This window comes from Campylobacter sp. RM5063, assembly GCF_024723655.1.
Taxonomy (GTDB): Bacteria; Campylobacterota; Campylobacteria; order Campylobacterales; family Campylobacteraceae; genus Campylobacter_D; species Campylobacter_D lari_D.
On record NZ_JANQDA010000006.1, the window covers coordinates 1 to 56347 of the forward strand.

Sequence of the window (56347 nt, forward strand, 5' to 3'; positions counted from 1 at the left end):
GAAAATGATAAATTTGTTTTAGAGATATTATAAAGCTTATAAAAAGTAATTTTTAAGTAAAATTACTTTTTACTTTCAAAAGATTATTATCAAAAAGAGTATTTATGGCAAGCAAACAACTTTCACTCAAACATCTTAGTATGCCTATATTGCTTGAAATGTTTTTAAGATATTTTTCTTTGATTATCAACACCGTGATGGTTTCGCAGTATTCTAACTTTTTAGTTGGAGCCATGGGTGCGGGTAATCAAGTAGCAGATTTATTTATCATTATTTTTAGTTTTTTAAGTGTGGGTTGTAGTGTAGTGATCGCTCAAGCTTTAGGGGCTAAAGATTACACTCTAGCAAGAAAGGCAATTTATCAAAGTCTATTTTTAAACGCCTTGCTTGGTTTTGTGTGCGGAAGTTTGATTTTATGGTATGGAGAGTTTTTACTCTATCTTTTACAAATTCCAAATGAACTTTTAAAGAATAGTGAAATTTACTTGCATATGCTTGGAATTTGTTTGTTTTTTGATGCTATGGGTATAGTTTTGGCTGCTATTATTAGGGTGTATAATATGGCTTATTGGGTTATGTTTACTACCTTATTGATGAATGTTGTGATATTTATAGGAAATTTTTATGTATTACATTTTACAAAGTTAGAGCTTTTTGGGGTAGGGCTTAGTAATATACTTGGGCGTTTGGTAGCCTTTGGTATGCTTGTAGCAATACTTAGTTTTAAACTCAAAATTCATCTTAAAATTAAAGAGATGATAAGCCTTGAAAAAGTGGTACTTAAAAAGATTTTTAATATCGGTGGTTTTGCAGCAGGAGAGCATTTGATATGGTTTATACAATACACCATAGCTTTTGCTTTTGTAGCAAGTTTAGGTAAAGAAAACTTAAGTGTTCAAACGATTTATTTTCAAATTTCTTTGCTTATCATGCTAGTAGGGCAAGCCATAAGCGTGGCAAATGAAATTATCATAGGTAAATTAGTCGGCGCAAAATACTTAAATGTAGCCTATAAACATACTTGGATAGCTTTATATTTTAGCGTGGTAGCAAGTGCTTTTGTAGCTTTGCTTAATTATGTTTTGCAAGATTTTACCATGGGTGTGGTAAAGCTTGAAGAAAGTTTAAAAGAACTTATGATACCACTTTTTACTCTTTCAATTTTCTTAGAAATCTCAAGAACTTTTAATATAGTCATGGTGAATTCGCTAAGAGCAAGTGGTGATGCGAGATTTCCGTTTTTAAGTGGAGTGGTGTTTATGCTTGGGGTTTCTTTACCGGTTGGTTATGTGCTTTGTTTTTATGCTGGACTTGGAATTTTAGGAGTTTGGATAGGTTTTTGTGCAGATGAGTTTTTGCGCGGTATAGTAAATTCATATAGATGGAAAAGTAAAAAATGGCAAGGCAAAGCACTAGTATAAAAGGAATTTTAGAATTTAAAGAATTTCGTTTTGCTTTTGAAAAGAAAAAACTTAAATATCTAAGACTTAGGATAGACAGGGATTTAAATTTCAAACTTAGCATACCGCTATATTATGAGCAAAGAGATGTTTTAAGATTTTTAGAAAAAAATGAAAGTTGGATTAGAGCCAAAGAAAAAGAACTTTCTTTAAAAAGAGTAGTTTTAGCAAGTGATGAATTGTATTTTTTAGGTAAAAAATACAAGCTAGTTTTTAACGAAAATCATAAAAAAGTTCTTATAAAAAAAGATAAAATTTTTGCAAAAAATCAAAAGTCCTTAGATCTTTTCTTAAGGCGTAGTGCTAGGGTGATTTTTGAGTATTTTATAAAAAAATGGCAATTTATCCACAAGAGAAAAGTACAAAGAATTTGCATTAAAGAAATGATTTCAAGATGGGGTTCTTGTAATCATCAAAAAGCATACATAAACTTAAATTTAAAACTCATGCAAAAACCTATAAAAGCTATAGAATATGTGATTTTGCATGAACTTACACATTTAATCTACCCACATCATCAAAAAGAATTTTATGATTTTTTATATAAATTTATGCCTGATTATAAAGCAAGAGAAGTTTTTCTAAAAAGTCTTATTTTTTAAGTATATTTTTAAGCTTTCCTTAGAATTAAAATTGTTATATTTATATTTTTAAAAATTTAATTTTAAGGTTTTAAACTTGCTTTTAGAAATTACTTTTGATTATAAATCTAAAAATGATATTTTTGAGTATTTGTTAGCTTATTATGCTAAAGATTATGTGTATGATTATGAGCAAAAAGATGAAAAAATCATCATTAAGATTAAAGGCGAAAAAGATGAAATTCAAGCCTTTTGTTCTAATTTAGAAAATATTAGCCATAGTGTTTTTTTAAACAAATTTGACTTAAAAGTTATAGAAGAAGATTTTACACCCATAAAAAAAGAAAAAACCTTTACTCAAAGAAGTTTTTTAACAAGACTTAATGCAAATGCTTATACTAATGGCGAGCTTTTAGAAAATGAATGGGGTATTTTTGTAGAAGAAGAATTTAAAATAGAAGAAGAATTTATAAAAATCACTAAAGAAAATTTCTACGATAATTTAAAAAAAGCCTTGGAAAAATTAAAAAACAAAGAAAAAATGCATTTTAAAAGTCCAAAAGGAATATATGCTTTTGAAATTTTTAATGAAGCATTGGATGATTTTTTAATACCTTGTGACCCAAAACATATCAATGCATTTTTTTCTTGTAATAACGAGCAATTTAAAATCTTAGCAGGGGTTGAAAAGCCTCTAATGAAACTTAAATTTAATGCTATTTTTAGACAAAATCATCAATTAAATCATGAATATTTTAAAATAAAAATATATGATAATCTTTTCTTGTTTGCTTTATGTTTTGAACTTGAAAAAGAAGGAATTAAGTTTTTAAATTTTAAAAAGCTAGAACATTTTGAAGATGATTTTGAAGTAGCTTTAATCGAAAATGAGCTAGTAGTTTGCAGGGGTTATGATTATATTTTACCTGAGTTTAAAAATTTGATTTTTCAAAAAGAAGATAAAAATTTTGCAAGAATTTCTTGTATATTGTCTGATTTTAAAGACAAAAAGCCTTTGCTTTTAGAACTTAGCAAAAGAAATGATGATATTATTTTACTTGATAAAGAAATCAATCTTTTAAAACTAAATTTACCAAAAAGCTTTGATGAGTTTTATGAAACTATAAGTCAAGATGATGTTGCTAAGAGATTATTAGCTAATTATGAAAAAGAATTTATTCTTGTGCGAAAAGAACTAAACATGGCTAATAATTTTTTTAATCTTTTTGGCATGGTAGGGATGATTTTAGAGCTTGGTAAAGACGAGAAAAAAGCAGCATTAGCACTTTTGGCCTTAGCAGATGAGAGTAAAATGGCAAAAGGTGTTAGAATAGACTTTAAGCTTAATGAGCAAAAAGAATTTGATTATACTAAGACCTTAAGAAGCGTAATGAGTTTTAAGCTTGCTGGAGTAGAAAATCAAATCATAGCCTTAGGCGTTGTTGAGAGTTTGGCGTATTTTTTAAGAGATTTATTTGATGATTTAAAGGCTAAAGAGCAAGTTGATTGTGCCGTGCTTAGTGGGAGCTTGTTTGAACATAAAAGCCTTAGTAAAAATGTATTTAAACACATACCATTTTTTAAGTTAAGCGATGTCCCACTTTGGATATGAAATTCATATTAAAGGGTTAGTGCAAGGCGTTGGCTTTCGTCCTTTTGTTTTTAATATAGCTAAAGAGCTTAATTTAAAAGGTGAAGTTTATAATAATAGCTTAGGTGTTGTTATAATCCTTGAGTGTAGCAATGATGAATTGGAAATTTTTAAAGAAAAACTTTTTGCTAATTTACCACCTTTAGCTAGGATAGATGATTTTAATTTTTCTTATAAAAAACTTCAAAAAACTTATAATGAATTTAGTATAAGTGCTTCACAAGATAGTGAAAAATTTAGCCCGATTTTAAGTGATTTTGCTCTTTGTGAGGATTGTTATAATGAATTTTATGATGAGAAAAATCCGCGTTTTAAATATCCATTCATCACTTGTACAAATTGTGGACCAAGATTTTCTATTATAAAAAAACTCCCATATGATAGAGTTAATACGACTATGGATGAGTTTAAAATGTGTTCTTTTTGTCAAAGCGAGTATGAAGATCCTACTAATCGTCGTTTTCATGCCCAACCACTCTCATGCCCAAAATGTAAAATTACTATTTTTTTAAAAGATAAAAATCAAAATATTTTAGCCAAAGATGAAAAAGCTTTTATCTTGCTTGCAAAGCTTTTAGAAGAAGGTAAAATCATAGCTTTTAAAGGTATGGGTGGGTTTCATTTAATTTGTGATAGCACAAATGAAAATGCTATAAATGAACTTAGAATACGCAAAAATCGCCCTAAAAAGCCTTTTGCTATCATGGTAAAAGATCTTAAAATGGCTCAAGAATTAGCTTTTATTAATGAAGCTGAAGCAAAACTTTTAACTTCAAATTTAAAACCCATAGTTATTTTAAATAGCAAAAATATCCATAAAAGCTTAGCACCAGATACCAATAAAATAGGTATTATGTTAGCTTATATGGGAACGCATTTAATGCTTTTTGAACATTTTAAAAAACCTATCATTGCAACAAGTGCTAATTTAAGTTCACAAAGCATTATTTATGAAGAAACAAAACTTTTAGAGCAACTTAGTGATGTATTTGATTTTTATCTTGATTATGATAGAACAATACACAACTCAAGCGATGATAGCATTGCTCAAGTTATTAGCGAAAAAACTATGTTTTTAAGGACTTCAAGAGGCCTTAACCCACTTTATATCAATACAGCAAGTATTTTTAATACAAAAGAAAATATTTTAGCTCTAGGAAGTGAGTTAAAAAACGAATTTGCTTGTTTTTTTAAAAATCAAATTTTCATTTCTCCTTATATAGGCGATATGAAAAGTTTAGACATACAAGAGAGATTTTTTAAAATTTTAACTTTCTTTCAAAACTCTTATAAACTAAATTTTGATCAGATTTTAAGCGATAAGCACCCGCAATTTAACTATGTAAAAGAATTTAGAGATTATAAAAATTTTCGCGTGCAACATCACTATGCACATTTGTGTGCTTGTTTATTTGAACACAAAATTTACAAAAATAATGTTTTAGCCTTTGTTTTTGATGGAACAGGTTATGGAGATGATGGAAAAATTTGGGGTGGGGAGATTTTTAGAGCGAGTTTAAAAAGCTATGAAAGGCTAAATCATTTTAAAAATTTCAAACTAATTAATGCAGATATTAAAAATATCGCAAATTTAGCTTTAGCTTTAATTTTTGATTTTAATTTAGAAAGCAAAGCTAGCGAGTTTTTAGCTAAATTTTCTCAAGTAAAATTAAATAATCTTAAAAAAATTCACACTCAAAGCTCTTTATATACGAGTTCTCTTGGTAGGATTATCGATGCTTTTGGCGCTTTTGCTTTTGATATACAAAAGCTTGATTATGAAGCACAAACTGGGCTTTTGATGGAAAAATATTATGATAAAAATTTTGATTATAGTTACAAATTTGACATCAAAGAAAAAGAAATTTGCTTTAAAAATGCTTTTTTGCAAGCTTTAGAAGATAAAGATAAAGTTAAAATTAGCACAGGTTTGCTTAATGGCATTGCAAATTTAATTATAGAATATTCAAAAGATTTTAAAGAAGAAGTGCTTTTATGTGGTGGGGTATTTCAAAATAAAACCTTGCTTGAAATTTTAGATCGAAAAAATTTTGCTTATAAAACTTCTTTGCAATTTCCTTGCAATGATAGTTCTATCGCACTTGGGCAACTTGTGCATTATTTATCTTTAAAAACTTAATAAAACTCATATTTTTTTAATACTTTTTTATATACAATAAAATAAAAATATAAAGGAAAGATTATGTGTAAAGATTGCGGTTGTTCTATTAATGGACATGAACATCATCATGATCACCATCATGAAAATCCAGCATTAAAAGATGAAAAAACTATTAATGTTATTAGTAAAATTTTATCAAAAAATGATCATCAAGCAGCTCATAATAGAGAGCATTTTAATGAGTATAATACTCTTTGTATTAATTTAATGAGTTCCCCAGGAAGCGGTAAAACAACGCTTTTAGAAGAAACTATAAAAACTTTAAAAGATGATTTAAAAATAGCTGTGGTTGAAGGAGATTTAGAAACTAATAATGATGCAAATCGCATTATTAAAGCAGGAGGCTTAGCTCATCAAATTACTACAGGACAAACTTGTCATTTAGATGCTTTTATGGTGCATGAAGCTTTACATCATTTTAAACTTAGTGAACTTGATATAGTATTTGTTGAAAATGTGGGAAATTTAGTATGTCCTGCAAGTTATGATTTGGGCGAGCATTTAAATGTAGTTTTACTTTCAGTAACAGAAGGTAGTGATAAGGTAGAAAAATATCCAGTGATGTTTAGAAAGGCTGATTTATTGGTCATTACTAAAGCCGATTTGGCTCAACATTTTGACTTTGATTTCAAAGCAGCTTCTATGGCAGCTAAAAGGCTAAATCCTAAAATAGATATTATGATTTTAGATAGTAAAACAAAAACAGGATTTGATCTTTGGATAAATTATCTAAAAATGAAAAAGGAGCTTAACTAATGTGTCTTTCTATACCTTCTAAAATTTTAGAAATTGATGAGCTAAATTCAGCCATAGTAGAAACTTTAGGGGTTAAAAGAAGAGTAAGTTTGGATTTAATAAGCGAGCCTTTAAAAGTAGGCGATTATGTGCTTATACATGTGGGTTTTGCTATGGAAAAAATCGACACTCAAGCTGCACAAGAGAGTTTAAAAATTTATGCTGATATAGCAGAGAAAATGCAAAATGGACAAATCGATGAAAATGAAGGCGATATGGGGCTAAAAAATGGATTTAATTAATGATTTTAGAAATAAAGAAAGAATTTTAACCTTAAAAGAACTTATTGCTTCTAAAATTACTAAGCCTATTAATATCATGGAAATTTGCGGTGGACATACGCATAGTATTATGAAATTTGGTTTGCCTGATTTATTGCCAAAAGAAATTAATTTTGTTCATGGCCCAGGCTGTCCTGTGTGTGTTATGCCTAGAGAGCGTATTGATGTAGCTTTAAAGCTTGCAAGTATGCCAAATACTATCTTTTGTGTATTAGGTGACATGCTTAAAGTGCCAGGAAGTTATGAAAGCTTAATTGATCTTAGAGCTAAAGGGGCTGATATTAGAGCACTTTATACACCTTTGGATGTGATAGATATAGCTTTAAAAAACCCTGAAAAAAATATAATCTTTTTTACCATAGGTTTTGAGACAACTACACCTATGAGTGGGGTGATTATAGAAAAAGGTATAGCTTTAAATTTAAAAAATTTATTTTTTCATATTAATCATGTATTAGTTCCACCTGCGGTAGAAGCTATCATGCAAGATGAAAATGTAAAAATTGACGCCTTTTTAGGGCCTTCCCATGTAAGCGTTATCACAGGATCAAACATTTATGAACCTATTGCTAAAAAATACAAAACTCCTATAGCAGTGAGTGGTTTTGAGCCAGTTGATATAATGCTTAGTGTGTTAAATATAGTAGAGCAAATGAATGCAAATACTTTTGAAGTTTATAATGAATATCACAGAGTAGTTAGCAAAGAAGGAAATTTAAAAGCTAAGGCTTTAGTGGAAAAATACTTTAAACCTTGTGATTTTGAATTTAGAGGTCTTGGAGTGATTGTAAATGGCGGGCTTTGTCTAAAAGATGAATTTGCACACTTAGATGCTAGCAAAGTGTTTGATTGTAAAGTACAAAGTAAAAACGAAAGCAAGGCTTGTATTTGTGGTCAAATTTTAAGAGGCTTAGCTAAGCCTTACGATTGTAAGGTGTTTGCAAAAGCTTGCACTCCAAAAAATCCCATAGGTAGCTGTATGGTTTCTAGTGAAGGAGCTTGTGCGGCTTATTATAAATACTATCAAGATAAGGCATAAAATGAAGCAAATTACTTTAGCCCATGGTGGCGGTGGCGAAGAAATGAATGCTTTGATAAGTGAAATTTTTTCTATTTTTGAAAATGATGTTTTAAAAGAAGCAAATGACGCTGCTATTTTAGATGATTTGGCTTTTAGTACTGATTCTTTTGTATTAAATCCTATCTTTTTAAAAGATATAAATATAGGAAAATTAGCAGTTTGTGGTAGCGTAAATGATGTATTAATGGTGGGAGCAACACCACTATATTTATCATTAGCTTTAATTTTAGAAGAGGGTTTTGAGCTAGAAAAGTTAAAAATTATACTAAAATCTATAAAAGAAGAATGCGATAAAGCGGGAGTAAAGCTAGTTTGTGGGGATACTAAAGTTGTTTCTAAAAATAAAGGCGATGAAATATACATTAATACTTCATGTATAGGTAAAAATATACAAAAAATCAATACCAAAAACTTAAAAAGTGGTTGTAGTATCTTAGTTTCAAGGGATATTGGAGCTCATGGTTGTGCGGTTTTGGTTGAAAGAAATAATTTAGAGGCAAATATCCAAAGTGATTGTAAAAGCTTAAAAGATGAAGTTTTAACACTTTTAAATGCAAATATTTCCATAAAAGCAATGCGTGATGCTACGCGTGGTGGGCTTAGTGCAGTTTTAAATGAATGGACTAAACTAAGTAATTTAGAGCTTTTAATATTTGAAGAAAAAATCCCAGTTTGTGATGAAGTTTTAGGGGTTTGTGAGCTTTTTGGGTATGAGCCTTATGAGCTTGCAAATGAAGGAACTTTTATTATTTGTGTAGATAAAAAAGATGAACAAAAAGCATTAGAAATTTTAAAACAATTTAATACTAATGCAGCTATTATAGGTGAAATCACAGCTAATAAAAAAGCAAGAGTGGTTTTAGAAAATGCTTATGGAGCAAAACGCATTTTAGAAGCTCCAAAAGGCGAACTTTTACCAAGAATTTGCTAATGCATGAGTTAAGTATTACAGAATCTTTGCTAGAACTTTGTGAAGAATATGCTCAAGGAAAAGTTGTTGAAGAAGTGCATGTTAAAATAGGGCGTTTAAGTGGGGTTGAACCTCCACTTTTGCAAAGAAGCTTTGAAACTTTTAAAGAAAATAGCCCCTTATGTAAAAATGCTAAATTTATTATGCATATTCAAGAAGTAGTAGTTGAGTGTCAAAAATGCCATTTTAGTGGAGTACTTGAAAATAATATCTTTTGGTGCCCAAAATGCGAAGATAAAGATTTAAAAATCATAGATGGGGAAGAGCTTTATCTTATGCAGCTTGTTTTAAAAGAAAATGAGGATTTGGAAAATAATGACAAATAAGGAAATTATCTTAGGTGCGGGTTGTTTTTGGTGTACTCAAGCTGTGTTTGATGAAATCAAAGGCGTAGTTTATACAGAAGTAGGTTATAGCGGTGGTAAGCCAAATCCAAATTATGAAAGCGTGATAAATGGCGATGGGAATATAGAAGTAGCTAAGATAATTTATGATGAAAAACAAATTTCATTAGAAAAAATCTTAGAAATTTTTCTCAAAATGCACGATCCAGCAAGCTTAGATAAACAAGGAGCTGATGAGGGGATACAATATAGATCAGTTATTTTTTATCAAACTAATGAGGAGTTAAAAATTATTAGCAATTTTTTACAAAAAGCACAAAAATATTACACTAAAGACATAGTTACACAAGTTTTAAAACTAGAAAAATTTTATAAGGCTGAAAACTATCATCAAAAATATTTTAAAAATAATCCTAGCCAAGCTTATTGTAGATTTGTTATTGCTCCAAAATTAGAAAAGGTTAATTGCTAATATTGTTTTTAAGTATTTTTGCAGTTAGATTTAAAAGCCTTTTGCAGGCTTTTAAAATTTAGTGGCAACCACAACCACCACATCCACAACTTTGACTAAAGAAATTTTCTAAAGCTTGCATATTAGGAAGTTCTGTTACTTCATTTACTAATTCTTTATAAGCAACTACGCCATCTTTAATTACAAACACCGCTCTAGCTAAAATTCCCTCAAGCGGACCATCAGCCATTAAAACACCATATTTTTCACCAAATTCTTTATAAACAAAATCACTCGCAACAGTTAAATTATCTATACCTTCAGTTGAGCAAAAACGACCCATAGCAAATGGTAAGTCCATGCTAACTACGATTACTTCTACACCGCTTGCTGCTGCTTTTTTATTAAATTCTCTAGCTTCAGTTGCACATACTGGAGTATCAAGGCTTGGTACGCTGATAATAATTTGAGTTTTACCTTTTGGAGCAATTTCAACACCTGAAAGATCTTTGGCTTTTAAAGTGATATTTGGAGCTATGTCGCCAACTTGGATGTTGTTTCCTTTTAAATTTACTTTATTTCCTTTGAATAATACACTATTCATTTTTTCTCCTTGAATGATTTTTATTAATCATAATATAAAAAGATTAATAAAGTCTTATTTTTATTCTTCTTTGCACATACCTGCTTCGATTAGAAAACACGAGGGTTGATAATTGCTTTTTTTAATCTTATCATATTTTGCATAGCTTAAGTATAAAGTATCTTTAGCTCTAGTTACAGCTACATAAAAAAGCCTTCTTTCTTCTTCTAAACTTCCGCCCATGCTCATGAGTTTTTGGTTGGGAAATCTTCCTTGTGCAAGATCAATTATAAATACAAGTTCAAACTCAAGCCCCTTACTAGCATGTATGCTTAAAAGATTAACCCCACTACCACTACTCATTTCACTAGCACCAAGAGTAAGAAAGTTATAGTATTTATAATTATCACTATAATTTTTAGCAAGTTCTTTTAATACAAACATTTTCGCGTTGATTTTTTCTAAAATTTCATTTTTTTTATTTAAATCAACATTGGAATTTTTATTAGTCGCTCTTTTAGTTGCCAAAATATCACAAATTTCTTTAAAATAATCATTTTCTAAAATCAAATCTACAAGCTGGGTCGAGATTTTACACTCACTTGCTTTTTTAATAAAAAGATAAATTTTTTCAAGATTTTTTGCACAAAGCTCGTTGATTTTGGGTAAGCTTAAAATAGGGTGGGTGTTAAATTCGCTTTCTAAGTTAAATCTTGAAGGCGAGGCTAGCTCCTCAATATCATCAAAAAGTCCTAGTTGGTAACTTTGTTTTTTGTATTTTTTTAAATTTACGCTACTATCAGGATTTAAAAAGCCTTTAATTAAACTAGAATGTCCTAATTTTAATAAAGCATCAAAAATATCTTTTGCCAAAACCCCACCAACTCCTTTGGTGTATTCAAGTAAATGTATAAAAGCCATGATATCTTTTGGATTAAGCACGATTGCAAGCATAGAGCAAAAGTTTTTAACTTCCAAGCTTTCAAAAAAACTTCCTCCACCTTTTCTTTTGCTTGCTATGCCAAGTTCTCTTAAGGCTACTTCTACTCCATCTGCACTAGAATTGTTTCTAAAAATCACAGCAATTTCATCAAGATTAACCCCGCTTTGTAAGATTATTTTTGCTATGGTAGAGTATTGATCAAATAATTCATTAAAAGTTAGCAAACTTGGCGCTTTAAAATCTCCTTCTCTAGTTACAATTAATTCTTTAGGATATAATCTTTCATTGTTTAAAATAACCTTATTAGCTAACGCAAGTATATTTTTACTAGAACGATAGTTTTTATTTAAAGTAAAAATATTTGCATCGACAAATCTATCTTTAAAACTTCCTATAATAGAAATATCAGCCCCATTAAAAGCATAAATACTTTGATCATAATCACCCACACAAAACAAACTTTTACTTTTAAAAGCATCAATTAACGAGCCTTGCAAGGTGTTAGTATCTTGGTATTCATCTACTAAAATCTCATCAAATTCAAAATGATGTGAAGCTAAAACATGTTTTAATTTGATCAATAAATCATTAAAATCCACATAGTTAAAACGCATTTTTTCTTCTTCGTATTCTTTTAAAATATCTTCATAAATTTCAGCATAAACAGCTTGTTCATCATAATTTTGACAAAACCAATTATAAAATTCATCTAAGTTTGCATTAGTATTTTGAAATAAAGAATACACATCATACAAATAGCTTGGCATATAAGGTTTAGTATCGCTTAAATGATGAAAAGTACGTTTTTCAAAAATAGAACGCAAAAGAATTTTAAGCTCACTCGCAGGTTTTAAAATAATATCGTGATTTAACTCTTTAAGTAGAGAATAAGCAGTACTATGAAAGGTTCCAGCTGTGATTTTTGAAGTAATGCTTTTATCAAAATACCTACTAAGTCTTTCTATCATCTCTTTACTAGCTTTGTTTGTAAAGGTTAGAAGCATAATTTTTTCAGGCTTTATACCATTTTGAAGTAAAAAGGCTATTCTTGCAACTATAGTTGAAGTTTTACCCGTGCCTGCACTTGCTATAATTAGATTGTGTCCAAAAGGAGCACTAGCGGCTTTATATTGTTCTTCATTTAAACGCGATAAAGGCATGAATTTCCTAGTTTAAAATTATATTTTGTATATCATTAAAATAAAAATGATTAACACCATCTTTATATTCATAATAAAGCGTGAGTTTATGAGAATCTAAAATAGTCTTAACAATGTATAATCCAAGTCCAAAACTATCTTTATTTTTCTTGCCTTGCGTAAAGGCTTGAGTGTAGTATTTCAAGTCTTTATCTAAGGCTTTTCCTTTGTTTTTAAAGCAAAGATAATCTTTAGTTATTTCTATAGTAACGCAATTTTCATCAGAGTATTTTGTCGCATTATCTATCATGTTTTTCATTGCAGTGGTAAAAAGTTTAAAATCTACATTGACACTAAAACTTTCTTTTATACTAATTTTTACCTTTTCATCATCACTCATAGCTATATCTTTAGCTTCATCTAAAAGATCTAAGATATTGTATTTTTTTAAATTAATCAAACCAGCACCCGAAGTAATTTGCTCAATGGCTGCAAATTCATTAATCAAAATCTCTAAACGATTAAAAGCACCCACTAATCTTTCTTTATATTTGCTATCTTCAAGCATTTCTAAAGTAATTAAACCTTTAGTAATGGGGGTTTTTAGCTCATGCATAATATTTCTTAAGAAAAACTGCCTTGAAGTGTTTAGTTTTTGAATTCTTAAAATAGACTCATAAAAGGCTGTTGCTACTTGAGAAATTTCATCATTTCCCTTGCTAACATTTTGAATTTCATTGAGTTTATTTTCGCCAAATTTATCAATTTGTCTTTTTAAAGCTCTAAGTGGTTTTAATTTTTTAATGATAAAAATATATAAAATCAATAAAACCATTACTACTATACTAGCAATAAGCTTGATCACAAAATAACGATAACCTTGATATTCTAAATCTTTATATAAATAAAGCTTACCATCAAAGATGATTTTTAAATACACATTATCTTCTAAAGTAATGATTTCAACTACACCTGTACTAGTTTGAGCCCGTGCTATAGTTTCAGCTTTATAGATGATTTGTCTTATGGCTGATGGAGTTGTTAATTCTATCATTTTGTAATTTTTTGTTTGCTCATAAAATTCTCTTTCACTAATCACATGATTAAAATATAATAATCTTGCATTAGCTATAAAAGAATATTTTGCATTAAGCTCATTAGTGTAATTTTGTTGATCATATTTTATAAGCCATAAAAAAGCTAAAATTACACTAACGCTTGCAAGTAAAAAAACAAAGGTTATAGTATAAAAAATTGATGATTTATTCATTGAGTTAATTTATACCCTATGCCTCTGATTGAATGAATGTATTTTGGAGTTTTAGGATCATCTCCGATTTTTTGTCTGATTCTACTAATGATTACATCTATACTTTTATTACTAGAATCTTCACTAATAGAGCTACAATTATACACAAGCTCTTCGCGGCTTACCACTCCACCTTCTTTTTTAATTAAATAACTCAAAATATCAAATTCAGCATTAGTAAAGCTAATTTCTTGATCTTTCATAGTGATAGTATGTTTATATTTATCATATACAAGATCTTTTTTAACTTGAGCTTGAGCAGTTTTTGTGTTTGAAATTCTTCTTAAATGACTTTTAATTCTTGCTTGAAGTTCTTGAGGATTATATGGTTTTGGTAAATAATCATCTGCACCCAAATCAAGTGCTGCAACCTTATCGCTAATATCATGCCTTGCACTTGAAATGATAATAGGTGTATCATATTTTTTACGAATTTCCTCGCATACTTCAAGTCCATCAAGTCCAGGTAAGCTTAAATCCAAAATGATTAAATCATAAGGATTTAAAGCAAGTCTTGAAAGACCTATATAAGGCTCATGAGCAATATCTACTTTCATATCAAATTGCTCTAAATATTCAGCTATAATCTCTGCTAATTCTAAATCATCTTCTATCATTAAAATATTTGTCATTTTTTTCCTTTCTTAAAAAAGTAAAGCTCTTACAAATCCGCCTCTATTAATCCAAATTTTAACATACTCTTTACCTTTATTTAATTCTAAAGCCTTAGATAATTCTTTAAAATTTGAAATTTCATACTGATCAACACCTATAATAATATCACCTTGCTCAAAACCTATTTTTTCAGCTTTTGATTTTGGAGTAACTTCGGTAATTAAAATACCACTAATACTTTCAGGTATGCGGTATTGCTGTCTATTCTTAGAGTCAAGTTCCACTAATTTTAGACCATCAATATAACCTTTTTCATATTGTAGCGACTTTTCATCTGTTTTTAACATAAATTTAGCTGTTTTGACTTTATTATCTCTTTCATAAGTTACTTCTACTGCTTGTTTTGGATCAATACTTCCTATGTAGTTTTTTAAATCCATAGGGCTTTTAATCACAGTTTTATCTACTTTTATAATCAAATCTCCTCTTTTTAACCCTGCATTATAAGCTGCTGAATCTTTTTGTACTTCAGTAATTAAAGCACCTTCTTGATTAGTATAGGCTTTTTTAATATCTTGAGTTAAAGCTCCTATGACTACGCCTAAATATCCTCTTTCAATTTTTCCATGCTCAATAAGTTTTTGTGCAATAGATTTTGCCATATTAGAAGGGATTGCAAAACCTATGCCATTATTTCCACCACTTCTTGAAAGTATGGCTGAATTTATCCCAACTAAAGCTCCTCTACTATCTACCAAAGCTCCGCCTGAATTTCCAGGATTAATAGAAGCATCAGTTTGGATGAAATTTTCATATTGATTTAGACCTATATTGTTTTTATTTAAGGCCGAAATAATCCCACTTGTAACACTACTTCCAACACCAAAAGGATTACCCAAAGCAAACACTACATCACCTTCTAGTAATTTATCTGAATCAGCAAAAACTACTGCGGGTAAGTTTTTTGCTTCTATTTTTATCACTGCTAAATCTGTTTTAGGATCAGCACCGATTAATTTAGCTTTATATTCAGTGCTAGAATCAGGTAAATTTACAGTGATTTTTTCAGCATCTTCTATAACATGATTATTTGTTATAATATAACCATCGCTTGAAATAATTACACCAGAACCTAATGAGCTTACAACTTCTTTATTTTTTTTATTTTTTGGAGCTTGTGGGAAATCAAAACCAAAAAATTGTCTAAAATAAGGGTCATTGAAAAAATCATCAATTCCAAATGAACTACTTTGAACAGTTTTAGAAGTTGAGATATTTACAACTGAATTTTTAACTTTTTGTATGGAATCATGATAAGAAAGTATAGTATTTTGATTATCAGTTGGTAAAGTTCTTTTTACATTATCATCTGCTTGTTTAAAATCAATACTAGCACTAAAAAGACTAGTTGCCAATGCCAAAGAAAGAATCATAGTTTTTTTCATGTTTTATCCTTTGTAAAATCATTTAATGCAAGTATAAAATTTTATTTTTACACAATTGTAAATAAAACCTTTAGTTTTAAAACTTATAAAAGTTGATTGACTAAGACTAAAGTTTTTGATATAATCTTATAAAAAATTAAGGAATAATAAAAATGAGTAATAGTTTATATGAAACACTAGGAGTTTCGCAAAACGCTAGTGCAGATGAGATAAAAAAAGCTTATAGAAAATTAGCAAGACAATATCATCCCGATATTAACAAAGAAAATGGTGCTGAGGAAAAATTTAAAGAAATTAACGCCGCTTATGAAATTTTAAGTGATGAGAAAAAAAGAGCTCAGTATGATAGATATGGCGATTCTATGTTTGGTGGGCAAAGTTTTCATGATTTTTCAAGAAATGCAGGTGGAGCTGACATCAATGATATTTTAAAAAATATTTTTGGCGGAGGCTTTGGAGGATTTAGTGGCGGTTTTAGTTCTAGTAATAATTTTAGAAGTGGCTTTGGGGGATTTGGAGGATTTGAAGAAGATTTAGACTTGCAAGCAAGTGTTAAAATTCCTTTTGAAAAAGGAATTTTAGGTGGTGAGCATTTGGTAAATATAAATAACGAGCAAGTTAAAATCAAAATTCCACATGGCATAAAAGATGGCGAAAAGCTACGCATACGAGGTAAAGGAAAAAGCTTTCAAGGGCAAAGAGGGGATTTGATTTTAAAAGTTGAACTTGAACAAAGCGATGAATATGAAAGAGAAGATGATGATTTGTACAAAAAGGTTGAAATTAGCTTGAAAACAGCGCTTTTTGGAGATAAAATCAGTGTGCATACCCCAAGAAAAGAAGTTAAAATTACCATACCGCCAAATTCTAAAAACAATCAAAAAATTAGACTTAAAGGTTATGGAGTGCAAAACAGAAAAACAGATCTTTATGGGGATATGTATTTAATTTTGAATGTAAAAATACCTGATATTAATAGCCTTGATCCTGAATTTGTAAAAATTTTAGAAGAAAAATTACCTTGAAAGGAGTAAGTAATGGAGCATAGTTATGATGAACCGGTGTATCTTATAAGTGTTGTTGCAAAAGTTTTAAGTATACACCCACAAACTCTAAGACAATACGAAAAAGAAGGTTTAGTTGAGCCAAGTAGAACCGATGGTAAAATGAGGCTTTATTCTCAAAAAGATATAGATAGAATCAAAATGATTTTACGCTTAACAAGAGATCTTGGGGTTAATTTAGCTGGTGTTGATGTGATTTTAAAACTAAAAACAAAAATTGATGAGTTTGAAAACACTATTGAAGAGTTAAGATTAGAACTTGATAGAAGAGATAATCCTTCAAAATCAAGAGCAGTAGTTAAACATAGAAGTAATTTTGATTTAATTTTTTTAGAAAAAATAAAATAATAAAAACATTACAAAAGGTTGGTGAGTGGATGCTTTTATAACTTTATTTTTAACTGCAGTAGCAGTTGCTGTCATACTTAATGTCATACTTAAAAAATTTGGTATTCCAACTATTATAGGTTATATAGCTACAGGTTTATTTGTGCGTGAATTTTATGGTTTTAGCACTAATGAATTTGTTATACATGTAGCTGAATTTGGCATAGTTTTTTTAATGTTTACTATAGGGCTTGAATTTTCATTTAAACATCTTTTGGCAATGAAAAAAGAAGTATTTTTAAATGGAAGTTTGCAAATGCTAACTTGTGGTTTGGTTTGTACTTTACTTGTAACTTATATTTTAGGTATAGCAAGCCATATCGCAATGATAGCAGGTTTTGCTCTAGCCTTATCTTCCACTGCTATAGTTTTAAAAATACTTAACGATAATGGCGATATCAACGAAGAATATGGCCGAAAAGCTTTAGGAATTTTACTTTTTCAAGATATTGCTGTGATACCACTGCTATTAATGATTGATATATTTAGTTCTCAAAATGCTGATATTTCAAAACTTTTACTTACAACTTTAGTCAGTGCTGTGATTTTACTTGTTTTGCTTTATTTTATAGGCAAATACCTTTTTACTTATGTTTTAAAATTCATCATTAAAACTAACGCAAATGAAATTTTCATCGCCACCATACTTTTTACTGTAATAGGAGCAAGTTTTTTGGCTCATTCTTTTGGCTTTTCATACTCACTTGGAGCATTCATAGCTGGAGCTTTGATAGCTGAAACTAAATATAAACATAAAATAGAAGCAGATTTGGTTCCTTTTAGAGATTTGCTTTTAGGATTTTTCTTTATCAGTGTTGGTTTGCAAATTGATTTTCATATAGTTTTTGAAAATTGGTTTTTGATTTTTGTTTTTGTAAGCTTGGTTTTATTGATAAAATTTGTAGTAATCTACGGTCTTTTAATCCTTTATACAAGAAAAAGAGTAGCGTTAAAAACTGCTTTGAGTATTTCTCAAATTGGAGAATTTGCGCTAGCAGTATTTTCGCTAATGCAAGTAAATTCACTTATAGATGAAAAAACAGCACAAATTTTTATTATAGTTTCTATCGTCACTATGGTTGCAACGCCTTTTATTTTAAATAATCTTAGAAAAATAGCCAACGCAGCCGAAGGTGAGCAAAATGATATGGCTAAATTTTATTTATGTGATCAAAAAATGAAAGATCATTTTATCATTTTTGGTTATACAAGATTAGGTCAAGAAGTGGTGCAAAAGATCAAAAAAACAGGTATTCCATATTTGGTTTTAGAAAGTGATTTAAATTTAGTTGAACTTGGCCGCAGTAGAAATGAAAATATCTTTTTTGCAAATGTAGCCCAAGTAGAAACATTAAAAGTAGCAAATATAGAAGAATGCTCAGTTGCTATTATAACTATAAGTAATGAAGCTAAGCTTGATATGCTCTATCAAGTGCTTTCTAGCTTTAACAAACCCATACAAACGGTTTTAAAAACAAGTGGTACAGGTGCTAAGATCATTTTCCCACATACTGATAAACATTTACACATTGTAGATGCTGAAGCTTCAATAGCAAGAAATTTAGTACAAGAAGCATTACAATGTAGAATCAATACAAGTGCAGCAGAATGAAAAATGATGAAAAAGCTTTAAGGGTAAAATATGTAAGAACTTTAGAAAAATTTACTAATTCTGCTGTGAGTGCTTTAAAAAGAGAAGATTTTGATTTAACTCTTTTTAGAGAAAGAATGCAAAAAAATGCTAAAATCTTTGAGAAAATTCAAGCGGTGTTTTTAGATTCTACTTATACTAAGGCTTTGGAGATTTTTGTAAATGAGTGTTTAGATGAAAGTTTAGACCAAAAAACCTTAGCTTCAAAAGCCAATGCCTTATATAAGCTAAAAAATAATCAAAGTTATAAAAAAGACAAACATAAAATTAAATTTAAGGATGAATATTGATAAATGTAATTTTTGATATGGATGGCACGCTTATAGATAGTGCTAATGCTATAATATGTGCGGTAAATGAAATAAGAGCGGATTTAAATTTAGAACCTTTAAAAAGAGAGTTTATTTTAGATACTATCAATACTCCTGGGCAAAATTATGCTAAGATTTTTTACGGGGTTGATACTTACTCACATACTAGCTTTAAAGAAGGTTATGAGAAGTATTTTATTAAGCATTATGATCAAAGCGTGGTGCTTTTTGATGGTGTGCTTGAGGTTTTAGAATTTTGCAAAAAAAATGATTGCTATTTAGCTATAGCCACAAATGCACCTCAAGAAAGCTTGATACCTATTTTAAAAAAACAAAACATTCTTTCATATTTTGATAAAATACTAGGTGTTAGTTATGGTATAGAAGCTAAGCCTGATCCTATGATGCTAAGATTAATCGCAGATGAAGCAAAATATGAAAAAAGTATTTTCATAGGCGATAGCTTAAAAGATAGACTTTGTGCTAAAAATGCTAAGATGGATTATATACATATTTCTTGGCAAAAAGAAATTAAAGACTTAGATGAAGCTAACGATAAAACTACTTTAATAGAAAAAATTCAAACTTATATAAAAGGTTAAAAATGGATATTTTTGATGAAATGTTTGCAAAAAGCCCTAAAGAAAAATTTATTGAAACAATAAAATATGCAAATTTAGGTGCATTAGAAAATGTTTTAGAAAAATTATTAGCCGATCATATCGCTATGATAGAGCTTTTAGAAAAAAATAATTTAAATGAAAATGATGTAGCACAATTTCAAATGGAAAATTCACTCTTAATAGATGAGAGAAAAAATGATTTTTATATAGGCTTAAGTGCTGAAATTTTAGGGCATGAGGGTTGATTTTGCGTTTATTTTTATCTTTATTTTTGATGTTTAATTTTTTAAAAGCTGAAGTATTTTTTGATTATACTTATAAATTTACCTTAAGTAAAGATGAAAAAGCAAGTGTAAAAATAAAAGAAATTGATTATCCTGATGAGATTTATTATTTTGACTTTTCATGGACTTTATTTGATCAAACTAATATCATCGTTCATTCAAGGTATAAAAAATACCCTAGGCAATTTGTGATGTCTTTAAGAAGAAATTTAAATTGGGTAGATCAAACTTTAGTGCCTGATTATAAAAATCCACACATAGATAGAGCAAGATTAATACTTGAATTTAGTGATTTTAAAAAAGGTGAGGCTATTTTCACTATCTACATAGAAGATAGAGATAAAAGATTAGAAGTGGAATTTTTAGATCCTAGAAAAGTCACTCTTAATCAAAACTAAAGTAAAATTTAATAAAATATAATTATAAGAAAATTAAGGAAAGCATGGTGCAAAAGATAGATCAATATATGCATGAATTTTTATCTGAATTAAATTACAAGCCTATTTTAACAATGAGTTCAAAACTTCAAGGCGGTAAAAAATTACGCTCAAAATTACTTTTAAAAATAGCTAGCGAAAACGATATTAGTTATAAAATTTGTGCCATTATAGAATTAATCCATGCTGCAAGCTTATTGCATGATGATGTGATTGATGAAGCAAAATTAAGAAGAGGTGTAAAATCTATCAATGAACAATTTGGAGCCAAAAATGCTATCATGCTTGGAGATATTTTATACTCAAAAGCCTTCTATGAACTTTCTTTAATAGATTTAAAATTAGCAAAAATCATCTCCAATGCTGTTGTAAAGCTTTCCGTTGGCGAATTAATGGATGTAAATTTAAGCGAAACTTTCAATACCGATAAAAACGCTTATTTGCAAATGATATATAACAAAACAGCCGTTTTAATCGAAGCTAGTGCAAGATGTGGGGCTATACTTGCTAATTTAAATGAAGATGATTTTGCAGAATATGGTAAAAACTTGGGCTTGGCTTTTCAAATCGTAGATGATATTTTAGATATCAAAGGCGATGAACAAACCTTAGGCAAACCCGCCATGAATGATTTTAAAGAAGGTAAAACCACTCTTTCTTATATGTATTTATATGAAAAATTAAATCCACAAGATCAAGAAATACTTAAGTCTTATTACAAGAAAGATTTAAATATAGATGAACTTACTTGGATTAAAAATAAAATGCAAGAGCATGAAATTTTTAATCAAATTGGTCAAGAATTAAACACCTATGCAAATAATGCCTTAAAAGCCATAGAAAAATACAATATAAAAGATTTAGAAGATATTATTAAAAGTATGATAGAAAGGGAATTTTAATGCATTATTATTGTATCAGTTTTACGCACAAAAATACAGATATTGCTACTAGAGAAAAACTTTCCTTTTCCAATGAAGATAAAAAAAGAGAATTATTAAGATTAATCCATACTAATAATAAAATTCTAGAAAGTTTAGTGCTTAGCACTTGCAATAGAGTTGAAATTTTTCTTTTTATCGGAGAAATTGAAAGTATCAATGAACATATTTTAAAAACACTTAGTTTGCTTTGTGGGGTTGATAAAGAAAATTTAAGCACAAAAGCTGATTTTTATGAAGATAGTGGGGCTATCCATCATTTATTTTCTGTGGCAAGCTCACTTGATAGTTTAGTTATTGGAGAAACACAAATTGCTGGACAATTAAAAGATGCTTATAAATTTGCTCTACAAGAACAAAGATGTGGTGTGCATTTAACTAGAGCAGTCCATTATGCTTTTAAATGTGCAGCAAATATTAGAAATCAAACTGAAATTTCCAAAAATCCTATTTCAGTTGCTTCAGTAGCGGTAGCAAAAGCCAAAGAGCTTATAAATTTAGAAAATAAAACTGCAGTTGTAGTGGGTGCAGGGGAAATGAGCGAGTTAGCCTGTAAGCATTTGTTAAATGCTAAAGCTAAAGTGTTGATTTTAAATCGAGATATACAAAATGCCAAAAAACTTTGTGAGGATTTAGGTGAAAATGCAAATTGCGAAAGTATCGCAAATTTAAAAGAAGCATTAAATAAATATGAGATATTTTTTAGTGCCACAAACGCTCCACATGCTATCATAACCAATGACATATTAGAAGAAAAAGATTATAAAAGATATTTTTTTGATATAGCAGTGCCTAGGGATATTGATGTAAAAGCAAATGAAAAAAATATAGTTTATGCTGTTGATGATTTAGAAGAAGTTGTAAGAAAAAATTTAACACTAAGAGAACATCAAGCCCAGATTGCTTATTCTATAGTAGGCGCTATGACAAATGAGTTTTTCCAACATCTAAGCAAACTAGCAACCTTACCTTTGGTTAAGCAATTACGCTTGCAAGCTGATGAAATCGCTAAAGAACAATTACAAAAGGCCATAGATAAAGGATATTTAAAACACTCAAATCACGAAGAAGCAAGAAAGCTTATAAGACAGGTGATGAATGCATTTTTACATCATCCTAGTGTAAATTTAAAAAAACTAAGTGGAACTATGCAAAATGACTCTGTTGTAAATGCCATGCGTTACGTGTTTGATTTAAAAAATGAAAGCATGGAAGGTTTAAACTTCTATAAATGTGAATTTAATTTGGAGAATAATCATGAAATTTAGTAAATTTTATGCCATAAGCACAAAAGAAAATCCAAAAGATGCTACCCTGCCAAGTCATATATTTTTAGTTAAGGGTGCTTTTGTAGAACAAATTGGAAGTGGTTTGTATAATTTTTTACCTTTAGGAAAAAGAGTTTTAGATAAGATTAAAAATATCATCAAAGAAGAAATGGATAAAGCGGGAGCTTTAGAAGTAAATTTAAGTTTTAATACCCCAGCTGAACTTTGGAAAGAAAGTGGGAGATTTAATGTTTTTGGTAAAGAGCTTTTACGCTTTAAAGATAGAAAAGAAAATGATTTTGTCTTAGGACCAACCCATGAAGAAGCCATAGTAGCTTTGGTTAGAAATAAAGTAAATTCTTACAAGCAACTTCCTTTGCATTTATATCAAATAGGACTTAAATTTAGAGATGAAGCTAGACCTAGATTTGGACTTTTAAGATGTAGAGAATTTTTAATGAAAGATGGCTATAGTTTTCATAGCAATGAAGCTGATTTAGATAAAGAATTTAATCTTATGCATGAAACTTATAGTAAAATTCTTACAAGATTAGGGCTTGATTTTAGAGCTGTTGAAGCTGATAGCGGGGCTATTGGCGGAAGTGGTTCAAAAGAATTTATGGTTTTGGCTAAAAATGGTGAAGATGATATATTATTATGTGAGCATTGTGATTATGCTGCAAATATCGAAGCAGCAAAAAGAGCTAAAAAAAGTTGCGAAGATGAAAGACCAGAAGCTGACTTTGCTACACAATTTCACACTCCAAATGTAAAAACTATAGAAGAATTAGCAGAATTTTTTAAAATTAATCCTTACTATACTGTTAAAGCTATTGCTAAAAAAGCTATTTATGAAAATGAAGAAAAAATTGTAGTATTTTTTATACGCGGCGATGATGAACTGCAAGAAGTTAAAGCACTAAATGCAGCAAATGCATTAGAATTGGCCGATGTAAGTGAAGAAGAATTAGAAAAAGCAGGTTTAGTGCCAGGATTTATTGGCTTTGTAGGATTAAATGGAGTTGATTTTTATATTGATCATGAGCTTGAAAATGAAACAAATATGATTATTGGAGCAAATAAAAAAGATTATCATTTGGTTGGAATCAATGTTGTAAATTTAAATAAAGAACGCTTTAAAGATCTTACCGCAGTTAAAGAGCATGATCTTTGTCCAAAATGTCAGCACAAGCTTAAGCAAAGCAAAGGTATTGAAGTAGGACATATTTTTAAACTTGGAAATAAATACTCAAAAGCAATGAATGCAAGCTATTTAGATGAAAATGGTAAAGCTCAATTTTTCACTATGGGTTGTTATGGTATGGGGGTGAGCCGTTTAGTAGCTGTTGCCATAGAAGCAAGCCATGATGAAAAAGGTTGTATTTGGAATAAAACTCTAGCTCCTTTTGTTTTAGATATTATCGTTTCTAATATAAAAGATACAAAAGCTATGGAATTTGCTGAGCAAATTTATACTCATTTTAAAGATAAAGAAATTTTGTTTGATGATAGAAATGAGCGTTTTGGTGTAAAGATTAATGATTTTGAATTAATGGGCTTTCCTTATGCTTTAGTTATAGGTAAGGGTTTAGAAAGCGATGAAGTAGAGTTAATCCATAGAAATACTCTAGAAAAACAAGTTTTAAAAACCCAAGAAGTAATTTCACACTTAGAGAAAATTTTATGATAGCAAAAACAAATTTAAGTGCTTTTTTGATTTTAGAATTGATTACTAGTATTTTATTTATAGTCTTTTTTGGTTTTTTAAATTTTTTTATGATAGTTTTTGCAAGTATGTTTTTAGGAGCAATGTTTTTAGCAAAGACTTGGACAAATCTCATAACTATGCAAAATGCCAATACTAATTTATTTGGTATAATTAAATTATTTTCCTTAACTATAGTTGGAATTTTACTTTTAATACCAGGAATTTTAAGCACATTTTTGGGAATTTTACTCTTATTTTTTATGATGATATTAAAATTATTTACAAAACAAAAAAGAAAATATCATCAAACAAACAACGAAGAAGAAATCATAGATGTAGAAATCATACAGGAGCATAAAAAATGCAATTAATCATCGCAACAAGAAAAAGCCAACTTGCATTATGGCAAAGTGAGTATATAAAAAATAAATTATTACAAACACATTCTGATTTAGAAATTTCTTTAGAGAGTTTTAAAACTAAAGGTGATGTTTTACTTGATTCTCCTTTAGCTAAAATAGGTGGAAAAGGACTTTTTACAAAAGAACTTGAAGAAAGTATGTTAAGAGGTGATTCACACTTAGCTGTGCATAGCTTAAAAGATGTGCCAAGCTTCTTTCCTGATGGCTTAGTTTTAGCTGCTATTTCAAAAAGAGAAGTGGTAAATGATGCTTTTTTAAGTGAGTATTATGAAAGCTTAAATGCTCTTCCAAAAGGTGCAAAAGTAGGCACTACAAGTCTTAGAAGAAGAATGCAGCTTTTAGCGTTAAGACCTGATTTAAATATCATTTCTTTAAGAGGTAATATCAACTCACGCTTAGAAAAACTTAAAGCTAAGGAATTTGATGCTATTATTTTAGCTCTAGCTGGCATTAAACGCTTGGGTTTAGATAAAGAAATAAAATACATTAGGGCTTTTGAACTTGATGAGATGATACCTGCAGCTTCTCAAGGAGCTTTAGGTATAGAAAGCATTGATGATAAACAAATTTTAAAATACCTTGAATGCTTAAACGATAAAAATGCCTTTATAGAAACTCATATAGAAAGAGATTTTATAAAAACCTTAGAAGGTGGTTGTCAAGTACCTATAGGAATTAATGCAAAAATCATTGATGAAAAAATAGAAATTCGCGCCATAGTGGGCTTACCCGATGCAAGTAAAATTTTAAAAGAAAAAAGAGTAATTGATAAGCAAAATTACTCAAATGCAGGCGAGCTTTTAGCCAAAGAAATGATAGCAAAAGGTGCAAAAGAAATTTTAAAAGAAGCAGAGAGTATGATATAAATGCAAAAATTCGTAGAGCTTTTAGAAAAAAATAATTTATTAAAAACCATCCATGAGCCAGTAGATGTAGAACTTGAAATGGCACATTTAGCTTATATAGAAGTTAAAAAAGAAGACTCTAAAGCCTTGCTTTTTACTAATGCAGTAAAAAATAGTAAAAAATACGATTATCCTGTATTATTAAATACTTTTTGCAGTAAAAAAGCTTTAAATTTAGCATTTGGAAAAGATTATGAAGATGTAGCTAAAGAAATTAGCTCTTTACTTAAAATGCACATACCGCAAAGCTTTGGTGCGAAATTAAATTTTTTCAAAACCTTGCTTGATTTAAAAAATATCCCACCAAAACGTATCAAAAAAGATGGAGAATTTAACTACAAAAGCTTAAATTCTTTATATGAAATACCTATTTTAAAAACTTGGGAAAAAGACGCTGCACCTTTTATCACTATGGGGCAAGTTTATACTCAAAGCATAAATGGAAAACAAAATAATCTTGGAATGTATCGCTTGCAAGTAGTTGATGAAAAAACCTTGCTTATGCATTGGCAAATTCACAAAGACGCGAGCCATTTTTTTCATGAGTATAAAAAAGCAAATCAAAAAATGCCAGTAAGTATAGCCATAGGTGGAGATCCTTTATATATTTGGTGTGCTCAAGCGCCTTTACCAAAAGGTATTTTTGAACTTTTACTTTATGGTTTTATCAAGAAAAAACCTGCTATTTTGGCAAAATGCAAAAGCAATCATCTCTATGTGCCTTATGATAGTGATTTTGTGATTGAAGGTTTTGTAAATCCAAATGAATTTGCACCCGAGGGACCTTTTGGAGATCATACAGGCTTTTATACTCCTATTGAACTTTGTCCTGTCTTAAAAGTAGAAAAAATCTTTGCTAAAAAAAATGCGATTTATCAAGCTACGGTTGTAGGAAAACCGCCTTTAGAAGATAAATACATGGGGCTTGGCACAGAAAGAGTTTTTCTACCTTTACTTCAAACTAACGCACCTGATTTGATAGATTATAACATGCCTGAAAATGGAGTTTTTCATAATTTAATCTTAGCCAAAATAGAAGCAAAATATCCAGCTCATGCAAAACAAGTAATGCATACTTTTTGGGGAGTAGGGCAAATGAGTTTTGTAAAACATGCTATTTTTGTCGATGAAAATGCACCTTGCTTGCAAGATTATGACAAGCTCATACCTTATATACTTAATCGCTTTGATGAAGAAAAATTACTCATAAGTGAAGGAATTTGCGATCAACTCGATCATGCTTCAAGCACTTATTGTTACGGTGGTAAAGCAGGACTTGATGCGTGTGGTGATGAGAAAAAAGTTGAACTTGAAATTCTAAGTGATGAAGCTTTGTTTTCACTTTTTAAAGAAAAAGATCAAAATATTTTAAAATTAAAACAATTTTACACCCAAACCTTTACTCCAATTTGTGTGATCTTAATTGATAAAAAAGAAAAAATTGCTCAAATTTTTGAAAAACTACAAATTTATAAAAAACATTTTAGAATTTTAGTTTTTTTAGATTCAGATACTATTTTGGAAAATCCTTATATGTTAATTTGGCGTGTGGTAAATAATATCGATGCAAAAAGAGATATATTTATCAAAAAAGATTGTGTTGCAATTGATGCGACAAATAAAGGATCATTAGAAGATTATCATAAAGAGTGGCCTTTAATGACAAATTGCTCCAAAGAAGTTATAGACAGACTTATTGCAAAAAAATTACTTGTAAATGATGAAAAATTCTTCAAAAAGTTTGAAATTTTTTAATTTTAAACTTTTTGAGAACACTTTTTGCTTATTAAATATATATATTTTTAATTTAAATATTAAGTTTTTTAAAATTGTGTCGATAATGTGTTTTAGAGTCTTTTAAAAAGGAGTTTAAAATGGACATTAGCAATATTCAAAGAGATACAAATATAACTCATTTTAACACAAAAAGTGTTGAAAAGCCATCTCAAGAGAATAAGCAACAGGTTGATTTAAATGATCAAGATGAGAATTTAAATGAAAAATTAAAAAATGCAACAGAAAAACTTAATAGACAAATGGAAACATTGGAAACAAATGTGCGTTTTGCGTATAATGATAAAATAAACGAAATGTATGTAAATGTCACCGAAAAAGACACAGGTAGGTTAATACGCAAAATTCCTAGTGAAGAAGTTATGAAATTAATAGAACATTTTAAAGGTGTTATTGGCACCATTTTTGATAAGGAGAGTTAATCATGGCAGTAGGTAGTTTAGGAAGCTTAGGTATAGGTTCAGGAGTTTTAACAAGCGATACACTTAATAAGCTTAAAGAAGCAGAAATGAATGCTCACTTAAAGCTTTATAACACGCAACTTGAAACTAACACTTCAAGACAAAAAGACTTAGCAGAGCTTGAAGCTAAACTACTTGCTTTTCAAACTGCTGTAAATAGTCTTGGCGATACTTCTCAATTTAATAAAAAGAAAGTTTCTCCTAGTGTAAGTGGCGATAGTGCTGCTGCTAGCTTGGTTGTAGGCTCTTTATCTAATCTTTCAAATATGAAAGTCATAGTCGATCAACTTGCTCAAAAAGATGTTTATCAAAGCAATGGTTTTAAAGACAAAACCTCTACCGTCATGGGCAGTTTAGGTATAGAAGGTGATTCTAACGGCAAAGCTTCTTTTACTATCACCCAAGATGGAAAAGACTATAAAATAGAAATCGATAAAAGTACAACCGTAGCTCAACTTGCTGAAAAAATCAATTCCGCCACAGGTGGTAAAATAGAAGCTAAGCTAGTAAATACTGGAGATAGAGACAATCCTTATCGTTTAGTAGTACAAAGCACTGAAACAGGAACTAAAAATAATATTTCTTTTTCAGGTGATGATAAGCTTTTAAAAGCTATGGGTTGGGAGCTTGATAAAAATAGCATTAGTGCGGGTGGTTTATATGGTTTTAGACCAACAGGTACTGAAAATAAAGATAAAGATAAAATAAGTGGAACATTTAGCGGAAATCCTGAAGATAAATTACTTAGTTCGGCAGAAGAAAGCACTTCTTTTACTTTTGTTATTAAAAATGGTGAAAGATATGATAGATTTACTATTGATATAGACGAGAACACTACTTATAAGAGCTTAGCAGAAGATTTAAAAAAACAAACTAATGGAAAAGTGGAATTAAGCTTTGATGAGAGTAAAAAGACTTTTACATTTAGAGCTACTAATGGTGGTGAATTAAGTCTTTTTGATGGTGGCTATGCAACTGATGCTGATGGCAATATAGATCAAGCAAATTATATTAGAGATAACAAAGCTACTTCATTATTAAAAGATAAATTTGGCATTACTCTAGATACAAGCACACCACAAGGCTACAATGTAGCTTCAAACAATGAAAATCATATCCAAAAAGGTATGGATGCTATCTTTAGTGTAGATGGCGTTAAGATGATTAGATCAACTAATACCATTACAGATATAGGACCTGATATTACCCTAGAGCTTAAACAAAAGGGTGAAATTAGTTTCAATGTTACTCAAGATACTGAAGCCATAGCACAATCTTTAGAAAGTTTAGCTACTGCTTATAATGATTTGATGATCAATCTTAATGCAGCGACAAAATACGATCCTGATGCAGGGACAAAAGGAAATTTCGTAGGTGTAAGCTCGATTTATAATATAAAATCACAAATTAACAATATTTTGCTTCAAACTATCACAGTAGATGGAACAATCACAGTTGGAGATAGTGATACTTCAGATGGTGTTAAAGTTTCTTCAAAAGTAAGTTTATCTCTAGCTGATTATGGTTTGACTTTAAATGATGGGGTTTTAACCTTTGACTCTGGAAAATTTAATGCTAAATTTAACGAAGATCCTGAAATGGCTGAGAAATTTTTCGTAGGACACAATGGCTTTGAAGACATCGATCTAACAGGAGATAGAGTAAGTAAGTTTGGTGAAAATGATATAGAATTCAAAGAAGGTAGTTTTACCATTACTTATAATGATGAAACTATAGATTTAAGTAAAACTGCCAATGGAGATCCTTTTAAACTAACAGGAAAAGATGATATAGAAAAAGCTAAAAATTTAGTTGATCATATAAACAGTTTTGGCTTAGAAGGTTTAGAGGCTAGTTTTGAAATCATTAATCAAGGTAACGATAATCAGCAAATTCAATTTAGAATCAAAGGAACATCAGGAAGTAACCTAGAAATTCAAGGCGATAAAGACTTTTTGAAAAAATTTGGCTTAAGTCCAAAAACTATATATTCAGTTTATAAAGAAGAAACTGGAACCTTTGGGGTATTAAAAAACACTATGGGTGAGATGATGAGCTCTGATGGTTCTTTTGGGGGTTATAAAGACTCTTTAACCAAAGAATCAAAAAATCTAAACGAAACTATAGAAAATACTAAAAAATCCATAGAAAGCAGATATGACACAATGTGGTCAAGATGGGCAGCATATGATGGTATAATTGCAAAATTAAATAACCAAGCAAGTGTTATTACAAATATGATTAATGCAGCAAATAATCAAAATTCTTAAAAAATAGAGAGGATTTAAATGCTAAATAGTGCAGTATATAATGCGTATTCACAAAATCAAACTGGTGTAGAATCCCAAGAAAAACTTATAGAGATGTTATATAGCGGGATTTTACGCTTTGCAAGTAGGATAAAAATAGCTATTCAAAATGGAAATATAGAAGAAAGAGTGTATTATGTAAAAAGAGCTAGTGCTATTTTTATAGAATTGTTAAATTGCCTTGATTATGAAAAAGGCGGAGAAATAGCACACTACTTAAGTGGCCTATACACTAGAGAATTACAACTTCTTTCTTTGGCAAATATAGAAAATAGTGAAGCAAGAGTAGATGAAGTTATCAATGTAGTCAAAGGCTTGTTAGAGGCTTGGAGAGAAGTACATCAAAAATGAGTGAAAAAAAATGGATAGATGAATTTAAACTAGCTGTATATACTGAAGATGTGGAAAAAATAGTTAAACTCATAGAAAAACCTGACTTTAAAGATTGTCCCAATGAGGCTTTAGCTCTTACTAATGAGGCAATAGCTTTTATGAAAAAAAAGCAAGATGAAGTAGCAAAAAATTTACAAAAACTCAAAAAAGCATCTGCTTATATGAAATAAAACATGGCGATAAGCCGAGTTCTGTCAAGAGCGATCATTTATCTAGACTTGTTTTTGCAAACAAGTTCAAGCGAAGGGTTATATTATAAGACTAAAACCACCCCTTCTTGCTGCGGATTGGGTTTACATAGCTAGCTTTGTTACCAAAGCTACTGGTAGGCTCTTACTCTACCGTTTCACCTTTTCCATATAATATGGTAGTTTTCTTTCTGTTGCACTTTCCCTTAGGTTACCCTAGCCATCCATTAGATGGAATCCTTGTCTTATTGCAGCTCGGACTTTCCTCTTCAAAAGAAGCGATCGCTTGCCATGTTTAGATAAATTTTATCAAAAAAATCATTTTTATACTAGAGTAAAAATAAGATTTAATGTAATTTTTAATTCATTTTCATATTTTACAAGCTCTAAATTTTTGACTTTTATATAAGGATCTAGTTCTTGCAAAAATTGCATTAAAAAATAAAAATCACCATTAAAACTCAATCTTAAATCATAATAAGTAAAATACTGATCTTGACTTTCATGACTTTGGATTTGTAAAAACCTTACTTTAGTGAGATTTTTTTCTATATTTTTTAAAACACTTTGATAATCTTTACTTTCTTCTAAGGATATTTCATTATCAAAAGATTGCAATTTTTCATCTTTAAAATCAGAAATCAATTCTTGTTTTTGCTCATATTTTGCTTGTAAAATAAATAACTCATCTTTTGACAATTTCATTTGTTTTTCAAAATACTCAAAAATACTCATATAGATTATAAAAAAACCAAATACAAAAGCCATTATCAAAGTCAATATAAATTCGCGTTTAGATAATCTCGTAAAGATATTTTCTAAATTTTCATAAAGATTTTTCAAAAACAAGAGTAATTTTTTCATCGTTAATCTCTTTATTTTTTAGCACAAAATGATATTTTTTAAAATCATCATAAAAATCATAATCTTTATTAAGCTTTATGATAAAATCATTATTTTTTATATATAAAGCTTCTATATAACTTTGATGAGAATTTAAGACTTTTAAAAAATTATAAAAATCCTTATAGCAGAGCGTATTTGCATAAAATTTTTGTAACAAATCAACTTTTTGTTCATTTTTTTCTTGTAATTTTTCAACTTCTTGATTTTGTTTTTGATTTATTTTTGCTTGCTCTAAGATATCATCTTGATTTTTGATTAAATTTTCATATTTTATTTTTTCTTTTTCATAAAATGATTTTTGCGTATATAAATACAAAGGATAAACTAAGGCTAGTAAAATCCCGCATGTAAAAGCTAATAAAATTTTAAAACTAAAAGATTTTAAATGATTTGTTTTTGCTTTATTGGCAAAATTAATTTTAACTCGATCACATTTTTTTAATAATTTTTGATAGAAAATATTACTATTAAATTTATCAAAACTGCTAAGATTTTGAGTATCGTCTATGCTTATAATGTTTTTATATGTATTTTTTAATTTTTCATCATATATTTTACTATAAATATTTAATGGCATAACTTTGCAATTTTGAAATTCACACCCCAAATACTCCACTAAAACTATGTATTTTTTCTTAAATAATAATGCAAGATTTTCACTATTTGTATCATTCCTAAAATACACTTCAAAGAGCAGGGGTTCTGGGATTACATAATCAACATCTAAAATATCTTCATATTTACACAAAAATACATGAGTAAAAGATTTATCTTGAAAATACTTTAGCTCATATGAAAAATCATCTTTAAGACCAAGTTCCTCAAAGCTCTTTTTTAAGATTTCATCTTCACTAATAGGATTTGTAAGTTTTACATATAAAAGTTTTTCATAAGTAAGAAAATCTTTTTTGATGATTTTTTTACTCATCATAAAGGATTTTTTTGAGATTTTGCTCGTTTTTATGCCAATTTTTTTCTAATTGAACGAACAATTTTAGCATTACCTTTTTTTGCGCTAATTTTTCTATCTTCATCCTAGCTTCTTTACCTATACGCTTAATTGTAGCTCCATCTTTACCTAGTATCATTCCTTTATGAGAATTACTATCTGTAATGATGATAGCGTTAATATAATAAATTTGCTCAAGCTCTTTGATTTTTTCTATTTTTACTTCAGTGCTATAAGGAATTTCATCACTTAAATTTTCATATATGGCTTCTAAAATAAAATCTCTATAGATATCCTTTTCATTTGTGGTAGTAATAAACTCAGAATCAAAATAATACGGATGTTCAGGCAAATACTTAATCATCTCATCTAAGAGAATTTTTTTATAAAATTTTTGCTTAGCAGAATAGGGGATAATGGCGCTAAAATGCGAGTTAAACTGAGAATACTCGCTTAATTTTTTAAGTAAGACTTCTTTTTTTACCAAATCAACCTTATTGATTAATACAATATGCGGCACTTTAGGATTTAAACTTAAAAAATTTTCATAATCTTTAATATCATCATAAATACTAGCCACAAATAAAATCACATCACAATCTGCAATGCTTTTAATCGCCAAATCAATCATAAGCTGATTCATAGCTTTAGAGCTTGCATGTAAGCCTGGTGTATCTATAAAAATAAGCTGATGATTCTCATGCATTATAATTGCATTAATCTTTCTTCTTGTAGCATTTTGCTTATGAGAAACCATAGCCAATTTTTCTTCTAATAAAGAATTAAGGATAGAACTTTTTCCTGCATTAGTTCTACCTACTATGCTTATAAAGCCACTTTTCACAAGATATACCTAGCTAAATCTTTATTTTCTATGATATCTCCAAGTTTAACTTGCACTTTAAAATCATCTATTTTATAAACTTTTCCAGCATATTCATCTGCTTCAAAACTAATATCTTCCAAAAGTTTTTCTACCACCGTGTGTAAGCGTCTTGCGCCAATATCTTGCATTTCTTCATTAGCCTTGCTTGCTATTTTTGCTATTTCTCTAATAGCCTCATCTTCAAAAACAAGTTCTACATTTTCAGTTTTTAAAAGCTCAATGTATTGTGTTAGTAATGAATTTTTAGGTCTTGTTAAAATAGCATATAAAGCATCCTCATCTAGCGAATCAAGCTCAACCCTTAAAGGAAAACGCCCTTGAAGTTCAGGGATTAAATCACTTGGCTTGCTTAAATGAAAAGCACCTGCTGCGATAAATAAAATATGATCAGTTTTTAAAGGTCCAAATTTAGTTTGTATAGTACTACCTTCAACTATAGGAAGCAAATCCCTTTGCACTCCTTCTTTGCTTGGATCTTGGCGGTTTGAATTTGAGCTTGAAACTGCTACTTTATCTATCTCATCGATAAAAATAATCCCTTCATTTTCAGCTCTTCTTAAAGCCTCGCCTTTAATACTTTCCATATCAAGAATTTTTTCACTTGCTTCTTGAGCTAGAGCTATTCTTGCATCTTTTACTTTCATTTCTTTTTTAACTTTTTTATTACCCACGCCAATAACTTTTACTATATCTTGCATAGCACCCATTTCAGGTGGTAAATTTGGATTAGTATCAAACACGCTTTGTGAAATTTCAACTTCTATTGTGCTATCATCTAAATCACCAGCTTTTAATTTCACGCGCATTTTTTCTAAAGAATTTTGATACTCTTCTTGTTTTTCTTCACTAACACCCTTTGGTAAAGGTGGTAAAAGTTTTTCTAAAATTTTATTTTCTATAAATTCATTAATTTTGTCTTTATTTTTTTCTTTTTCTTCGTTTTTTACTAAATTTAAAGCAGCATTAGCTAAATCTCTAACCATACTTTCTACATCACGTCCAACAAAACCAACTTCAGTATATTTACTTGCTTCAACTTTTACAAAAGGAAGTCCCATCATCTTAGCAAGGCGTCTTGCAATCTCTGTTTTACCAACCCCAGTTGATCCTATCATTAAAATATTTTTTGGCATGATATCATCTTGAAGTTCAGGGCTAAGCTGCATTCTTCTATAACGATTTCTTAAAGCAATTGCTATGATTTTTTTAGCATTTTTTTGCCCAATTACATAATCATCTAAAAATTTCACAATCTCTTTTGGAGTTAAATTCATTTATCATCCTCAATTACATAAGTTTTAATATTTGTATTAGTATAAATGCAAATTTCACCAGCTATTTGCAAGCTTTCTTTGACTAATTCTTCTTCATCTAAATTTGAATGTTTAGCCAAAGCTCTTGCTGCAGAAAGTGCATAATTACCCCCACTACCAATAGCGGCTATAGCACCATCTTCAGGCTCAACTACATCTCCAGTTCCTGAAAGTAAAAATATATGATCTCTATCTAATACTAGCATCATTGCTTCAAGTTTTCTTAGGTATTTATCCTTACGCCATTCTTTTGAAAAATCTATTGCAGCTTTTAATAAATCACCCTTAGAACTAGAAAGTAGTTTTTCAAACATGTCAAAAAGATTAAAAGCATCAGCGGTGCTTCCTGCAAAACCTGCTAATACTTTTCCATTGTTTAATTTTCTAATTTTAACTGCATTGTTTTTTAAAACAGTGTTTCCAAAACTTACTTGTCCATCTCCACCAATTACAGATTTATTTTTACCTTTATAAGCTAAAATTGTAGTTGCGTGAAACATTATTCTCCTTTAACTTCTAGCTTAAATACAGCATGAATTGCATGGCCTAATTTTGCTGAAATTTCATGCACACCAAGCTCTTTTATAGTATCACATTCTAAGCTTTTTTTATCAAGTTCTATACCTTTTTGATCTTTTAATGCATGTGCGATTTCATCTTTAGTAACCCCACCAAACAAGCTTCCATTAGCTCCCACAGGCTTAGCTATACAAATAGTGATTTTAGATAATTCCTCTTTTAATTTTTCCAAATTTGCAAGTTCAAATCTTAAATTTTCAGCCTTTTTCTTTTGCTCTGCTTCATATTGTTTTAAAACTTCATGTGTAGCAGCTTTGGCAAAACCTTTGGCAATTAAAAAATTTTGTCCATATCCATCTTTTACTTCTTTAACTTCTCCTGCTTTTCCTAAGCTTTTTACATCTTTAATTAATAATACTTTCATTGTTTTCCTTTTTAAAATTTTCTTCCATTTTTACCTGCGATGATAAATCTCAAAGCATTTAATCTTATAAAGCCTGCTGCATCTTTTTGATCATACACAGCATCTTCTTCAAAAGTACAATAAGCCTCGCTAAATAAGCTATCATTCGCACTTTCTCTACCTATTACCATTACATTACCTTTATATAATTCAAGTTTAACTTTACCATTTACATATTTTTGTGACTCATCAATTAAGGCTTGAAGCATTAATCTTTCAGGCGAGAACCAATAGCCATTGTAAATTAAACTTGCATATTTTGGCATTAATTCATCTTTTAAATGTGCTGCTTCTCTATCAAGAGTGATACTTTCTATAGCACGGTGTGCTTTTAAAAGTATGCTTCCACCCGGAGTTTCATAACAACCTCTACTTTTCATACCCACATAGCGATTTTCAACAATATCAAGACGACCTATACCATGTTTTGCACCAAGCTCATTAAGTTTTGCCAAAAGTTGTGCGGGAGACATTTTTTCTCCATTAATAGCACATAAATCGCCTTTACTAAACTCAAGCTCTATCACTTCGCTTTCATTTGGAGTTTCTTTTAAATCTTTCACCCAACGCCACATATCCGCTTCAGGTTTAGCAGCAGGATCTTCAAGTACTAAACCCTCATAAGAAATATGCAATAAATTTGCATCCATAGAATAAGGTGACTTACCTGGCTTTTTAGCTATATCAATACCATGTTTTTGTGCATAAGCTAAAAGTTTTTCACGGCTATTTAAATCCCATTCTCTCCAAGGAGCAATAATGGCTAAATTTGGATTTAGCGCCAAAGCACCTAATTCAAAACGCACTTGATCATTTCCTTTACCTGTTGCTCCATGACTAATAGCATCTGCATTAGTTTTATTTGCTATTTCTACTAAAGCTTTTGCTATCAAAGGTCTTGCTATACTTGTACCTAGTAAATATTCTCCTTCATAAATAGCATTTGCTCTAAACATAGGAAACACATAATCTTTTACAAATTCATCTTTTAAATCTTGAATAAAAATATTTTCTTCTTTTACACCCAAAGAAAGCGCTTTTTTTCTAGCAGGTTCAAGCTCTTCGCCTTGTCCAATATCTGCTGTGAAAGTTACTACTTCACATTTATACTCATCTTGTAGCCATTTTAAAATTATACTTGTATCAAGTCCGCCAGAATATGCTAAAACTACTTTTTTAATATCTTTTTTCATTGTCTTTCCTCTTTGTAAAAAAATGATTGTAAAATTTAACGAATTTAGCTTAATATAATGTAAAATATTTAGACATTTTATAACATTTTCTTGTATTTTTTGATAAAATATTTTTATGAGAATAGATAAATTTTTAAATGTAGTTAATATTACTAAGCGTCGTGCTATTTCAGAAGATATGTGTAAAAGTGGTGTAGTAAGTATAAATAATCAAGTAGTTAAAGCTAGTAAAGAAGTAAAAATTGGCGATGAAATAAGCATTAAATTTATAGAATATACTAATATCTATAAAGTTTTAGACATACCAACAACCAAAAGCATACCAAAAGCTATGCAAGAAAAATATGTGGTAAAAATCCAATGAAAGAAATGATTTTAAGCCAAAATGAGCTTTATAAGCTTTGTGAAATTTTACCTAAAAATGGAGTTATTTTACTTCAAGGGGATTTAGCAAGCGGTAAAACTACTTTAGTGCAAAATTATGCTCAATTTCTTGGAGTAGAAAAAACGCTTAATTCTCCTACATTTTCTATCATGCAAGAGTATGATTTTCAACAAGGTAAAATGTATCATTATGATATTTATCAAGAAGGTTTTGATGGGCTTTTAAAAAATGGCTTGATTGAAAATTTTTTTGAAGATGGTTTGCATTTGGTAGAGTGGGGTGATGAAAAATTAAAAAAATATTTAGATAAATATCAAATTTTTAATATAATTTTACAAATCATTCCTTATGAAAATAAAAGAAAGTATATAATACATGAGTAAGCTAGAAGCTAGAAATTTAGAAAAAATCATTAAAAAAACTAAAATCATACACGATGTTTCGCTAGAAGTGCAAAGTGGAGAAGTTGTAGGACTTTTAGGGCCTAATGGAGCAGGAAAAACTACGAGTTTTTATATGATATGTGGACTTATTTTGCCAACAAGTGGACAGGTGTTTTTAGACTCACAAGATATCACAAAAGAACCACTTAATAAAAGAGCAAAGCTTGGCATTGGGTATTTACCTCAAGAAAGTAGTGTTTTTAAAGACTTAAGCGTAGAAGAAAATTTACTTTTAGCCGCCCAAGTAATATATAAGGATAAAAATTTATTAGAACAAAAGATAGAACAAATGCTAGAATTACTTAGCATAGAACCTATTAGACACAGAAAAGGTATGAGCTTAAGCGGGGGCGAAAGAAGGCGTTGCGAAATCGCAAGATCACTTATGTGTGATCCTAAATTTTTACTTCTTGATGAACCATTTGCTGGGGTTGATCCTATCGCAGTGAGTGAAATTCAAAGCTTGATTAATGATTTAAAAGCTATGAATATAGGTGTTTTAATCACTGATCATAATGTAAGAGAAACTTTAGCAATTTGCGATAGAGCTTATGTGATTAGAAGCGGAAGGTTGCTAGCTAGTGGTAATGCTAATGAAATTGCGCATAATGAAGATGTTAAAAAATATTATCTTGGAAGTGAGTTTAGACTTGAATAATGCTTAAACAAAAAACCTCTATAACGCAAAAAGCAAAACTATCACAAACCTTAAGATCTTGGCTTCCTATATTGCAAGCTAATATTGAAGATCTAAAAGAAAGTTTAGATGAATTTGCTAAAGAAAATCCTTTTATAGAGATCAAAGAAAACTCAAGCATTACAAACAATCAAAACAAGTATTATCAAGAGTATTTTAGTAAAAATACCACTACGCAAATGATTGATGCAAAAAGCTTGGAAGTAAAAAATGTATATGAACTTTTAAGCGAGCAAATCATACCACCATTTTTTCCTACTAAAAAATCCCAAACCATTGCTGAAAAAATCATAGAATGCTTAAATCATGAAGGTTATTTTGAATATGATGAAGAAATTTTAGGTGAATTTGATCCTTTAGAAGTAGAAAAAATCAGACAAAGATTTAAGTATCTTGAGCCTATTGGAGTAGGTGCAAAAGACAATCAAGAAGCTTTTATTTTTGCATTAGAGCATTTTGACTTAGATGATGAGCTTTATGAGTTTTGCAAAATGTTAATTTTAAATTTAGAAAATGCAAAAGATTTTATCAAAGATCCTTTGTATAAAAAGGCTATAGCGATAATTAAAAAAATCTCCATTCCACCTTTTTTGGAGTATTTTGAAGAGAGCATGGAAATTATTCCTGATATATTTATTTATCAAGAAAATGGTGAAATTAAAATTAAAATTAATGATGATTATTATCCTGAAATTGCTTTTGAAGCAGATGGTTTAGATCATGAGTTTTTAAGTGCTTATTTAAAAGATGCAAAAAATTTAATCGATGCACTAGCTATGCGTAAAGCTACCCTTTATAAACTAGGGCTTATGATTATAGAATATCAATATGATTTTTTCATGGGTGGGGACATCAAACCTATGCAACTTAAAGATTTAGCACAAGATCTTGAAAGAAATGCTTCTACCATTTCAAGAGCAATTGCAAACAAATACTTAAGTTGTGATAGAGGTTTAATACCTTTAAAATCTTTCTTTACCACCGCAGTTGATGATGGCGAAACTTCTAATGCTACAATCAAAGATTTTCTTAGCAATTTAATTAAAAAAGAAAATCCTAAAAAACCTTTGAGTGATTTGAAAATTCTTGAACTCACTCAAAAAGAATTCCCAAGTGTGCAACTAGGGCGTAGGACTATCACTAAATATCGTATGCAACTTGGTATAGGAAGCTCAAGTGAGCGTAAAAAATTATATGAATTGATGTAGGAAAAGATGAATTTAGAAAGTATTTTTGAAAAAACCATAAAACAAAATGTGCGTTTAGTAGCAGCTAGCAAGTATGTTCAAGATGAACAAATTCGAGATCTTTTTAAGCAAGGTGTTGTAGAGTTTGGAGAAAATCAAGTCCAAGCTTTAGCTTTAAAAAAAGAAAAACTTCAAGATTTAGAAATCAAATGGCATTTTATAGGCAATCTTCAAAGTAACAAAATCAATCTTTTAATCAAACAAAACCCATTACTTTGGCAATCTTGCAATGGCTTAAAAATCGCCAAAGCCGTAGATAAAAGACTTGATTATAAATTAGATACTTTATTAGAAATTAATACTGCCAATGAAAGTTCTAAAAGTGGTATAGAGCAAAATAAGGCCATAGAAGAATATTTACAAATACAAGAAGAGTGTAAAAATTTAAACCTTACAGGCATTATGTGTATAGGCTCTATGGATGAGGAAAAAGTTCAAGAAAGCTTTGAGCAAACTTTTAAAATCTATGAAATTTTACAAAAACACGGGGCAAAAATTTGCTCCATGGGTATGAGTGGGGATTTTGAACTAGCTATAAAATGTGGTTCAAATATGGTGCGTTTGGGGAGTATTTTATTTAAATAAACCCCATTTGTTTTGCTTTTTCTATCATAAAATCTGCGCCATTTTCGCTTTTTAATCCTTGCAAGGCTAAAGATTTTTCTTCTAATGAGAAATTTTCTACTAAATTTAAAAATTGATGTTTTTCTTCTTGGGTTAAAATTTCACATAAATTACGCTCTTTTAAATACAAAGCATTAAAATATTGATGATTTTTAACCGCATATGGATAAGGAATAAAAATACAAGGAAGTAAATTTACACTAAGCTCAAAAAGACTACTTGCGCCTGATCTTGATATAGCTAAATCTGCTTTAAAAATTTTATCCATAATGTTTTTATCAAAGTCAAAAAGCTCTACTTTGACATTTAAATCCTCATAAGCTTTTTTACATCTTTCATAATCATTCTTACCACATTGATGAATGATATTTATACCTTTTTCTTTAAAGTATAAAGCATTTTCTAAAGCAAGGTCATTAATAAATTTAGCCCCTTGAGAGCCACCAAGAAAAATAATATTTTTTAATTCTTTTCTCACTCTTGCTTTTTGAGAAAAAATCTCGCTGATAGGATAAGGACAAAAGAAAGTATTTGCTTTGTTAATTTGATCATCAAAAGCAGTAAAAAAAGCTTTAGAAAAAGGCTTTAAAAGTGAATTTAAACTTCCTATTTTTGAATTTTGCTCATGGATTAAAAGTGGGATATTTGCCATTAAAGCACCAAAAGCGCCTGGGGCACTGCTATATCCACCCACACTAAAAACTACTTTAATATTATGTTCTTTTAAAATTTGTTTTGTTGTTCTTGCAAGTTTTAAAATATGTAAAAATGATTGAACTTTAGCTAAGCCTTTTTTATTAACAACACCTTGAGAGCTTAGAAAATATTTTTTATAAAAACCATTTTCATTTTCAAACCAAAGTCTATCTTGGCCATTTTCACTTCCTATGTAAATACATTCTATGCCTTGTTTTCTTGCGCTTTGCAATAAACATCTAGCTATAGCCAAATGCCCTCCCGTGCCTCCACCTGTAATTGCTATCATTTGTCCTCTTTATTTAGTTTTTCTTCTAAAAATTTAATTCTTTCCTCTAGTTTTTGAATTCTCTCTTTTTGGCTTATTTGAAATTCTTTAATATAAGCAGGTATACCAATAGCTGTTAAATTTGCCCCAACATCTTTTAATACAACTGCATTTGAACCTATTTTTGCATTTTTACCTATGGTAATATTACCTAAAATTTTAGCCCCAGAGCCTATGATCACACCATCTTCTATAGTAGGATGTCTTTTGGCATTTTTATCTAAACTTGTACCACCTAAGGTTACTCCTTGATAGATAATCACATCATTACCAATTATAGCTGTTTCACCTACTACCACACCTATTGCATGATCTATGAATATCCTTCTACCTAGCGTAGCTCCAGGATGCAAATCAACCCCTGTTAAAAACTGAGAAATTCCACTAATCATTCTTGCTATGCGTTTATAATTTTTGATATAAAAAAAATGCGCAAAACGATAATTTACCACAGCCCAAACACCAGGATAGTTAAAAACTAATTCAATCCAAGATCTATATGCAGGATCTTTTTGTTTTGGCATAGAAAAATCTTCTTTGATTAGTTTAAAAATACTCATTTAGAACCTATACTTTTTAAGTATCCATTATCATTTAAAAATAAATAAATTTCACCCAAAATATGTTTTTTTTGACTTTCATTTACAAGTTTTGAAGCATAAATTTTTTCATTAATATTGTCCATAATTGCATGCACATCATAATCAAGATCTTCTAAGGTATCTAAAATAGATTGAGCCTCTAGCACGCTTTCTACTTCAAAACCCTTTTCATTAATACTTATACAAGCTTCAGTTGGATGTGTAAAAAGATTATGCTTCATGCCAAGCACTTCTTGATAAGCTCCCACTAGGAAAAATCCTAAAAAATAATCTTCAGCTTCTACATCAATATCATGTAAAAACAAAGGATTATCTTTAGAATAAGAAATTTCCCCATCGCTATCACAAGTTATATCCCATATACTTGCACTTCTAGTTGGCTTTTTATTAAGTCTATCAAGTGGCATGATAGGGAAATTTTGCTCTAAACCCCAAAAATCAGGTAAAGACTGAAATACTGAAAAATTCACTAAATATTTTTCTTGTACTTCATTTTGCAAACTCGATAAATCAGCTTGATCACCCACTAAAGAAATAGCTTTTCTCATAATCAAATGCACTAAAATTTCACTATTAGAGCGATCTTGTAAATCCACATAACCCAAATCAAACAAGGTTAAAATACTCTCCATATGATCAATACTATCATGTAAATACTCAAGCGCGTTAGAAGCTTTAATGTTTTTATACAAATCATAAAGCTCATCAATAAGTTTTGGATTTTTATCTTTTAATAAAAGCTTACTTTCTGTGTATTCTTGAGAAAAAAGCTCTAAAACAGGCGCTACTAAAACAGCATGATTAGCCGCTACAAAACGCCCACTTTCTATAAAAATGTCAGGCTCTAAGTCTTTTTTTTGTTCTGCAATGCCTTTTAAAATAAACACAACATCGTTTGCGTACTCACTTAAGGTGTAATTTCTACTTGTTTCGTTTTTAAACTGAGAGTATTCTACCGCTAAACCTCCACCAAGATTAATAGCTTTTAAATTTTTTGCCCCCATTTTTCTAAGCTCGGTGTAGATATTACCCGCTTCATTTAGAGCTTTTTTCAAAGGATGAATTTCAGTAATTTGTGAGCCTAAATGAAAATGTATCATAGTAAATTGCTCTAAAAGTTTATTAGCTTTTAAAAGATTTACCGCTTCAATAAGCTCAGTGGATGTTAAACCAAATTTTGAATTTATACCACCACTTTTTGCCCAAATTCCTACTCCAGCTGAATGCAAACGCACCCTTAAACCTATATTTGGCTTTGGCTTAAAACGATTTTTAGCAATTTCAATCATCGCTTCAAGCTCATTAAGTCCTTCCATAGTTAAAGTGATATTATGACCCATTTCACACGCTATAAAGCCCATATTTATGAGTTCTTTATCTTTAAAACCATTAACTGTTATAGGAGCACTTTCATTATTATAAGCCATAGCTAGTAAAAGCTCAGCCTTACTTCCTGCCTCTAAGCCATAGTTGTATTCTTTGCCTAGATTGACTAAATTTTTTACAAAACCTGGATATTGATTGACTTTTAAAGGATATACAGCGTTAAAAGAACCTTTATAGTTAAATTCTTTTTTTGCTTTAGCAAATTTATTATAAATTTGCTCAATTTGCTTATGGATTAAATGAGGAAAACGAAGCAACAATGGCCCCTTATAACCATCATCGCGCAAAGTATTTACTATATCTATAATGGCAGGTTTTTTACCATGATTTACACATACTTTGCCATTTTCGATGATAAAATTATTTGCACCCCAAATATTAATACCATAATCAATCATAACTCATTCTCCAAATTTGCTAATTTTATATTTTTATTTTCTTTACTATCTAAATTTTTATAAAAAATCTCTTCTTTTTGCATTTCATCTTCACCTATACACAAAAAGATTTTAGCATTAGCATTATCTGCTTGGTTTAAATGCTTTGCAAGTTTTTTTGCTTCATAGCTTAAATATACTTTATGTTTTTTTCTTAAAGTATTTGCTAATTTAAAAATAGTATCTATATAAGCTTCATCCATAGCACAAAGATAAATTCCTTCTCTTGATTTTACGCTTTGTTTTTGCTCTAAAATAGCCATAATCCTTTCTATACCCATAGCAAAACCCACGCCATAACCACTTTTACCATCTAAGTATTCAATTAATCTATCATACCTTCCACCACCTGCTACGGCAGCTTTTGCACCGATTTCATCGCTAACAAACTCAAATGCACTTTTAGAATAATAATCAAGCCCACGCACTAATTTTTCATCACATTCAAATTCAACATCATTTTCTTTTAAAAGTTTTTGTAATTTTTCATAATCTTTCTTGCAACATGAGCATAAATTTTCACTTAGTTTTGGCGCATTTTCGATTAAACTTTGACAATGATCATTTTTACAATCAAGCACTCTAATAGGATTTAAGTCTTTTCTTCTTAAGCAATCTTCACAAAAACCTTCTTTAGAATTTAAAAAAGCTATGAGTTTTTCTTTATATACACCCATACATTCTTTACAGCCTAAAGAATTAATTTTCAAGCTTGTATGAATTTCTAAGCGTTTAAAAATTTCATTTAGCATTAAAATAATACTCGCATCCTCATACACACTTGCTATACCAAAGCTTTCTACACCAAATTGATGAAATTCACGCAATCTTCCTTTTTGTGGCCTTTCATAGCGAAACATAGAACCATGATAAAACCATCTTTTAACACTTTGAGCCTTATCCATTTTAGCTTCTATGTATGATCTTACCACCCCAGCTGTCCCTTCAGGCCTTAAGCACACTTCATTGCCTGCTTTATCAACAAATTCATACATTTCCTTGCCAACTATATCAGAGCTTTCCCCAACGCTTCTTTTAAAAAGCTTGGTAAGCTCTAAATGCGGACAATTAATAAAAGTAAAACCATAGTTTTTAGCTACTTCTTCACAAGTTTTTACTACTTTTTCATAAAGAGCAGCTTGATCATCTTGTAAATCTTTCATTCCTTTTAAAGCATTAATCATCTATAAAATCCTTAATTTTTTCATGTAAATTTTCAATACTCAAAGAAGCATCTAATTTTAAAATTTTTATATCTATCTTAGTTTTTAAAAACTCTAAAGTTTCTTCTAGGGCATTTTGTATATTTAAAAAATACTCAATCCCTCTTTTTTCAATACTATCTAGATCTTTTTTAGAAAGTCTTTGTGTGATAAGCTCTTTAGAACCATGCAAAAACACAACCTTTTGCGGAAAAAGCCCACCTGTGGCAAAAGAGTTTAACTCAAATAAAATATTTTGATCAAAATCACATCTTGCATAAGCCATATTAGAAATAAAACTACGATCTGAAATGATAAGTTTGTTTTTATTTTGTGCTAAATGCATGTCGATTAAATTTGCTCTATCTGCTAAAAAAAGCAAAAGCTCAGCCTTTTTAGAAAAATGTATTTTGCTTTCTAATAAAATTTTTCTTAAATGCACTCCAAGCTCACTTCCACCTGGTTCTTTAGTAAAAAATGCATTATGAAAATATTTTTTTAAAAGTTCTATCTGTGTGCTTTTACCCACACAATCAACCCCTTCAAAAGCTATATACAATCTCTCTCCTTTAATAAAGGTATAATTTCTTTTGGCACAAGCTTGCTCACATCACCATTATGGGCACAAATTGATCTTACTATGGAGCTTGAAATAAAAGAATTTTTTAAATTTGGCATAAGATATATAGTTTCAAAATCTTCCCAAAGCATGTGATTTGCATAGCCAAGTTGTAATTCATACTCAAAATCACTTACCGCTCTTAAGCCTCTTATAATGATATTTATTTGCAAATTTTTAGCAAGATCTACTAGTAAGTTATCAAAAGTTGTAATTTTAACATTTTTTAAGTCTTTTGTAGCAATTTTTACCATTTTTTCTCTATGCTCTAGACTAAACATAGGCTTTTTGCTTTCACTTTTAGCTATAGCAACTACCACCTCTTCAAACATCTTGCTAGCTCTAATGATAACATCTAAATGTCCATTAGTGATAGGATCAAATGTTCCTGGATACACACAACTAGCCATCACTGCCACCTTTGGTATAAATTATGCTCGATATTTGCTAAATCAAGCCATTTTCCTATGATAAATTCATATAATTTTTCCAAATTATCAATCTTAGCATAACTTGCCATTACAGGAGGAGCGATGATAACTCCATAGCTAGAAAGTTTAGCCATTTGTTCTAAATTTAAAGTAGAATAGGGCATTTCTCTTACTCCAAGTATGAGCTTTTTGCGTTCTTTTAAAGCCACTCCTGCAGCTCTTGTAAGTAAAGTATCATTTATACCGCAAGCAATTTTTGCTAAAGTGTTAATCGAGCAAGGTGTGATAAAAGTCGTTTCTATGCCAAAAGATCCGCTTGCTACGCATTGACTAATGTCTTCATTATCTAAAAAATTTACATGTTCAAGCTCAAATTTATCTTTTATGTGTTGCAAAAAGTCTATATTTTGCAAAAGGGAATTTTCTTTTATAAAGCTTATTTTTGCATTTTTACTCACAATAGCATAAATTTGTCCTTTTTCTTTTAAATGTTTTAACAATAAAAAGCCAAGCTCGCAAGAACTAGCTCCGCTAATACCTACTAAAATTTTTCTCATTTTAGCTCCACATAATTTTTACTAATAACTTTACCATGCACGACTTTTCCATCTTTATTTTTAAGGCGAATTCTTTGGTTTAAATTCCCACTTTGCAAGGCTTTTAATTCTATCATCATGCTTAAATCCCCATCTTTGATAATACCATAAACAGAATCATTTCTTTGTATAAGGGTTTTGGTTTTAAACATATTATATTTTAAAATCATATTTTCTCTTATATTGCTTTTGGCTATTAAATTTGTGATTTCATCTTTTTTTAATACACCTTGAGGGGCTTTATCAAAAGGAATTTTTAAAATTTTAAAACTAGCAGGACTTAAATTTTCATTACGCGAAATAGGACGCGTAGTTTGCAAAACTTCTAATTTTGCCTTTAAAAAATACTTAAAAAATATATTTTTTTTAAACTGCTCTGGAGTTTTAAATTCAGCCTTTATAAAGCCATCGGCTCTATCAAAATTATGATTACCTAACTTTAAAAAAATATATTGATTAAAATCAGCAGGCAAACTTGATTGAGTGTTAAGATCCAAAGAAATGATTTCTAACTGCGGATAATTTATTTTAAATTCTTTAATCAAAGCTAATTTTACTTCATCAAAATTCGAAGCAAAACTTAAAGTATAGAAAAATAAAACTAGAATGATTTGTTTAAAAAACAATACAGCAACCTCTTATATAAAATATATTAATTATATAATACATCAAAAAAGTTTGATTTTAGTTAAAAGAAGTGGAGCGGGAAACGAGATTCGAACTCGCGACCCCAACCTTGGCAAGGTTGTGCTCTACCCCTGAGCTATTCCCGCATTTTGAAAGTAGAGTATGATTTTATCAAAACTTTATTTTATTGTCAAGTTTTTAAAATTAAGGAATGTTTTTTGCTTGTAGTTATTAAATTTTAAAAGGAGCAACTCATGCAAGTAAATGATAAAAATAGTCCGCTAGCCCTAAACAATATGACAAAAATCAAAGAAAAAAACACATCTTCAGATGAATTTCAAGCTACACTTAATGCACTTAAAGACAAAGAGGAAAAAGAGTATAAAAAAGATAGCAACAATGCTTTTAGTAATACAGATTTAAATATAGGTTCGATTTCTAAAGATTATAGCGTATATGCTTGGGAGAAATTACGCCAAAGCAAATACCAAAAAAATGAAGAAAATATCTTAAACAATCTTTTTAAAACTTTAGATAAAGCAAGAAGTTAATCATTCAAAATAGGGTAGTGCAATACCCTATTAAATTTTTAAAACTTTAACTTCTTGATCTTTTACTAATTTTGTATCATCAATTTGCGTGATTAAAATATGCGTGTTTTCACATAAAGGTTTTAGCATACCTGAGCCAAATTTAGCTTCACTTGGTTTAAAATATCCATCGACTAATTTTCCAAAAGCAAAATCATTTCTTTGACCTTTGAAATTTAAATCTTTAGTCAATCTTGCTTTATCAAATTCCAAAAAATCTTTACCATAAAGCAAATTGAGTATATTTTTTGCAAAAATATGCGTTGAAACTAAAGAGGCTAAAGGATTTCCTGGTAGGGCTAGAAAAAGCATATCGCTTTTGCTAAAAAGTTTTACATGCTTGCAAAGTTTAGCATTTACTTTTTCAAAAATAGAGCTAAAATCACACTCAAGTAAAGCTTGTTTGATAAAATCAGCCTCACCCACGCTAGCTCCACCACTGCTTATAAGCATATCAAATTCTTTATTTTCTAAAAGCTTTTTATATGCATTTAAATCATCTTTTATAAGTCCTAAATACTCAACATCAGCATAATCTTGCAAAATAGCATAAATACCAAAAGCATTTGCATTATATATGCTGTATTCATCAGCATTTTCCCAAGGTTCTACAAGCTCATCTCCACTTGAAAAAATCCCAATACGCATTTTCTTAACTACTTTTAGCTCATAAATTCCTTGAGCAGCAAGCATAGCTACCATACCTGAGGTGATTTTTTGCCCCTTTTTAAACAAAAGCTCTCCAAGCTTTGCTTCCTCGCCTTTAAAACGGATGGCATTGTTTTCTTTAGCGTTTTTAGCATTGAGCTTTTCATCTTCAAGCAAAGCTTCTTCAAACATTAAAATGGTATTTGCATTTTGAGGAATTTTAGCTCCTGTCATGATTTTATAGCATTCATTTTTTTCTATAATATAATCATTTTTATCGCCTGCTAAAATACTTCCTTTTATTTTTAGCAATTCATTCTTATGTGTATAATTTAGCGCATAGCCATCTAGGGCAGAATTATCAAAAGCGGGTAGGTTTTTTTTCACAAAAACATCTTCATATAAAATACACCCCAAAGCTTGTGTCAAATTTACTCTTTGAAATTCATTTTTTGCTTTGATTTGTTCTTTTAAAAAATCTAAAGTTGCAAAAATATCTCTCATTCTTCAAGCCTTCTTATGCTTGCGCCTAGTTTTTTAAATTTTTCTTCTAAATTTTCATATCCTCTATCAAGATGATAAATTCTATGAATTTTGCTTGTGCCTTTAGCTGCTAAAGCCGCTAAAATCAAAGCAGAAGACGCACGCAAATCAGTAGCCATAACATCAGCCCCCAAAAGCTCTTTAGTACCATTTATAGTAGCAATATGCCCGTTTAATCTTATATCAGCTCCCATTCTTAAAAGCTCACTTACATGCATAAAACGATTTTCAAATAATCTCTCATCAATAATACTTGCACCATTTGCTTTTAAAGCTAAAGCCATAAATTGTGCTTGCATATCCGTTGGAAAACCTGGATATTCGCTAGTTAAAATTTCAACTGGTTTGATTTCTTTAGCAGGATTTATACTAATACTATCTTCATTAATATCAAAGCTAAAACCCATTTGCTCTAGCTTTGCTAAAACTGCACTAAGATGGCTTGCATTGACTTTTTTTAGAGTGATTTTTGAGTTAGTGATAGCTCCTGCACACAAATAAGTTCCTGCTTCAATACGATCAGGAATGATTTCAAAAGGTTTAAATTCTAAAAGTTCTCCACTTGTACCATAAATTTCAAGCTCAGAAGATCCTATGCCTTGTATATCAAGCCCAGCCCTAGCTAAAACCTCACAAAGTTGCACCACTTCAGGCTCTTTAGCAACATTTAAAAGTCTAGTTTTACCATGAGCTAGAGCTGCTGCCATGATGATATTTTCACTGCCTGTAACAGTGATTTTATCAAACATCACATCAGCGCCTCTAAGCTCTCCACTAGCTACCACATAACCTTGCTTAATCTCAATATTAGCTCCCATTTTTTCTAAAGCTAAAAGGTGTAAATCAATAGGGCGTTGGCCTATAGCACAACCTCCTGGTAAAGAAACCTCACAATTTCCAAATCTAGCTAGTAAAGGCCCTAAGGTAAGTATAGAGGCACGCATTTTACGCACGATGTCGTATTTTGCTATGGTTTTATTTAAGTGTTTTGTATTTATTTTTGCAAAATTGTCTTTAAAAGTATAATTTGCCCCTAAATTTTCAAGTAAAGAAAGTAGGGTGCAAATATCTGCTACATTTGGTAAATTTGAAATTTGCACTTCATTTTTAGCTAAAATACTTGAAGCTATCAAAGGGAGTGCAGCGTTTTTTGCACCACTTATTATCACTTCTCCATTTAACTTTTCAACACCATCAATCTCTAAATAAGTCATCAATTTTCCTTAAAATATATACATAATGATATAATAATATTTTACTACAAATATTATATAAATTAATAAGATTAAAGGTGTTTTTTGGGAGTTTTTCTAGTCATACTTGGTGGGATATTTTGGGCCATAAGTGGGGTTTTGGCTGAGTATTTGTTTAAAAATCATTATTCTGCTGAATGGGTAAGTTTTTATCGTTTGCTTTTTACTAGTGTTATTTTAATAATTTTGGGTGCAAAAAATTTCAAATTAAAATTGCTAAAGCAAAAACAAGAACTTAGCTCTCTTTTGATTTTTTCTATCTTTGGTTTATTGATAACTCAATATGGTTATTTTAAAGCTATTTATTATACCGATGCAGGAACTGCTACGATGATACAATACAACGCACCATTAATCATAATGCTTTTTATGTGTTTTAAAAATAAAATTTTACCTAAAAAAGTAGAACTAATCGCTTTGTTTTTAATACTTTTTGCTTTATTTTTACTTATAACAAATGGAGATATTAATACATTAAAACTTGATATAAGAGGTGTTATTTGGGCTTTTTTTGGAGCTCTTGGAGTGGCATTTTATTCTTTGAGTGCTAGGCTTATCATAGCAAAATATGGCTTATTTTTAATCATGGGTTTAGCTAGTTTATTTGCTTCTTTTTTGCTTTTTGTATTATTACAAGGAAATATCCCAAAACATGATTTTTCTTTAAATTCATTTTTGGCTATGAGCGCGATTGTATTTATAGGCACAATAGGGGCTTTTTGTTTATATTTAAAAGGAGTTGAATTAATAGGAGCTTTTAAAGCTAGTATGATAGCTTGTATAGAACCTGTGGCTGCTGCTTTTATGAGTTTTTTATTTTTAGGAACTATTTATAGTGTGATTGATCTTTTTGCTTTTGCCTTAATCATTCTTAGTGTGTTTTTAAATGCCAAAAAACACTAAGAATAAGTGATTAAAAAATACTAGATAAAACTATCTAAGTTCTATCGTGAAGTTTTTTGGCTACCTCTGCAGCTAATTTTAGCTTTTCATTATCAAAGTGCGTATAAATTCTTGAAGTATTTAAACTCGCATGCCCTAGTGCTTCTTGGACTAAAACTAAATCTTTTTGTTTTTTATAAAGTAGGGTAGCAAAAGTATGTCTTAACATATGGGCTCCATTTTTTTGCTTGCGAATTCCTGCTTTAAATAAAATTTGTTCTACTATACGCGAAACATAAGCTTGGGTTAGGGCTTTGCCATTGCGATTGACAAATAAAAGTCCATCATAAGAAAGATAATTTACCCTTACATCTTTTAAAAGATATTCTATAAGCTCTTTTTTAATCATCACAACGCGGTATTTATTACCTTTAGCTCTAATGCGTATAATATAAAGATCATTTTCTTCACTAATATCTTTTAATTTTATATTAATAGCTTCACTAACCCTAATTCCTGTAAAAATGATGATTTTAATAATCAAGCGATTGCGTATGGTATTACTTTTAAAATCTGTATTATCAATAGCATCTAAAAATTTACTCACTTCATCTTCACTCATATACTCAGGTAGCTTAACTCCTTTAGAGCCACTTACACCTGCCCAATTTTTAAGATTAATATCAAAAATGTGCGCCTTTTGATCTTCTTCATTTTGTTTATCTAAAAATGCAAAAAAATTAATCACAGCTATGCGATAATTTTTTTTACTCGCATCAGACAAAGAAGCACTAATACTTGCTAAAATTTCTACTAAAAGCTCTTCATCGATTTGTTTTAGCGAATAAAGCTTATAAAATAACAAATACTCATAAAGTTTTTTCAAAGGATTAAAATATGTATTTACACCGCTAAGTCCTGCATTTCTTGCTTTTTTTACATAAGCATCAAGCTCTTGTATATTTTTAACACCCTTACTTAAGGCTAAATTTACTACAGCCAAGGCTTGGGGGTCTTTTAATTCTTTATTTGATAAAGAATTTAGTTTAAATTTCACATATCTACAAAGCCAAAATAAAAATGACTTTTCAAAATTTTCTTCACAATCTAGAGGATATTTCATCACTCATTCTCCAAAGCTTTCAAAGTAGCCATTTTTGCATGGATATAAGCACTATCAAATAGCTTTTTAGAGCTTTCTTTTATAATCAAACCAAGTTCAGTACAACCCAAAATCACTCCTTGAATCTCCGGAAATTGAGCAATCAAATCACATAAATATCTTTTTGATTTTTCATTTATAATACCTTTGCAAAGTTCATTAAAAATAATGTCATTAAGCTTTAAAATATCATCATTTTTGGGAATAAAAACTTCAATCTTTGAATCAATTAAAAGTTGTTTATAAAAATCTTCTTGCATAGTGTATTTTGTCCCCAATAACAATACTTTATCGATATTTTGCTCTTGAAGTTCTAAAAGCATAGCTTTAGCTATATGTAAGATAGGAATTTGAATGTTTTTTTGTATATTTTCATAACATTTATGCATAGTATTAGTGCAAATTAATATAAAATCAACTCCACTTTTTTGCAAAAGTAGGGCATGTTGGGTTAAAATTTCACTTGCTTTTTGCCAATCATTCTTTCGTTGGCATTCTTCTATTTCTTCAAAATCAACACTAGTTAAAACTATCTTAGCACTATGTAATTTTCCTAATTTTTCATTTGTTAATTTATTGATTATTTCATAATAGCTAAGTGTGCTTTCATAACTCATTCCGCCTATTAAACCTATGGTTTTCAATTTTTTTCCTTTTAAAATTAATATAAAAATTATAAAAAAATCTTACTTAAAAAATATCAAGCTATAATTATAAAAACAAAATAGGGTGATGATATGTTTTTTAAGAAAAAAACCGCGCAAAAGCAAGTAAAACAAAACAATATTTCAAAACAAGATAATACTTTAAATAATGACTTTGCACAAGAAAAAAGACTTTACGAATTTAGAGAAAATATGAAAAAACTTAGCAAAAATGAAAATAGTGCTAAACTTTTAGCAAAACAACTTTCAAGATTAATTCAAAAATCCAAATAAAATCAAAAACTCCACACAAGTTAAACTTTTGTATTAATTTCTTTTTTTTACTCATCATTTTAACTTTTTTAGTCTATAAAAATATTTTAACTTAAACTTAATATATATGTAAAATTATATGATAAATAGTAAAATATTGAAATTATATATATTTTGTATTGAAAACTATAATTTTCAAACTTTTATATTTATCTGTTTATACATAAGTAAAATATATTAAAAATACCTATAATATAGTATTTTAAAGCATTTTATTTTTTGGATGAAAATAATTTATCCATAAAAAAATAAGTATAATTTTTTGAAAAATATTATAAGTTATTTTATGCAGCTATAAAAGACTAAAGATGTATATTTTTCATTTCAACTAAATTTTAGTTTATATTTTTGCTTAAATAAATTTGAAGTTTAAAAATGTAGATTAGTTATTTTCTTGACTTTTAGGATAATCAAAAAACACAACTTCCCCGCTGTGTTCTTTTATATCTTTAAATTCTTTTATATCAAATTGCATACATAAAATAGCAGAAGTTGGAAAGTTTTCTAAATCTATATGAGCTAGATACTCACAAAGTTCTTGCAATAAAGGATTGTGCATAATTAGCACTACCCTACTCTCTTTTGATTCTTTTATAAAATTTAACACATCCTTTAAATTACCATCATAAAAGCTTTTTTCTATCTTGATATCTTTTTCTTTTAAAGAAAAGCTTTTACAGAGTTTTTGTGCTGTTTTTATACAACGCTTAGCAGGACTTGAGATAATGCTTTGGGCTTTAAATTCTAAATCCTTAATCCTATAAATCATAGTTTTTAAATCATCTTTTCCACTAGAACTAAGTTCTCGTTGTAAATCTTGATCGTAATTTTCTTTTTGAGCTTTAGCATGACGAATAAAATAGATATATTTCATCTTATAACCTTAAATTTACCCAAAGCATATCCACATATAAAGCCAAAAATATGTGCATACCAAGCTATATTAACACCCATAAAAATAGGCACAAAACTCATTAATAATATAGCCACGATAAGTCCTTTGGTGGCGGTTTTATCCAAATATGCATAATACCCCATTAAAACACATATAGCACCACTTGCACCCACTACATTTACAAAACTGCCATCAAAACTTAAATACACATAAAAAGCACTAAGCAAAGAGCAAAGAATTCCACCGATTAAATAAAGCAGAGCAAATTTAAAACTTTTTAAGTATTTTTCAAGCATAGAACCAAATTGAAAAAGCACTATCATATTTAAAATCAAATGAGGCCAATTTCCATGCATAAATATTGAGCTTAAAATTTGCCAATAAAATCCTTGAAAAAAAAATAAATTTAAACCCAAAATAGTATCTAAATTTAAAGAACCAAAATAAAGATAATTTACAAAAATAAATACAATAACATTAAAAGCGATTAAAAATGAAGCTACCATTGCCCTACTTTGTATTTTTGATAATTATAACAAAAAGCTATTTAAATTCTAGCTTACACATAAAATTCACATTAATAAGATACAATATCGTCAAAAATATAATAAGGTTAAAAATGAAAAAACTAGCTTTAGCTTTTTTGATTAGTTTAAATACTCTTAATGCTGGTATAGTCATAGCACCTGATTCTTTGCCGGTAAATATCAAACAATTTATTAAAGATTACTTTAATGCAGAGATTGGTCTAGTAGAACAAGATGGATATTCTTACGAAATTTATTTAAGTGATGGAAGTGAAATTGAGTTTTCACTCAATGGAGAATTTAAAGAAGCTGAAAATTTCAGATCTTTAAATTATGCTATTTTGCCTTTAGCAATACAAAATACCATTAAAAATACCTATCCAAATGCAGCGATTATTGAAATAGAAAGAAAAATTTCATATTACAAAATAGAACTTAATAATCAAATGAAACTTTATATTGATGATAATGGGACTATTTTAAGACAAAAATTTGACGATTAAAATTGTTTAAGATCAAGTAAGCAAGTTTTAAATTTTCTTCTAAAAGGCTTTAACCCTTATCAAAACTTATAAAAATTTCAATTGCTCCGGTAGAATAAGGAGCTTTATCATAGGCTCCGTATTGATTTTCTCACCTTAAATATTGCTTTTATTTTGTTTGGACAAAATCATAATTAGTACTACTCTTTGTCAAATTAGATAAACAAATATCAAATTTTTCCTAAGCTAAAATTTTTTAAATATTTACTCCTCTTGCACTCTTACTATCAGGCTTTTTGGTAGCTTAAAATATTCAATCCATTCTTGTTCTTTTTGTCTCATTTGTCCTTGATCTACCTCATGATCATATCCTTGTAAATGAAGCATAGCATGTATAAAAAGTAATGCCATCTCTTCTTCATTACTGTGTTTATACTCCATTGCTTTTTTACTTACTTCATCTAAATTTATCACAATACTGCCAAGTAAATTTTCACAATTTTGTATCAAAGGAAAAGATAACACATCTGTAGTTTTATCTATACCTCTTTGACTAAAATTAATCTCACGCATAACTCTTTCATCTACCAAAACAAGCTCTATATTTTGATCGCTCATTTTCTGTGCTATTTTTTCAAGAAAAGAAATATCCATTTCTTCTTCACAAAAAATCATTATTATCCTTTTGATTTTATAATTTCAAAATTATATCAAAATTAAGGAAAAGCATGAAAAAAGCTCTTTGTATTATAAGTGGTGGTATGGATAGTACTTTATGTGCATATTTAGCTAAAAAAGAAGGATATGAGATCATTGCTTTACATTTTGACTATAACCAACGCACCATGCTTAAAGAAAGGGAA

64 protein-coding genes, 1 tRNA gene and 1 other RNA gene (1 of these 66 cut by a window edge) are annotated in these 56347 nt (G+C 29.4%); 37 read left to right on the top strand and 29 right to left on the bottom strand.

The features are described 5' to 3' along the window. The first annotated feature begins 104 nt into the window (after nt 1-104). The 10 genes from CAMP5063_RS03130 to msrA all read left to right on the top strand — a co-directional run bounded on the left by CAMP5063_RS03130 (nt 105) and on the right by msrA (nt 9817). Complete coding sequence (locus CAMP5063_RS03130; protein ID WP_337194804.1) at nt 105-1421, top strand: MATE family efflux transporter; 1317 nt, start codon at nt 105-107, stop codon at nt 1419-1421. Then, complete coding sequence (locus CAMP5063_RS03135; protein ID WP_337194805.1) at nt 1397-2062, top strand: M48 family metallopeptidase; 666 nt, start codon at nt 1397-1399, stop codon at nt 2060-2062. Before CAMP5063_RS03130 ends, CAMP5063_RS03135 begins: the two co-directional genes overlap by 25 nt. Nucleotides 2063-2138: 76 nt before the next feature. Next, on the top strand, nt 2139-3653 hold the full coding sequence (locus CAMP5063_RS03140) for a hypothetical protein (protein ID WP_337194806.1): 1515 nt from the start codon (nt 2139-2141) through the stop codon (nt 3651-3653). Next, a complete protein-coding gene (gene hypF, locus CAMP5063_RS03145) occupies nt 3634-5832 on the top strand; it encodes a carbamoyltransferase HypF (RefSeq protein ID WP_337194807.1) in 2199 nt (732 codons plus the stop codon). Before CAMP5063_RS03140 ends, hypF begins: the two co-directional genes overlap by 20 nt. A 63-nt stretch (nt 5833-5895) precedes the next feature. Beyond that, complete coding sequence (gene hypB, locus CAMP5063_RS03150; protein WP_039628341.1) at nt 5896-6630, top strand: hydrogenase nickel incorporation protein HypB; 735 nt, start codon at nt 5896-5898, stop codon at nt 6628-6630. Next, on the top strand, nt 6630-6911 hold the full coding sequence (locus CAMP5063_RS03155) for a HypC/HybG/HupF family hydrogenase formation chaperone (RefSeq protein WP_012661500.1): 282 nt from the start codon (nt 6630-6632) through the stop codon (nt 6909-6911). The genes hypB and CAMP5063_RS03155 overlap by 1 nt, the downstream gene beginning before the upstream one ends. Next, entirely contained in the window at nt 6898-7989 is a 1092-nt protein-coding gene (hypD, locus tag CAMP5063_RS03160) for a hydrogenase formation protein HypD (RefSeq protein WP_133318873.1), read from the top strand. The genes CAMP5063_RS03155 and hypD overlap by 14 nt, the downstream gene beginning before the upstream one ends. A gap of 1 nt (nt 7990) precedes the next feature. Continuing rightward, the gene (hypE, locus tag CAMP5063_RS03165; protein ID WP_337194808.1) at nt 7991-8962 is read left to right on the top strand and encodes a hydrogenase expression/formation protein HypE; all 972 of its coding nucleotides are present in this window, start codon (nt 7991-7993) and stop codon (nt 8960-8962) included. Next, nucleotides 8962-9327, top strand: coding sequence for a hydrogenase maturation nickel metallochaperone HypA/HybF (locus tag CAMP5063_RS03170; protein ID WP_337194809.1), 366 nt, complete (start codon nt 8962-8964; stop codon nt 9325-9327). Before hypE ends, CAMP5063_RS03170 begins: the two co-directional genes overlap by 1 nt. After that, nucleotides 9317-9817, top strand: a complete 501-nt coding sequence (msrA, locus tag CAMP5063_RS03175; protein ID WP_337194810.1) for a peptide-methionine (S)-S-oxide reductase MsrA — start codon at nt 9317-9319, stop codon at nt 9815-9817. The genes CAMP5063_RS03170 and msrA overlap by 11 nt, the downstream gene beginning before the upstream one ends. Nucleotides 9818-9875: 58 nt before the next feature. Here the strand turns inward: msrA and tpx are convergent, their stop codons facing one another. From tpx to CAMP5063_RS03200, 5 genes are read right to left on the bottom strand one after another with little or no spacing between them, the layout of a single operon-like run. Beyond that, nucleotides 9876-10400, bottom strand: a complete 525-nt coding sequence (gene tpx, locus CAMP5063_RS03180) for a thiol peroxidase (RefSeq protein ID WP_337194811.1) — start codon at nt 10398-10400, stop codon at nt 9876-9878. A gap of 60 nt (nt 10401-10460) precedes the next feature. Then, entirely contained in the window at nt 10461-12482 is a 2022-nt protein-coding gene (locus CAMP5063_RS03185; protein ID WP_263666537.1) for an ATP-dependent helicase, read from the bottom strand. A 7-nt stretch (nt 12483-12489) separates the two neighbouring features. Beyond that, nucleotides 12490-13731 (bottom strand): ArsS family sensor histidine kinase, encoded by a 1242-nt coding sequence (locus CAMP5063_RS03190; protein ID WP_133318879.1) that lies wholly within the window; start codon nt 13729-13731, stop codon nt 12490-12492. Further along, nucleotides 13728-14402, bottom strand: a complete 675-nt coding sequence (locus CAMP5063_RS03195; protein WP_039626094.1) for a response regulator transcription factor — start codon at nt 14400-14402, stop codon at nt 13728-13730. The genes CAMP5063_RS03190 and CAMP5063_RS03195 overlap by 4 nt, the downstream gene beginning before the upstream one ends. A gap of 12 nt (nt 14403-14414) precedes the next feature. Then, nucleotides 14415-15830 (bottom strand): DegQ family serine endoprotease, encoded by a 1416-nt coding sequence (locus tag CAMP5063_RS03200; protein ID WP_133318880.1) that lies wholly within the window; start codon nt 15828-15830, stop codon nt 14415-14417. 152 nt (nt 15831-15982) lie between these two features. Between CAMP5063_RS03200 and CAMP5063_RS03205 the strand changes: the two genes are divergently transcribed. From CAMP5063_RS03205 to CAMP5063_RS03285, 17 genes are all read left to right on the top strand, one after another. Beyond that, nucleotides 15983-16855, top strand: coding sequence for a DnaJ C-terminal domain-containing protein (locus CAMP5063_RS03205; RefSeq protein ID WP_133318881.1), 873 nt, complete (start codon nt 15983-15985; stop codon nt 16853-16855). A gap of 12 nt (nt 16856-16867) precedes the next feature. Beyond that, the gene (locus CAMP5063_RS03210) at nt 16868-17242 is read left to right on the top strand and encodes a heat shock protein transcriptional repressor HspR (RefSeq protein WP_039668403.1); all 375 of its coding nucleotides are present in this window, start codon (nt 16868-16870) and stop codon (nt 17240-17242) included. A 25-nt stretch (nt 17243-17267) separates the two neighbouring features. Beyond that, nucleotides 17268-18893 (top strand): cation:proton antiporter, encoded by a 1626-nt coding sequence (locus CAMP5063_RS03215; RefSeq protein WP_133318882.1) that lies wholly within the window; start codon nt 17268-17270, stop codon nt 18891-18893. Beyond that, nucleotides 18890-19222: a hypothetical protein gene (locus tag CAMP5063_RS03220; RefSeq protein WP_337194812.1), complete on the top strand. Its 333-nt coding sequence runs from the start codon at nt 18890-18892 to the stop codon at nt 19220-19222. Before CAMP5063_RS03215 ends, CAMP5063_RS03220 begins: the two co-directional genes overlap by 4 nt. Continuing rightward, the gene (locus CAMP5063_RS03225) at nt 19219-19845 is read left to right on the top strand and encodes an HAD family hydrolase (protein WP_337194813.1); all 627 of its coding nucleotides are present in this window, start codon (nt 19219-19221) and stop codon (nt 19843-19845) included. Before CAMP5063_RS03220 ends, CAMP5063_RS03225 begins: the two co-directional genes overlap by 4 nt. A 2-nt stretch (nt 19846-19847) precedes the next feature. Next, entirely contained in the window at nt 19848-20111 is a 264-nt protein-coding gene (locus CAMP5063_RS03230) for a DUF2018 family protein (protein ID WP_258107334.1), read from the top strand. Nucleotides 20112-20140: 29 nt separating this feature from the next. Continuing rightward, entirely contained in the window at nt 20141-20548 is a 408-nt protein-coding gene (locus CAMP5063_RS03235) for an exporting protein (protein ID WP_133318977.1), read from the top strand. A gap of 47 nt (nt 20549-20595) precedes the next feature. Then, nucleotides 20596-21489 carry a polyprenyl synthetase family protein gene (locus tag CAMP5063_RS03240; protein WP_337194814.1) on the top strand — a complete coding sequence of 298 codons (894 nt, stop codon included), beginning with the start codon at nt 20596-20598 and terminating at the stop codon, nt 21487-21489. Then, nucleotides 21489-22796, top strand: a complete 1308-nt coding sequence (gene hemA, locus CAMP5063_RS03245) for a glutamyl-tRNA reductase (RefSeq protein ID WP_337194815.1) — start codon at nt 21489-21491, stop codon at nt 22794-22796. The genes CAMP5063_RS03240 and hemA overlap by 1 nt, the downstream gene beginning before the upstream one ends. Then, nucleotides 22783-24483 carry a proline--tRNA ligase gene (locus tag CAMP5063_RS03250; RefSeq protein ID WP_263676420.1) on the top strand — a complete coding sequence of 567 codons (1701 nt, stop codon included), beginning with the start codon at nt 22783-22785 and terminating at the stop codon, nt 24481-24483. Before hemA ends, CAMP5063_RS03250 begins: the two co-directional genes overlap by 14 nt. Then, nucleotides 24480-24875 (top strand): FxsA family protein, encoded by a 396-nt coding sequence (locus CAMP5063_RS03255; RefSeq protein ID WP_337194816.1) that lies wholly within the window; start codon nt 24480-24482, stop codon nt 24873-24875. Before CAMP5063_RS03250 ends, CAMP5063_RS03255 begins: the two co-directional genes overlap by 4 nt. After that, complete coding sequence (gene hemC, locus CAMP5063_RS03260; protein WP_337194817.1) at nt 24866-25792, top strand: hydroxymethylbilane synthase; 927 nt, start codon at nt 24866-24868, stop codon at nt 25790-25792. Before CAMP5063_RS03255 ends, hemC begins: the two co-directional genes overlap by 10 nt. Beyond that, nucleotides 25793-27586, top strand: coding sequence for a menaquinone biosynthesis decarboxylase (locus CAMP5063_RS03265; RefSeq protein WP_263662449.1), 1794 nt, complete (start codon nt 25793-25795; stop codon nt 27584-27586). It abuts the gene before it with no gap. Nucleotides 27587-27705: 119 nt separating this feature from the next. Then, nucleotides 27706-28047 (top strand): FlaG family protein, encoded by a 342-nt coding sequence (locus CAMP5063_RS03270; RefSeq protein WP_133318891.1) that lies wholly within the window; start codon nt 27706-27708, stop codon nt 28045-28047. Nucleotides 28048-28049: 2 nt separating this feature from the next. Then, nucleotides 28050-30356: a flagellar filament capping protein FliD gene (fliD, locus tag CAMP5063_RS03275; protein ID WP_337194818.1), complete on the top strand. Its 2307-nt coding sequence runs from the start codon at nt 28050-28052 to the stop codon at nt 30354-30356. 18 nt (nt 30357-30374) lie between these two features. Continuing rightward, nucleotides 30375-30746, top strand: a complete 372-nt coding sequence (gene fliS, locus CAMP5063_RS03280) for a flagellar export chaperone FliS (RefSeq protein ID WP_133318893.1) — start codon at nt 30375-30377, stop codon at nt 30744-30746. Then, complete coding sequence (locus CAMP5063_RS03285; protein ID WP_133318894.1) at nt 30743-30958, top strand: hypothetical protein; 216 nt, start codon at nt 30743-30745, stop codon at nt 30956-30958. The genes fliS and CAMP5063_RS03285 overlap by 4 nt, the downstream gene beginning before the upstream one ends. Here CAMP5063_RS03285 and rnpB read toward each other — a convergent pair. The 8 genes from rnpB to CAMP5063_RS03325 form a co-directional block, all read right to left on the bottom strand. Continuing rightward, nucleotides 30953-31274: RNase P RNA component class A (rnpB, locus tag CAMP5063_RS03290), an RNA gene on the bottom strand. The two genes, CAMP5063_RS03285 and rnpB, sit on opposite strands and share 6 nt — an antisense overlap. A gap of 26 nt (nt 31275-31300) precedes the next feature. Continuing rightward, nucleotides 31301-31840, bottom strand: coding sequence for a hypothetical protein (locus tag CAMP5063_RS03295; protein ID WP_133318895.1), 540 nt, complete (start codon nt 31838-31840; stop codon nt 31301-31303). Beyond that, the gene (locus CAMP5063_RS03300; RefSeq protein WP_337194819.1) at nt 31803-32813 is read right to left on the bottom strand and encodes a hypothetical protein; all 1011 of its coding nucleotides are present in this window, start codon (nt 32811-32813) and stop codon (nt 31803-31805) included. The genes CAMP5063_RS03295 and CAMP5063_RS03300 overlap by 38 nt, the downstream gene beginning before the upstream one ends. Next, nucleotides 32803-33675 (bottom strand): GTPase Era, encoded by an 873-nt coding sequence (era, locus tag CAMP5063_RS03305; RefSeq protein ID WP_337194820.1) that lies wholly within the window; start codon nt 33673-33675, stop codon nt 32803-32805. The genes CAMP5063_RS03300 and era overlap by 11 nt, the downstream gene beginning before the upstream one ends. Further along, nucleotides 33672-34991, bottom strand: a complete 1320-nt coding sequence (gene hslU, locus CAMP5063_RS03310) for an ATP-dependent protease ATPase subunit HslU (protein WP_133318898.1) — start codon at nt 34989-34991, stop codon at nt 33672-33674. The genes era and hslU overlap by 4 nt, the downstream gene beginning before the upstream one ends. After that, entirely contained in the window at nt 34988-35530 is a 543-nt protein-coding gene (gene hslV / locus CAMP5063_RS03315; RefSeq protein ID WP_133318899.1) for an ATP-dependent protease subunit HslV, read from the bottom strand. Before hslV ends, hslU begins: the two co-directional genes overlap by 4 nt. Continuing rightward, entirely contained in the window at nt 35530-35973 is a 444-nt protein-coding gene (gene rplI, locus CAMP5063_RS03320; protein WP_039618280.1) for a 50S ribosomal protein L9, read from the bottom strand. The genes hslV and rplI overlap by 1 nt, the downstream gene beginning before the upstream one ends. A gap of 11 nt (nt 35974-35984) precedes the next feature. Next, nucleotides 35985-37205, bottom strand: coding sequence for an argininosuccinate synthase (locus tag CAMP5063_RS03325; RefSeq protein WP_263665722.1), 1221 nt, complete (start codon nt 37203-37205; stop codon nt 35985-35987). A gap of 115 nt (nt 37206-37320) precedes the next feature. Here CAMP5063_RS03325 and CAMP5063_RS03330 point away from each other — a divergent pair, with 115 nt between their 5' ends. The 5 genes from CAMP5063_RS03330 to CAMP5063_RS03350 are packed head-to-tail and all read left to right on the top strand — an operon-like array spanning nt 37321 to nt 40562. Then, on the top strand, nt 37321-37569 hold the full coding sequence (locus CAMP5063_RS03330; RefSeq protein WP_039618276.1) for an RNA-binding S4 domain-containing protein: 249 nt from the start codon (nt 37321-37323) through the stop codon (nt 37567-37569). After that, nucleotides 37566-37973, top strand: coding sequence for a tRNA (adenosine(37)-N6)-threonylcarbamoyltransferase complex ATPase subunit type 1 TsaE (gene tsaE, locus CAMP5063_RS03335; RefSeq protein WP_220566375.1), 408 nt, complete (start codon nt 37566-37568; stop codon nt 37971-37973). Before CAMP5063_RS03330 ends, tsaE begins: the two co-directional genes overlap by 4 nt. Next, on the top strand, nt 37966-38691 hold the full coding sequence (gene lptB, locus CAMP5063_RS03340; protein ID WP_039618272.1) for an LPS export ABC transporter ATP-binding protein: 726 nt from the start codon (nt 37966-37968) through the stop codon (nt 38689-38691). Before tsaE ends, lptB begins: the two co-directional genes overlap by 8 nt. Next, entirely contained in the window at nt 38691-39938 is a 1248-nt protein-coding gene (locus CAMP5063_RS03345) for an RNA polymerase factor sigma-54 (RefSeq protein ID WP_133318902.1), read from the top strand. Before lptB ends, CAMP5063_RS03345 begins: the two co-directional genes overlap by 1 nt. Before the next feature lie 6 nt (nt 39939-39944). Then, a complete protein-coding gene (locus tag CAMP5063_RS03350; RefSeq protein WP_337194821.1) occupies nt 39945-40562 on the top strand; it encodes a YggS family pyridoxal phosphate-dependent enzyme in 618 nt (205 codons plus the stop codon). Here the strand turns inward: CAMP5063_RS03350 and CAMP5063_RS03355 are convergent. From CAMP5063_RS03355 to CAMP5063_RS03395, 9 genes are all read right to left on the bottom strand, one after another. After that, nucleotides 40555-41586, bottom strand: a complete 1032-nt coding sequence (locus CAMP5063_RS03355; protein WP_263680982.1) for a UDP-N-acetylglucosamine--N-acetylmuramyl-(pentapeptide) pyrophosphoryl-undecaprenol N-acetylglucosamine transferase — start codon at nt 41584-41586, stop codon at nt 40555-40557. The two genes, CAMP5063_RS03350 and CAMP5063_RS03355, sit on opposite strands and share 8 nt — an antisense overlap. Continuing rightward, a complete protein-coding gene (gene cysE, locus CAMP5063_RS03360; RefSeq protein ID WP_337194822.1) occupies nt 41583-42185 on the bottom strand; it encodes a serine O-acetyltransferase in 603 nt (200 codons plus the stop codon). Before cysE ends, CAMP5063_RS03355 begins: the two co-directional genes overlap by 4 nt. Then, on the bottom strand, nt 42182-44011 hold the full coding sequence (gene speA, locus CAMP5063_RS03365; protein ID WP_263660334.1) for a biosynthetic arginine decarboxylase: 1830 nt from the start codon (nt 44009-44011) through the stop codon (nt 42182-42184). The genes cysE and speA overlap by 4 nt, the downstream gene beginning before the upstream one ends. Beyond that, a complete protein-coding gene (gene hisS / locus CAMP5063_RS03370; protein WP_337194823.1) occupies nt 44008-45234 on the bottom strand; it encodes a histidine--tRNA ligase in 1227 nt (408 codons plus the stop codon). Before hisS ends, speA begins: the two co-directional genes overlap by 4 nt. Then, nucleotides 45227-45811, bottom strand: a complete 585-nt coding sequence (gene tmk, locus CAMP5063_RS03375) for a dTMP kinase (RefSeq protein ID WP_264284217.1) — start codon at nt 45809-45811, stop codon at nt 45227-45229. The genes hisS and tmk overlap by 8 nt, the downstream gene beginning before the upstream one ends. Then, on the bottom strand, nt 45802-46281 hold the full coding sequence (gene coaD / locus CAMP5063_RS03380; RefSeq protein ID WP_133318979.1) for a pantetheine-phosphate adenylyltransferase: 480 nt from the start codon (nt 46279-46281) through the stop codon (nt 45802-45804). Before coaD ends, tmk begins: the two co-directional genes overlap by 10 nt. Continuing rightward, complete coding sequence (locus tag CAMP5063_RS03385) at nt 46281-46859, bottom strand: UbiX family flavin prenyltransferase (protein WP_258107349.1); 579 nt, start codon at nt 46857-46859, stop codon at nt 46281-46283. The genes coaD and CAMP5063_RS03385 overlap by 1 nt, the downstream gene beginning before the upstream one ends. Further along, nucleotides 46856-47524: a flagellar basal body P-ring formation chaperone FlgA gene (gene flgA, locus CAMP5063_RS03390; protein WP_133318910.1), complete on the bottom strand. Its 669-nt coding sequence runs from the start codon at nt 47522-47524 to the stop codon at nt 46856-46858. The genes CAMP5063_RS03385 and flgA overlap by 4 nt, the downstream gene beginning before the upstream one ends. A gap of 72 nt (nt 47525-47596) precedes the next feature. Further along, nucleotides 47597-47671, bottom strand: a tRNA-Gly gene (locus tag CAMP5063_RS03395). Between the two features lie 108 nt (nt 47672-47779). Here CAMP5063_RS03395 and CAMP5063_RS03400 point away from each other — a divergent pair. Next, nucleotides 47780-48076, top strand: coding sequence for an invasion antigen C (locus tag CAMP5063_RS03400; protein WP_039668370.1), 297 nt, complete (start codon nt 47780-47782; stop codon nt 48074-48076). Nucleotides 48077-48106: 30 nt separating this feature from the next. On the opposite strand, the gene CAMP5063_RS03405 is transcribed toward CAMP5063_RS03400, so the two are convergent. Together CAMP5063_RS03405 and murA are read right to left on the bottom strand one after the other, a co-directional pair. Continuing rightward, complete coding sequence (locus tag CAMP5063_RS03405; RefSeq protein WP_337194824.1) at nt 48107-49267, bottom strand: molybdopterin molybdotransferase MoeA; 1161 nt, start codon at nt 49265-49267, stop codon at nt 48107-48109. Then, entirely contained in the window at nt 49264-50520 is a 1257-nt protein-coding gene (gene murA, locus CAMP5063_RS03410; RefSeq protein WP_263680987.1) for a UDP-N-acetylglucosamine 1-carboxyvinyltransferase, read from the bottom strand. The genes CAMP5063_RS03405 and murA overlap by 4 nt, the downstream gene beginning before the upstream one ends. Nucleotides 50521-50604: 84 nt before the next feature. On the opposite strand from murA, the gene CAMP5063_RS03415 reads away from it, so the two are divergent. Continuing rightward, entirely contained in the window at nt 50605-51462 is an 858-nt protein-coding gene (locus CAMP5063_RS03415) for a DMT family transporter (protein WP_337194825.1), read from the top strand. A gap of 34 nt (nt 51463-51496) precedes the next feature. Here CAMP5063_RS03415 and CAMP5063_RS03420 read toward each other — a convergent pair whose 3' ends face one another. Next, nucleotides 51497-52564: a tyrosine-type recombinase/integrase gene (locus tag CAMP5063_RS03420; protein ID WP_337194826.1), complete on the bottom strand. Its 1068-nt coding sequence runs from the start codon at nt 52562-52564 to the stop codon at nt 51497-51499. Continuing rightward, a complete protein-coding gene (locus CAMP5063_RS03425; protein ID WP_263728707.1) occupies nt 52564-53247 on the bottom strand; it encodes an aspartate/glutamate racemase family protein in 684 nt (227 codons plus the stop codon). The genes CAMP5063_RS03420 and CAMP5063_RS03425 overlap by 1 nt, the downstream gene beginning before the upstream one ends. A 93-nt stretch (nt 53248-53340) precedes the next feature. Here CAMP5063_RS03425 and CAMP5063_RS03430 point away from each other — a divergent pair, with 93 nt between their 5' ends. Further along, nucleotides 53341-53541 carry a molybdenum cofactor biosynthesis protein gene (locus CAMP5063_RS03430; protein WP_133318915.1) on the top strand — a complete coding sequence of 67 codons (201 nt, stop codon included), beginning with the start codon at nt 53341-53343 and terminating at the stop codon, nt 53539-53541. Nucleotides 53542-53962: 421 nt separating this feature from the next. Here CAMP5063_RS03430 and CAMP5063_RS03435 read toward each other — a convergent pair whose 3' ends face one another. Both CAMP5063_RS03435 and CAMP5063_RS03440 read right to left on the bottom strand, forming a co-directional pair. Continuing rightward, the gene (locus CAMP5063_RS03435; RefSeq protein ID WP_133318916.1) at nt 53963-54454 is read right to left on the bottom strand and encodes a SixA phosphatase family protein; all 492 of its coding nucleotides are present in this window, start codon (nt 54452-54454) and stop codon (nt 53963-53965) included. After that, nucleotides 54451-54981, bottom strand: coding sequence for a rhomboid family intramembrane serine protease (locus CAMP5063_RS03440; RefSeq protein WP_133318917.1), 531 nt, complete (start codon nt 54979-54981; stop codon nt 54451-54453). The genes CAMP5063_RS03435 and CAMP5063_RS03440 overlap by 4 nt, the downstream gene beginning before the upstream one ends. 113 nt (nt 54982-55094) lie before the next feature. Here CAMP5063_RS03440 and CAMP5063_RS03445 point away from each other — a divergent pair, with 113 nt between their 5' ends. Then, nucleotides 55095-55505, top strand: coding sequence for a PepSY-like domain-containing protein (locus CAMP5063_RS03445; RefSeq protein WP_133318918.1), 411 nt, complete (start codon nt 55095-55097; stop codon nt 55503-55505). A gap of 243 nt (nt 55506-55748) precedes the next feature. Here CAMP5063_RS03445 and ybeY read toward each other — a convergent pair whose 3' ends face one another. Next, nucleotides 55749-56159, bottom strand: coding sequence for an rRNA maturation RNase YbeY (gene ybeY / locus CAMP5063_RS03450; protein ID WP_220566256.1), 411 nt, complete (start codon nt 56157-56159; stop codon nt 55749-55751). Nucleotides 56160-56212: 53 nt separating this feature from the next. Between ybeY and queC the strand changes: the two genes are divergently transcribed. Further along, nucleotides 56213-56347, top strand: the 5' portion of a protein-coding gene (gene queC / locus CAMP5063_RS03455) for a 7-cyano-7-deazaguanine synthase QueC (RefSeq protein ID WP_263659687.1). The gene runs 531 nt beyond the window's last position; only the first 135 of its 666 coding nucleotides appear in the window; the start codon lies at nt 56213-56215; the stop codon falls past the right edge of the window.

What these genes read in the sequence shown, in the direction of transcription:
- CAMP5063_RS03235 (WP_133318977.1), top strand. Translation starts at nt 20,141, where the DNA reads ATGTTTAATTTTTTAAAAGCTGAAGTATTTTTTGATTATACTTATAAA.
- CAMP5063_RS03420 (WP_337194826.1), bottom strand. Translation starts at nt 52,564, where the DNA reads ATGAAATATCCTCTAGATTGTGAAGAAAATTTTGAAAAGTCATTTTTA.
- CAMP5063_RS03440 (WP_133318917.1), bottom strand. Translation starts at nt 54,981, where the DNA reads ATGGTAGCTTCATTTTTAATCGCTTTTAATGTTATTGTATTTATTTTT.
- CAMP5063_RS03270 (WP_133318891.1), top strand. Translation starts at nt 27,706, where the DNA reads ATGGACATTAGCAATATTCAAAGAGATACAAATATAACTCATTTTAAC.
- hypE (WP_337194808.1), top strand. Translation starts at nt 7,991, where the DNA reads ATGAAGCAAATTACTTTAGCCCATGGTGGCGGTGGCGAAGAAATGAAT.
- CAMP5063_RS03135 (WP_337194805.1), top strand. Translation starts at nt 1,397, where the DNA reads ATGGCAAGGCAAAGCACTAGTATAAAAGGAATTTTAGAATTTAAAGAA.
- CAMP5063_RS03210 (WP_039668403.1), top strand. Translation starts at nt 16,868, where the DNA reads ATGGAGCATAGTTATGATGAACCGGTGTATCTTATAAGTGTTGTTGCA.
- CAMP5063_RS03300 (WP_337194819.1), bottom strand. Translation starts at nt 32,813, where the DNA reads ATGATGAGTAAAAAAATCATCAAAAAAGATTTTCTTACTTATGAAAAA.
- CAMP5063_RS03295 (WP_133318895.1), bottom strand. Translation starts at nt 31,840, where the DNA reads ATGAAAAAATTACTCTTGTTTTTGAAAAATCTTTATGAAAATTTAGAA.
- CAMP5063_RS03355 (WP_263680982.1), bottom strand. Translation starts at nt 41,586, where the DNA reads ATGATAGCAATTACAGGTGGAGGCACGGGAGGGCATTTGGCTATAGCT.
- hypD (WP_133318873.1), top strand. Translation starts at nt 6,898, where the DNA reads ATGGATTTAATTAATGATTTTAGAAATAAAGAAAGAATTTTAACCTTA.
- CAMP5063_RS03445 (WP_133318918.1), top strand. Translation starts at nt 55,095, where the DNA reads ATGAAAAAACTAGCTTTAGCTTTTTTGATTAGTTTAAATACTCTTAAT.
- CAMP5063_RS03205 (WP_133318881.1), top strand. Translation starts at nt 15,983, where the DNA reads ATGAGTAATAGTTTATATGAAACACTAGGAGTTTCGCAAAACGCTAGT.
- CAMP5063_RS03385 (WP_258107349.1), bottom strand. Translation starts at nt 46,859, where the DNA reads ATGAGAAAAATTTTAGTAGGTATTAGCGGAGCTAGTTCTTGCGAGCTT.
- CAMP5063_RS03265 (WP_263662449.1), top strand. Translation starts at nt 25,793, where the DNA reads ATGCAAAAATTCGTAGAGCTTTTAGAAAAAAATAATTTATTAAAAACC.
- CAMP5063_RS03325 (WP_263665722.1), bottom strand. Translation starts at nt 37,205, where the DNA reads ATGAAAAAAGATATTAAAAAAGTAGTTTTAGCATATTCTGGCGGACTT.
- CAMP5063_RS03170 (WP_337194809.1), top strand. Translation starts at nt 8,962, where the DNA reads ATGCATGAGTTAAGTATTACAGAATCTTTGCTAGAACTTTGTGAAGAA.
- CAMP5063_RS03130 (WP_337194804.1), top strand. Translation starts at nt 105, where the DNA reads ATGGCAAGCAAACAACTTTCACTCAAACATCTTAGTATGCCTATATTG.
- CAMP5063_RS03255 (WP_337194816.1), top strand. Translation starts at nt 24,480, where the DNA reads ATGATAGCAAAAACAAATTTAAGTGCTTTTTTGATTTTAGAATTGATT.
- coaD (WP_133318979.1), bottom strand. Translation starts at nt 46,281, where the DNA reads ATGGCTAGTTGTGTGTATCCAGGAACATTTGATCCTATCACTAATGGA.
- CAMP5063_RS03220 (WP_337194812.1), top strand. Translation starts at nt 18,890, where the DNA reads ATGAAAAATGATGAAAAAGCTTTAAGGGTAAAATATGTAAGAACTTTA.
- tpx (WP_337194811.1), bottom strand. Translation starts at nt 10,400, where the DNA reads ATGAATAGTGTATTATTCAAAGGAAATAAAGTAAATTTAAAAGGAAAC.
- CAMP5063_RS03345 (WP_133318902.1), top strand. Translation starts at nt 38,691, where the DNA reads ATGCTTAAACAAAAAACCTCTATAACGCAAAAAGCAAAACTATCACAA.
- CAMP5063_RS03195 (WP_039626094.1), bottom strand. Translation starts at nt 14,402, where the DNA reads ATGACAAATATTTTAATGATAGAAGATGATTTAGAATTAGCAGAGATT.
- hslU (WP_133318898.1), bottom strand. Translation starts at nt 34,991, where the DNA reads ATGAATTTAACTCCAAAAGAGATTGTGAAATTTTTAGATGATTATGTA.
- CAMP5063_RS03285 (WP_133318894.1), top strand. Translation starts at nt 30,743, where the DNA reads ATGAGTGAAAAAAAATGGATAGATGAATTTAAACTAGCTGTATATACT.
- hslV (WP_133318899.1), bottom strand. Translation starts at nt 35,530, where the DNA reads ATGTTTCACGCAACTACAATTTTAGCTTATAAAGGTAAAAATAAATCT.
- CAMP5063_RS03430 (WP_133318915.1), top strand. Translation starts at nt 53,341, where the DNA reads ATGTTTTTTAAGAAAAAAACCGCGCAAAAGCAAGTAAAACAAAACAAT.
- CAMP5063_RS03405 (WP_337194824.1), bottom strand. Translation starts at nt 49,267, where the DNA reads ATGAGAGATATTTTTGCAACTTTAGATTTTTTAAAAGAACAAATCAAA.
- CAMP5063_RS03435 (WP_133318916.1), bottom strand. Translation starts at nt 54,454, where the DNA reads ATGAAATATATCTATTTTATTCGTCATGCTAAAGCTCAAAAAGAAAAT.
- CAMP5063_RS03350 (WP_337194821.1), top strand. Translation starts at nt 39,945, where the DNA reads ATGAATTTAGAAAGTATTTTTGAAAAAACCATAAAACAAAATGTGCGT.
- msrA (WP_337194810.1), top strand. Translation starts at nt 9,317, where the DNA reads ATGACAAATAAGGAAATTATCTTAGGTGCGGGTTGTTTTTGGTGTACT.
- CAMP5063_RS03230 (WP_258107334.1), top strand. Translation starts at nt 19,848, where the DNA reads ATGGATATTTTTGATGAAATGTTTGCAAAAAGCCCTAAAGAAAAATTT.
- hypF (WP_337194807.1), top strand. Translation starts at nt 3,634, where the DNA reads ATGTCCCACTTTGGATATGAAATTCATATTAAAGGGTTAGTGCAAGGC.
- CAMP5063_RS03190 (WP_133318879.1), bottom strand. Translation starts at nt 13,731, where the DNA reads ATGAATAAATCATCAATTTTTTATACTATAACCTTTGTTTTTTTACTT.
- hypB (WP_039628341.1), top strand. Translation starts at nt 5,896, where the DNA reads ATGTGTAAAGATTGCGGTTGTTCTATTAATGGACATGAACATCATCAT.
- hemC (WP_337194817.1), top strand. Translation starts at nt 24,866, where the DNA reads ATGCAATTAATCATCGCAACAAGAAAAAGCCAACTTGCATTATGGCAA.
- speA (WP_263660334.1), bottom strand. Translation starts at nt 44,011, where the DNA reads ATGATTGATTATGGTATTAATATTTGGGGTGCAAATAATTTTATCATC.
- lptB (WP_039618272.1), top strand. Translation starts at nt 37,966, where the DNA reads ATGAGTAAGCTAGAAGCTAGAAATTTAGAAAAAATCATTAAAAAAACT.
- rplI (WP_039618280.1), bottom strand. Translation starts at nt 35,973, where the DNA reads ATGAAAGTATTATTAATTAAAGATGTAAAAAGCTTAGGAAAAGCAGGA.
- CAMP5063_RS03400 (WP_039668370.1), top strand. Translation starts at nt 47,780, where the DNA reads ATGCAAGTAAATGATAAAAATAGTCCGCTAGCCCTAAACAATATGACA.
- fliD (WP_337194818.1), top strand. Translation starts at nt 28,050, where the DNA reads ATGGCAGTAGGTAGTTTAGGAAGCTTAGGTATAGGTTCAGGAGTTTTA.
- CAMP5063_RS03200 (WP_133318880.1), bottom strand. Translation starts at nt 15,830, where the DNA reads ATGAAAAAAACTATGATTCTTTCTTTGGCATTGGCAACTAGTCTTTTT.
- CAMP5063_RS03155 (WP_012661500.1), top strand. Translation starts at nt 6,630, where the DNA reads ATGTGTCTTTCTATACCTTCTAAAATTTTAGAAATTGATGAGCTAAAT.
- CAMP5063_RS03185 (WP_263666537.1), bottom strand. Translation starts at nt 12,482, where the DNA reads ATGCCTTTATCGCGTTTAAATGAAGAACAATATAAAGCCGCTAGTGCT.
- ybeY (WP_220566256.1), bottom strand. Translation starts at nt 56,159, where the DNA reads ATGATTTTTTGTGAAGAAGAAATGGATATTTCTTTTCTTGAAAAAATA.
- hemA (WP_337194815.1), top strand. Translation starts at nt 21,489, where the DNA reads ATGCATTATTATTGTATCAGTTTTACGCACAAAAATACAGATATTGCT.
- murA (WP_263680987.1), bottom strand. Translation starts at nt 50,520, where the DNA reads ATGACTTATTTAGAGATTGATGGTGTTGAAAAGTTAAATGGAGAAGTG.
- cysE (WP_337194822.1), bottom strand. Translation starts at nt 42,185, where the DNA reads ATGAGTATTTTTAAACTAATCAAAGAAGATTTTTCTATGCCAAAACAA.
- fliS (WP_133318893.1), top strand. Translation starts at nt 30,375, where the DNA reads ATGCTAAATAGTGCAGTATATAATGCGTATTCACAAAATCAAACTGGT.
- hisS (WP_337194823.1), bottom strand. Translation starts at nt 45,234, where the DNA reads ATGATTAATGCTTTAAAAGGAATGAAAGATTTACAAGATGATCAAGCT.
- CAMP5063_RS03330 (WP_039618276.1), top strand. Translation starts at nt 37,321, where the DNA reads ATGAGAATAGATAAATTTTTAAATGTAGTTAATATTACTAAGCGTCGT.
- tsaE (WP_220566375.1), top strand. Translation starts at nt 37,566, where the DNA reads ATGAAAGAAATGATTTTAAGCCAAAATGAGCTTTATAAGCTTTGTGAA.